Origin of the sequence: Streptomyces atroolivaceus (genome assembly GCF_000717025.1) — a bacterium.
GTDB classification, from domain to species: domain Bacteria; phylum Actinomycetota; class Actinomycetes; order Streptomycetales; family Streptomycetaceae; genus Streptomyces; species Streptomyces atroolivaceus.
Window position 1 is genome coordinate 56,254 of sequence record NZ_JNXG01000016.1, and the last position, 57,286, is coordinate 113,539.

Here is a 57,286-nt window from a genome sequence, read left to right on the forward strand (position 1 = left end):
GGAACAGACCATCCGGATCGGTGACCGGGTGCTGGTGGACAAGCTGACCCCCTGGTTCGGGTCGGAACCGCAGCGTGGCGACGTCGTCGTCTTCAAGGACCCGGGCGGCTGGCTGCAGAAGGAGAACACCCCTGCCGAAGACCCTCCCGCCGGGGTGAAACAGGTCAAGGAGCTGCTGACCTTCATCGGACTTCTGCCCTCCGAGGACGAGCAGGACCTGATCAAGCGCGTGGTGGCCGTCGGGGGCGACACCGTGAAGTGCTGTGGCGCCGACGGGCGGATCACGGTCAACGGGGTGGGGCTCGACGAGCCGTACCTGAATCCCGGCGATGTGCCCTCCACCCTCGAATTCGAGGTAAAGGTTCCCCGAGGCCGCATCTTCGTGATGGGCGACCACCGGTCGAACTCCGCGGACTCGCGCTTCCACCTCGACAAACCGGGCGAGGGCACGGTCTCGGAGGACGAGGTCGTGGGGCGGGCCGTGGTGATCGCCTGGCCGTTCGGGCACTGGCGCAGGCTGGAAGAGCCCGGAACGTACGCCTCCGTACCCGACGGGAGCGCCGGAGCGACGGCCGCGGCGCCCCCGTCGAATAGTGTGTCCTCCCAGGATCACAACGGAATGGACCTGCTCCCGACCCCTGCGGAACTCCCGCTCGTTATGGGAGTGGTGGGCCTGCGCCGAATCGGGCGCGGGCAGTGGCACGGAGTGAGGAGTGGATGTGGGGGATTTGGCGGTCGGCGCACGATCCGGACACGACGGACCCGAGGACCGGCCTGCGAGCGACGGGGTCCCGGTGGAGGCGGCGAGTGACGGCGAGTCCCCGGACGGCGGCAGCACGGCGGTGAAGAAGCCCCGTTCGTTCTGGAAGGAGCTGCCGCTCCTCATCGGCATCGCGCTCATTCTCGCGCTGTTGATCAAGACCTTCCTGGTGCAGGCGTTCTCGATCCCGTCGGACTCCATGCAGAACACCCTGCAGAGGGGTGACCGGGTGCTGGTCGACAAGCTGACCCCGTGGTTCGGCTCGGAACCGGAGCGCGGAGAAGTCGTGGTCTTCCACGACCCGGGCGGCTGGCTGGAGGACACCGCGACGCCCGAGCCCAACGCGGTGCAGAAGTTCCTGAGCTTCATCGGGCTGATGCCGTCCGCCGAGGAGAAGGACCTGATCAAGAGGGTCATCGCAGTCGGCGGCGACACCGTGGAGTGCAAGAAGAACGGGCCGGTGACGGTCAACGGCAAGGCGCTCGACGACAAGTCGTTCATCTTCGCGGGCAACAGCGCCTGCGACGACGAGCCCTTCGGGCCGATCCACGTGCCCGAGGGCCGCATCTGGGTGATGGGTGACCACCGGCAGAATTCGCTGGACTCCCGTTACCACCAGGAGCTCCCCGGTCAGGGCACGGTGTCCACGGACGAGGTGGTCGGGCGGGCCGTCGTGGTGGCCTGGCCGATCAACCGCTGGGCGACGCTCCCGGTGCCGAGTACGTTCGACCAGCCCGGCCTGAACGCGGCTGCCGCTGCCGCCGTGCCCGGAGCACTGGGTGTGGCCGGAGCGCTGCCCCTCGTGTTCTGGCGTCGCCGCAGGCTGACCCGTGGGCATACCGCCAGGTAGGGTGCCGACTCGGATCAGCGATTGTCGATCTCCGATGGGGGAGCGCTGGGATGAGTGGATCAGGAAGTCACGACGGCCGCGGCCGGCTCGGCAACGTGTTGTCGAATCTGGCCGTGGCCGTCGGCTGCGTGCTCTTCCTCGGTGGATTCGCCTGGGGAGCGGTGGTGTACAAGCCGTACACCGTGCCGACCGACTCGATGGCACCGACGGTGAACGCCGGCGACAGGGTGCTCGCGGAGCGGATCGAGGGCGGCGATGTGCGGCGTGGAGACGTGGTCGTCTTCACCGACTCGACGTGGGGGGCCGTCCCCATGGTGAAGCGCGTCGTCGGTGTGGGTGGCGACACGATCGCCTGCTGTGACAAGGGCGGACGGCTCACCGTCAACGGCGAACCCATTGAGGAACCGTATCTGCGGGCCAAGGGCGCCTCGTCGCTCACCTCGGCGGACGGGGCTCCGGCCTCTCCCCAGAGCTTCACGGCCGATGTGCCCGAGGGTCAGCTCTTCCTCCTCGGGGACGAGCGCAGCACCTCGTTGGACTCCCGCGTCCATCTGGAGGACCCGGGCCAGGGCTCGGTGCCGCGCAGCGCCGTCCAGGCGCGGGTGGACGCCGTCGCATGGCCCATGAACGGCATGATCGGCCGGCCCGAGGCCTTCGCGGCCCTGCCCGGAGGTGTGTCGTCCGACGGGCCGCTGCCAATGCAGGTGGGCGGCGTCGTTGTGGGTGCCGTGCTCATCCTCGGCGGTGCTGCCTACGGCCCGCTCGTGGCCCGCTCCGCGCGGGGGCCCAAGCGGCCGAAGGCGCCCGCCGGTGCGCACTGAGGTACGCAAGGTCGCTCGGGTGGTGCTCCTGGACCCGGACGACCGGATCCTGCTGCTGCACGGTTTCGAGCCCGAGGATCCGGCCGAGAGGTGGTGGTTCACCCCGGGCGGCGGCCTGGAGGGCGACGAGACCCGGGAGGAGGCCGCCCTTCGTGAGCTCGCTGAGGAAACCGGGATCACGGACGTCTCGATCGGTCCGCTGCTGTGGACGAGAATCTGCTCCTTCCCGTTCGACGGGCGGCGCTGGGACCAGGACGAGTGGTACTTCCTGGGCCGTACGGCGCAGACGGCCACCGACCAGAAGGGTCTGACCGAGCTGGAGCTGCGCAGCGTCGCCGGTCTGAGGTGGTGGACTTCCGCCGAACTTCTCGCCACGCGTGAGACGGTGTACCCGACCAGGCTCGCCGGGCTGCTGCGCACGCTGCTCGACGAGGGTCCCCCGAGTGTTCCGCTGGCTCTCGCCCCCGAAATCGTCTAATCGGCCGGGGGCGTGTGGGGCTGACGCACAATAGGGGGACGCACGGCTGAAGGGGAACATGCCATGAGTGCCGAGGACCTCGAGAAGTACGAGACCGAGATGGAGCTGAAGCTCTACCGGGAGTACCGCGATGTCGTCGGTCTGTTCAAATATGTGATCGAGACCGAACGGCGCTTCTACCTCACCAACGATTACGAGATGCAAGTGCACTCGGTCCAGGGTGAGGTGTTTTTCGAGGTATCCATGGCGGATGCGTGGGTCTGGGACATGTACAGGCCCGCCCGGTTCGTCAAGCAGGTCAGGGTCCTGACGTTCAAGGACGTGAACATCGAGGAGCTCAACAAGAGCGATCTCGAACTCCCGGGCGGCTGATCCCGGGCATGCTCCCCGATATCCCGGTTCACTCGTACGAGTGGCCGGGATATCCACATCGAGCAGGTTGTCCACCAAGATCCAACCGGTCGGGCAGGGTGCGTCACTGTCGGTGCCGGAGGTGGTGCCGATATGAACGCACGGGGGGCACTCGGGCGGTACGGCGAGGATCTGGCGGCACGGCTGCTGGCTGACGCCGGTATGACCGTGCTGGACCGCAACTGGCGGTGTCGCACAGGAGAGATCGACATCGTCGCCAGGGACGAACAGGATGAATTGCATTAGATGCAACACTCCTCGCGGCGCCGGGATGGCCGTTTTTGCTGGTTGTGGGCCCGAGTCCGCTTCAGCGGCCAGAGGGGATTGAGTCGCTGACCTGCAGCCTAGCAGGCAAACTCAACAATGTTGCGTCTGATACAACAGTAGTTGTGAGCACTCAGGCCCCCGGATCGGCGCGTCTCGTCCTAGCGCGCAACGTCGTACACCTTGACCCGGCCCCTGCCGTTTTCGACGCGATGAAGGAGGGCTGGGCCCGGCAGCAGTCGGCCCGGTTTCTGAAGGCGTCGACTATCGATCCGCGGCTGCGGGTGATCGAGCGGCTGGAGGAATTTTCCGGCCAGTACCCGTGGCAGTGGACGCCGGCCGAGGGTGAGGCGTTCATCGCCCACCTTCGGAGCGGGAAGAAGCCGATCCAGCTGTCGACGGCCCGCACCTACGAGGTGACGATCGAGCTGTTCCTGGAGTACCTGCTCGACACCCGCTACGGCTGGCTCGACGCCTGTCTGGAGCGGTTTGGCGAGGTCCCGCAGCAGGTGTTCCACGAGGGCAATTCGGTTCTGCACACGGTCGAGTACGAGGGCGATCCGCGGCGGCGTCCGCTGACCTACGACGAGGTCCAGGCCCTCTTCGATGCCGCCGACGCCCGTCCGGGCAAGATCAGGGGACAGGGCCGCAAGGGTGCCTTGACCGCGCTCCGAGACGCTGCGGTCATCAAGACGATCTACGCTTACGGCACCCGGCGCACGGAATCCTCGCGGGTTGACCTGACGGACCTGCGGCGGAGCCGGAAGGCTCCCCAGTTCCGTGGCTACGGCAGCATGATGGTCCGTTTCGGCAAGGCGTCGAAGGGGGCGCCGCCCAAGCGCCGCACGGTGCTGATGGTCCCGGAGATGGACTGGGCGGTCGACGTCCTGGACGAGTGGGTGACCGAGATCCGGCCGCACTTCTCGCCGGGTCGGCATCCCGCGCTCTGGGTGACCGAACGGATCGGCCGAATATCCCCGCGGTCGATCAACGAGGCGTTTGTCACGGCCCGTGAGGCAGCTGGCCTCGATGAGGACCTTGACCTGCACTGTCTCCGCCACAGCTACATCACGCACCTGACGGAGTTCGGCTATCCCGCCCGGTTCGTACAGGAACAGGTCGGCCACTCTCATGCGTCAACCACAGCTGTCTACATGGGGGTCTCGAACGAGTACCGCAACACGCTGCTGGAAGCATCGATGAAGAACCGACTGGGCAACGACTGGGACGTGATCAAGTGATCAAGAAGATGGGCTACCAGTGGCAGCTCCGCCAGCTGATGGCCGAGCGCCAGATGTTCCAGACGTCCGACTTGGTGCCGCTGCTGGCCGAGCGTGGCGTCGTTCTGTCGCGGGAACAGGTCTACCGGCTGGTGACCCAGCCCCCGCAGCGGATGAGTATGGACACCCTCGTCGCGCTCTGCGACATTCTGCAGTGCACCCCCAACGACCTGATCAAGCCCGAGGTCGTCAACGTCCAGGTCCGCAAGACCGCCGACGGAGACGCCGCCCCGCTGACGGCCAAGCCCCGCCGCACCGTGATCCGCCGCCCAGGACAGTCGTGAGTCCAGCCGACATACGCAAGCAGCGCGAGCTCGCCGAGGCCCGCGCCCGCTTGATCGCCTACCTCCAGCGGGTGGCCGGCCCCGCGCTGACAGCCGAGGACGCCCAGGCAGCCCTGGAGAAGGCCAAGGCATGGAACTCCGGTCCGGCACGGGCCCTGGACAACTACTTCGTCGAGAATCCGAACGCCCTCACCGAGCCCTCACCGCTCAGCCCGCTCCAGGTGGTTCGGCTCCTCCAGCACCTCGAAGCCGCCGGACACGGCGACGCAGTTACCCAGCTGGCCTGCGCACGCTGCCACCGCACCGGCCTCCGCCTCACCCGGAACACCCCGGAAGGCCGCTGCTGCGACTGGTGCGTCGCCCGAACCGAACTTCGCCCCTGCGCCCGCTGCGGGCGCGACGGCCACATCGTCACCCGCCGCGAAGAGGGACCGATCTGCCGACACTGCTACTACACCGATCCGCAGGTCGTTGAGGAGTGCGCCGAATGCGGACGCATCCGGAAGCCGTCCCGGCGCCGCGAGGACGGCACCAGTCTGTGTCAGGGATGCGCCCCCAAGCCGGAGCACGCATGCGTCCGTTGCGGGAAGCCGCGGCCGGCACAGGCCGTCACCGCCGATGGCCCGGTCTGCAGGGGCTGCTACCAATCCCCGCCTAAGCTCTGCGACCTCTGCCAGCAGGTCAAACCGATCAGCGTCCGCAAGACTGAGGGCCAGCCCGCCATCTGCGTCGACTGCTACCGCGGCCCCAAGCGGACCTGCGCCCACTGCAACCGGGTTCGGCACGGCTTCCAACACCACAGCGGCGAGTTCTACTGCGCGTCCTGCCGTCCCCGCCGATCCCTGCCCTGCGCTGACTGCGGCGAGACCAAGCCAGTGCAAGTCAACTGGCCCGTCGGCACCCTCTGCGACACGTGCTACCAGCGACGGAAGCGCAATCCGGCACCCTGCGCTCAGTGCGGCACCCTGCGCACGCTCGTCGGACGGACGGAGGACGGGAACATCTGCGGCCCTTGCTCCGGCACGGACATCGACTTCTCCTGCCGCCGCTGCGGCTACCCCGGCGACATCTACGCCGACGGTTCCTGCTCGCGCTGCGTCTCCAAGGACCGGGTCCGTGACCTCCTGGGCGACGAGGACGGCAAGGTCCACCCCCAGCTCCAACCGCTCGCGGAACAGCTCGGCGCCGCCCAGGAACCCTGGTCCGTCATCACCTGGACCCGCCGCAGCGAATCGGCCCGGATGCTGGCCGGCCTCGCCGCACGGCACCAGGAGATCACCCACGAGATTCTCGACGAACTGCCCCAGGACTGGGGGACCCTCTACGTCCGCGAACTCCTCGTCGCCGCCAACGTCCTGCCCAAGCGGCAGGAGAACTTTGCCCGCCTGCGTCTCTGGCTCGACACCACGCTCGCAGACGTTCCCCCCCACCACGCTCACGTCATCCGCCCGTTCGCGGAGTGGGGTGTCCTCCGCGACGCCCGGCGCCGGGCCGACAAGGGCCGCTACACCGCCGGCGCCGCCTCGAACGACCGGACGGACATCCGAACCGCGATCAAGTTCATGACCTGGCTTGACGAAAACTCGATGACGCTGGCAGGCCTCAGCCAGGAAGTTCTCGACCTGTGGTTGACCAAAAACCCAACATGGGCCCGCGGTCTATCAGCGTTCATCCGTTGGGCCGTCGCCCGCCGCATGACGAGCAAGGTCACTGTTCCGACAAGGAGGCACGGGCTGCCCAGCCGATTCATGCACAGCGACGAACTCAACCAGCAGCTTCGCCGCTGCCTCAACGACGACAGCCTCCCGTTGGAGGCCCGCATCATCGGTTGCCTGATCAGCCTCTATGCCCTGCCCACCACCCGCATCGTCGAGCTAACCACCGACCGCTTCCACCGCGACGGCGACGATGCCTACCTCACGCTCAACCGGCATCCCGTGCTTCTTCCGCCCCGGCTCTCTGTCCTCATCGAGAAGCAGATCGTCAGCCCCAGTTGCCGGACTTCCGTGCTCCAGCAGCCACACGACGGCACACCTGGCTTCCTCTTCCCCGGGCGCCCGCCGAGCCGTCCCCGAAGCGCCGAGACCATCAACAACTACATGAGGAAGCACGGCCTGCCGGGCATCAGCGCACGCAACACAGCCATGATGGAAGCGATTACTGACCTCCCGCCCATCGTCGTCAGCGACCTCTTCGGTATGCATCCCAAGACCGCCTACGTCTGGTCCCAGTACGCCCAGAACAGCTGGGCGGAGTATCTGGAAGCCGCCCAGGCCACCGACTAAGCAACGAGCCGGTTGTCAGTGCGATGCCCTAGGGTGACTGCCTCCTCTCGCACGGTAAGGAGCTAGGTATGTCGGTTCATTTCGGCGACTTCTCGGACTTCTCGGACTGGGATTTTCGCCAGCTCGATCCTGCGTACGACGATCTCGCTGCCGCTCAGGATCGAATGCGTGATGCGCGACGCCGAGACGCCTCACCCACTGCTGAAGACATTCAGGCGCTGATGAGAGCGTGTTGGCAGCGCATCAATGAACTCAGGCACCCCCAGAATCCTGGCGGCGACCGGCTCTACGTTCTGGCCTTTGAAGGCCCTCACCCATACGTCAAGGTCGGTCGGTCGACGGATCTTGAGCTCAAGAATCGCCTCGTGAAGCACGAACACGACGCTGCGATCCAGTTCTCCATACTCTTCGACGCCTGGGTCTCTGAGTCTTGTCCCGACGCCTACCCGTGGGAACAGCGGGTCTTGGCCCGGCTCGACACGGTTGTGGCTGCCTCCCCCCACGTCACCAAGATGTTCGAGGAGTACTACTACGGCCTGCCCTTCCGCCAAGCCGTGTTGGCCGCAGAGATGGAGCAGGACTTGTGAGGCGGCAGTCTCCAGGGACTGAATAGCGCAGGGTTGAAACACTGACTCTTCCCCAGTCGGCGACGCGGTGGTCGTCTGTGAGGTGAAGGCCCGCAGGGCGGGCTCCTTCGAGCATCCGATGGAGGCCGTCACACCGGCCAAGGCCGACCGGCTGCGCAGGCTCGCCGAGATCTGGCTCGACCGGCACGGCGGGCCACCGCCGGGCGGGGTCCGGATCGATCTGGTCGGTGTGATCCTTCCCAGGCGCGGCGCCCCGGTCGCCGAGCACGTGCGGGGCGTGGCCTGATGGGGTTCGCGCGTGCGTGCTCGGTGGCGCTGGTCGGCGTCGAGGGTGTGGTGGTGGAGGTCCAGGCCGATCTGGAACCAGGAGTGGCGGCGTTCACGCTCGTCGGCCTGCCGGACAAGAGCCTGATCGAGAGCCGGGACCGGGTCAGAGCCGCGGTCGTCAACTCCGGGGCGGAGTGGCCGCAGAAAAAGCTCACGGTGGGCCTGTCCCCCGCGTCCGTGCCCAAGGGCGGTTCGGGTTTCGATCTCGCCGTCGCGTGTGCGGTGCTCGGCGCGGCGGAGCGGATCGACCCTGCCGCCATCGCCGATGTGGTGATGATCGGGGAGCTCGGCCTCGACGGCAGGGTCCGCCCGGTGCGAGGGGTACTGCCCGCCGTCCTCGCGGCGGCGGAGGCGGGGTACCGGCACGTCGTCGTCCCGGAGCAGACCGCGGGGGAGGCCGCACTCGTGCCGGGCGTCTCGGTCCTCGGCGTGCGGAGCCTGCGTCAGCTCATCGCCGTCCTCGGCGACGAGCCCGTGCCCGAGGAGCCGGCGGCAGACCGGGGCCGCCCCGACACGATGCTCGCGGGGCTGATGGTGCCCGGAGCGGGCCTCGGCACGGGGCTGGCCCCGCTGTCGGCCGACGGCACGGCCCACCGGCCTGATCTGGCCGATGTCGCGGGGCAGGGCCGGGCACGCAAGGCCCTGGAGGTGGCGGCGGCGGGAGGACACCACCTGCTGCTCTCCGGGCCACCGGGGGCGGGGAAGACAATGCTGGCGGAGCGGCTCACGGCGATCCTGCCGCCGCTGTCCCGGCAGGAATCCCTCGAAGTGACCGCGGTGCACTCGGTCGCCGGCATCCTCCCGCCCGGCGAACCTCTGATCAGCAGAGCGCCGTACTGCGCTCCGCATCACTCGGCGACGATGCAGTCACTCGTGGGCGGGGGGAACGGCCTGCCGAGGCCGGGAGCGGTGTCGCTCGCGCACCGGGGCGTCCTCTTCCTGGACGAGGCCCCGGAGTTCTCGGGGCGGGCCCTCGACGCGCTGCGCCAGCCCCTGGAGTCAGGACATGTGGTGGTCGCGCGAGCGGCCGGGGTGGTCCGGCTGCCCGCACGTTTCCTGATGATCCTGGCCGCGAACCCGTGCCCGTGCGGCAGGCACACCCTGGCCGGGGCGGGGTGCGAATGTCCACCCTCCGCCGTCCGCCGCTATCAGGCACGGCTGTCGGGCCCGTTGCTCGACCGCGTGGACCTGCGCGTCGAGGTCGAGCCGGTCGGAAGGGCGGACCTCATGGAGAGCGGTGGCCGTGGGGAGTCCTCGGCAGAGGTGGCCGTCCGGGTGCGGGAGGCCAGGGAGCGCGCCGCGGCGCGGCTCATGGGCACTCCATGGACCACCAACAGCGAAGTGCCCGGGCACGAGCTCCGGACCAGGCTGGTCGCCGCGCCGGGAGCCCTGATGGCGGCCGAGCGCGACATGGAGCGGGGCGTCCTCACGGCCCGTGGCCTCGATCGGGTTCTGCGTGTGGCGTGGACCGTGGCGGACCTCAGGGCGGCCGACCGCCCCGACGCCTCGGACATCGCGGTGGCGCTGGAGCTGCGGACGGGTATCCAGCGGGGGGTCCCGATGCGGGCGGGTGGCCTGTGAACGTGCCCTCGTCGCCCTCGTCGCCCTCGTCGCCCTCGTCGCCCTCGTCGCCCTCGTCGCCCTCGTCGACGCCTCGCGACGAGCGGGAGAGGCTGGCGCGCGCCGCCCTGACCCGGGTGTTCGAACCGGGGGACGAGCGTGGTGGCCGCTGGATCCGCGAGATCGGGCCGGTGGAGCTGATGCGGCGTCTCGGAGGCACGGACGGGTCGGCGCAGGCGCTCAAGGGGATGACGGCCGCCCGGCTCGCCGGTTACCGCCTCCGGGCGTCGAGCGCGGACCCCGGGAAGGACCTGGTGGACGTGGCTGCGATCGGCGGCCGGTTCGTCTGCCCCGGTGACCGGGAGTGGCCGAGCCAGCTCGACGACCTGGGTGACGCGCGGCCCATCGGGCTGTGGGTGCGGGGCCGGTCGGACCTGCGTCTCTGGGCGCTGCGCTCGGTCGCTCTGGTCGGCGCCCGGGCCTGCACGCCCTACGGGGCGCACATGGCGGCGACGCTCGCCGCGGGGCTGGCGGAGCGGGGCTGGGTCGTGGTCTCCGGCGCGGCGTTCGGGGTGGACGGCGCCGCCCATCGCGGGGCGTTGGCCGCGGGCGGGGCGACCATGGCGGTCCTGGCCTGCGGGGTGGACGTCGCGTACCCCCGCGGACACGCCGAGCTGATCGGGCGCATCGCCGAACAGGGCGTGGTCATGGGCGAGCTGCCGCCCTCGGACCATCCGACGCGCACCAGGTTCATCCTGCGGAACAGGGTGATCGCGGCACTCACGCGAGGCACTGTGGTGGTGGAGGCGGAGTACCGCAGCGGCTCACTGGTCACCGCGAGGAACGCACAACGCCTGGGCCGTTACACGATGGGGGTACCGGGACCCGCCACCAGCGGGCTGTCGGCCGGGGTCCACGAACTCCTGCGCGGTGAGGGAGTCCTGGTCACCGACGCCGCCGAGATCTGCGAACTGGTGGGGGAGATCGGTGAACTCGCCCCGGTCAGAAACGGCCCGGTCCTGCCCAGGGACCTCCTCGACGCCGCCTCCGCGAGAGTGCTGGAGGCCCTGCCGTGGACGGGCGTCATGGACGGGCGTGACGTGGCTCGAAGTGCCGGAGCGTCAACTGACGAGACACTCGGGCGGTTGTACGAACTGCACTCACTGGGGTTCGTCGAACGCGAGGGCGACGGATGGCGGTTGACGTCGGGACGGACACGCGATGGGGGTGCGCGGCGAGGCGGTACTTGACCCGGAGCATTCGGGTGAAAAGGTGATGCCGACGACCTCGACAGTGCCCGGCCAGGCCTCCGGGGGTGGTGACGGCTCATGCCGTCGGCCCCTTGTCGGCCCCTTTCGGGCGGCTGGAGAACGACGGAGATTCGGAACGCGATCGCACAGCACGGTCCCCTTGGCCTGTGCGCACCGCGACCCCTCAGTCACGCTACGCTCACAAGGAATCCGCCCGACAGACACGTCCCAGCACTTCACAGCAGAACGGCTCAAGGCACCACATGCCCCAGCACACCTCCGGGTCTGACCGCGCGGCAGTACCACCGGCTGCGCGTGGCACTGTGCGCCCTCCCGCCCCCTCCTCGCTCGACGAGTTGTGGCGTTCGTACAAGACCACCGGTGACGAGAGGCTGCGGGAGCAGCTGATCCTGCACTACTCGCCCCTGGTGAAGTACGTCGCCGGCCGGGTCAGCGTGGGGCTGCCGTCCAATGTGGAGCAGGCGGACTTCGTCTCGTCCGGCGTCTTCGGGCTGATCGACGCCATCGAGAAGTTCGACATCGAGCGGGCCATCAAGTTCGAGACCTACGCGATCACCAGAATCCGCGGCGCCATGATCGACGAACTCCGGGCGCTGGACTGGATCCCCCGGTCCGTGCGGCAGAAGGCACGCAACGTCGAGCGTGCCTACGCCACGCTGGAGGCGCAGCTGCGGCGTACGCCGTCGGAGGCAGAGGTCGCCGCTGAGATGGGTGTCGCTCTGGAGGAACTGCACGCGGTTTTCAGCCAGTTGTCCCTTGCCAACGTGGTGGCACTCGAGGAACTGCTGCACGTCGGCGGCGAAGGCGGCGACCGGCTGAGCCTGATGGACACCCTGGAGGACACGGCAGCCGACAACCCGGTCGAGGTCGCCGAGGACCGTGAGCTCAGACGGCTGCTCGCCCGTGCCATCAACACGCTCCCCGAGCGGGAGAAGACCGTGGTCACCCTCTACTACTACGAAGGTCTCACCCTCGCCGAGATCGGCAATGTGCTCGGGGTCACCGAGAGCAGGGTCAGCCAGATCCACACCAAATCGGTGCTGCAGCTCCGGGCGAAACTGGCCGACGCCGGACGCTGAGCCGGGGCGGCTTCGGCCACCACGACGCGGACGCGGACCCCCCTTCGGACCGAGGCCGCCGTAGAGTGGGCAGGTGCCCAGGATTCGAGCGGCCTCCGTGGCCGAGCACCGGACCATGCAGCGCGGCGCCCTCCTGGACGCCGCGCGCTCCCTGCTGTCCGAGGGCGGTACGGAGGCGCTGACCTTCCCCGCCCTCGCCGAGCGCACCGGCCTCGCCAGGTCCTCCGTCTACGAGTACTTCCGCTCCCGCGCGGCCGTCGTCGAGGAGCTCTGCGCCGTCGACTTCCCCGTCTGGGCCGCCGAGGTCGAGAACGCCATGGAGCGGGCCGGCACACCCGAGGCGAAGATCGAGGCCTATGTCCGCCGGCAGCTCGACCTGGTCGGAGACCGCCGGCACCGGGCGGTCGTGGCGATCTCCGCGAGCGAGCTGGACGCGGGCGCGCGGGAGAAGATCCGCGCCGCGCACGGTGGGCTGATCGCCATGATCGTCGAGGCGCTCGCCGACCTGGGCCACACCGAGCCGAGGCTCGCGGCGATGCTGCTGCAGGGCTCCGTCGACGCCGCGGTGCGCAGGATCGAGCTGGGGGCGGCCGAGGAGCCGGGCACCGTGGCGGACACGGCCGTGGCCATGATCCTGCGCGGCGTACGGGGCTGAGCAGCCCTCCGGTCCGTCGCGGGAAGCGGCACGCCGAACACCGGCAGCAGCCGGGAGGGTCCCCGTCGCAGCAGCGAGGGAGGGAGCAGCGACAGTGGGTCCAGGTAGACGTCCCCGCGCCGCAGTCCCCAGTGCAGACAGCCGGAGACGCAGTGGGACGGCTCCGGCCCGACGACCCCCACCACCTGCCCCGCGACCACCTCGTCGCCCTCGGTGACCCGTGCCCGCACCGGTTCGTACGTGAGGCGGAGCGGTGGCTCCCCGCTCCCGGCCACGTCGACGGAGACCACCCCGCGCCCCGCCACCGGCCCCGCGAACGCGACCCTGCCCGGGGCGGCAGCGCGCACGGGGGTACCCGGAGCGGCGGCGAGGTCGACTCCGCGGTGGCCCGGCCCGTACGGACCGGCGGGCGGTTCCCAGCCCCTGACGACCGGCGGCCGTCCGGCGAGGGGCCAGACGCGGTCATCGGCCGGCGGCGCTCCTGCCGCCGCGCCGGCGGTGGCAGGCTCCAGCAGGACCGCGAGCAGTGCGGCCAGCAGAGCGGCGAGGAGCGCGGCCGCCGGTGGGGCCACCCGTGCGGTCGGCGGTGCGGCCGGGGGAGCGCCTGTCGGCGGCGCCGGCGGGGTGCCACAAGGACGGCCTACGGTTTTTCCAGGTGAGCGGCACATGACGGAAACGATCGCCCGTGGGCCGCCTTCCGCGGGGATCATGGTCCGGATCTGTGGACGGCCGGGGGGTTGTGGACATCTCCGTCACCCGGCACCCGGCGGGTCCCGTACACTTCTTCTGGCGATCCGGGTCACCGGGTCGACTTCGCACGCCCCGCCACCTCCCTCTCTGCGGACGGTGGCCGCGCTCCTCGGTCCCTCGTGGCACGGCGCGTCGGGGCGTCAGGCGCGACAGCAATCCTGCGGTCGCGATAACCGAGTACCTCAAGGAGTACGGCCATGGCCGTCGTCACGATGCGGGAGCTGCTGGAAAGCGGCGTCCACTTCGGTCACCAGACCCGTCGCTGGAACCCGAAGATGAAGCGCTTCATCTTCACCGAGCGCAACGGCATCTACATCATCGACCTGCTCCAGTCGCTGTCGTACATCGACCGCGCCTACGAGTTCGTCAAGGAGACCGTCGCCCACGGCGGCTCCATCATGTTCGTGGGTACGAAGAAGCAGGCCCAGGAGGCCATCGCCGAGCAGGCGACGCGCGTCGGCATGCCGTACGTCAACCAGCGTTGGCTCGGTGGCATGCTCACCAACTTCTCCACCGTCTACAAGCGCCTTCAGCGTCTGAAGGAGCTCGAGCTCATCGACTTCGAGGACGTGGCCGCCTCCGGCCTCACCAAGAAGGAGCTCCTGGTCCTCTCCCGCGAGAAGGCCAAGCTGGAGAAGACCCTCGGTGGTATCCGCGAGATGCAGAAGGTGCCGAGCGCCGTCTGGATCGTCGACACCAAGAAGGAGCACATCGCCGTCGGTGAGGCGCGCAAGCTCCACATCCCGGTCGTCGCGATCCTCGACACCAACTGCGACCCCGACGAGGTCGACTACAAGATTCCGGGTAACGACGACGCGATCCGCTCCGTCACCCTGCTCACCCGCGTGATCGCCGACGCCGTCGCCGAGGGCCTCATCGCCCGTTCCGGTGCCGCCACCGGTGACTCGAAGCCGGGCGAGAAGGCCGCCGGCGAGCCCCTCGCCGAGTGGGAGCGCGACCTGCTCACGGGCGAGAAGAAGGACGACGCCGAGGTTCAGTCCTCGGTCGAGACCGAGAAGGACGCCGAAGCCGACGCCAAGCCGGCCGCCATCGCTGCCGAGCAGGACGAGACCGCCGCCGAGGCCCCCGCCGCCGAGGCGCCGGCCGCGGACGCCGAGCAGGCCTGACACCCGTCAGTCACGGCTGAATGACGGCGGGGGCCGGTGCGCAGGCACCGCCCCCGCCGTCCACCCGTAGATCTTTCAGACTTCGAGAGAGAAACAGACTCATGGCGAACTACACCGCCGCTGACGTCAAGAAGCTCCGCGAGCTCACCGGCGCCGGCATGATGGACTGCAAGAAGGCGCTCGACGAGGCCGACGGCAACGTCGACGGTGCCGTCGAGGCGCTGCGCATCAAGGGCCAGAAGGGCGTCGCCAAGCGCGAGGGCCGTTCTGCCGAGAACGGCGCCGTCGTCTCCCTCGTCTCCGAGGACAAGACGTCCGGCGTCCTGCTCGAGCTGAAGTGCGAGACGGACTTCGTCGCCAAGGGCGACAAGTTCCAGGCTGTCGCCAACACGCTCGCCGCCCACGTCGCCGCGACCTCCCCGGCCGACATCGAGGCGCTCCTCGCCTCCGAGATCGAGTCCGGCAAGACCGTCCAGGCGTACGTGGACGAGGCCAACGCCAACCTCGGCGAGAAGATCGTCCTGGACCGCTTCGCGCAGTTCACCGGCGACTACGTCTCCGTCTACATGCACCGCACCATGCCCGACCTGCCGCCGCAGATCGGTGTCCTGGTCGAGCTGGACAAGGCCGACGCCGAGCTGGCGAAGGGTATCGCCCAGCACATCGCCGCCTTCGCCCCGAAGTACCTCGCTCGCGAGGACGTCCCGGCCGAGGTCGTCGAGGCCGAGCGTCGTGTCGCCGAGGAGACCACGCGCGCCGAGGGCAAGCCCGAAGCCGCGCTCCCGAAGATCGTCGAGGGTCGCGTCAACGGCTTCTTCAAGGAGGCCACCCTCCTCGGCCAGCCTTACGCGCTGGACAACAAGAAGTCCGTCCAGAAGGTCCTGGACGAGGCCGGTGTCACCCTGAAGCGCTTCACGCGCATCAAGGTCGGCATCTGAGTCCGTCCGCGAACAACGGTGGACCCCGATAGGGTCTGGTGCAGTCGTCGGCCGCACTCAGCCGGACGACCGCAGATCTGACGAGGAGGCCATTGCCGCTGAGGGACAACAGACCCACCGGCAATGGCCTTCTTCGTATGTGCACGAGGAGAATCTCCATGAACAAGGGCGCGGACGCCACACAGGGTGACCACAAGCGCGACGACGGCACGATTTCCGGGCGCTTCATGCTGAAGCTGTCCGGCGAGGCCTTCGCGGGTGGCGGAGGACTCGGCGTCGACCCCGATGTCGTGCACACGATCGCGCGCGAGATCGCCGCGGTCGTTCGCGACGGCGCGGAGATCGCGGTCGTCATCGGCGGCGGCAACTTCTTCCGTGGCGCCGAGCTCCAGCAGCGCGGCATGGACCGGGCGCGGTCCGACTACATGGGCATGCTCGGCACGGTCATGAACTGCCTCGCGCTGCAGGACTTCCTGGAGAAGGAAGGCATCGACTCACGCGTCCAGACCGCCATCACCATGGGCCAGGTCGCGGAGCCGTACATCCCGCTCCGTGCCGTACGGCACCTGGAGAAGGGACGCGTCGTGATCTTCGGTGCCGGCATGGGAATGCCCTACTTCTCCACCGACACGACCGCGGCCCAGCGCGCCCTGGAGATCGACGCCGAGGCGCTGCTGATGGGGAAGAACGGCGTGGACGGGGTCTACGACTCCGACCCGAAGGCCAACCCCGACGCGGTGAAGTTCGACGCGCTGGAGTACGGCGAGGTGATCGCCCGCGACCTCAAGGTCGCCGACGCCACCGCCATCACGCTCTGCCGCGACAACCAGCTTCCGATCCTCGTCTTCGAGCTGACCGCGGAGGGCAATATCGCCCGCGCGGTCAAGGGTGAGAAGATCGGCACGCTGGTGAGCGACGAGAGCACCCGGGCCTGACAGCCCAAAGGATGGACAACGGCCTGCCGGTCGGACACCGTGCAGGTGAGGACGCGACGCAGGATCCGCAGGGCCCGACGATGCCGGGTCCGCTCAAGACACGCAGGAGCACGTGGTGATCGAAGAAATCCTCCTCGAGGCCGAGGAGAAGATGGAGAAGGCCGTCGTCGTCGCGAAAGAGGACTTCGCCGCGATCCGTACCGGCCGCGCGCACCCGGCGATGTTCAACAAGATCGTCGCGGACTACTACGGCGCGCTGACCCCGATCAACCAGCTCGCCTCCTTCTCGGTCCCCGAGCCGCGTATGGCGGTGGTGACCCCGTTCGACAAGACCGCACTGCGCAACATCGAGCAGGCGATCCGTGACTCCGACCTCGGCGTGAACCCGAGCAACGACGGCAACATCATCCGTGTGACGTTCCCCGAGCTCACGCAGGACCGCCGCAAGGAGTACATCAAGGTCGCCAAGACCAAGGCCGAGGACTCCAAGATCTCGATCCGCTCCATCCGCCGCAAGGCCAAGGAGGCGCTCGACAAGCTCGTCAAGGACAAGGAGTCCGGCGAGGACGAGGTCCGCCGTGCGGAGAAGGAGCTCGACGACACCACCGCGAAGTACGTCGCACAGGTGGACGAGCTGCTCAAGCACAAGGAAGCCGAGCTGCTCGAAGTCTGATGAACGACTCTTCCTGGGGCGCCCCGCGGGGAGCCGGTTACTGGGGCGCGTCCGAGATGGGGGCCGCTCCGGCGGGTCCTGCATACGATGTGCATGGCGCCCAGCAGACTCGGCCCATGCCCATCGTGCCGGACGCTCCCGACGCAGGTAGAGACGCTGACGACCGCGACGACCGGAACGGGGACGCCGCCGCGCGTGTCAGCGGCCCCCTGTTCCGTGACGAAAAGCCGCAGGAGCCCATGTCCACCCCGTTGCCGTCGCCCCCGCCGCCCAAGAAGCGTGCGGGGCGTGATCTGCGTGCCGCCATAGGGGTCGGCCTCGGGCTCGGCGCGGTCGTCGCCGGATCGCTCTTCGTCGTGAAGGCGGTCTTCGTCGGTGTGGTCGTCCTCGCTGTGGTGGTGGGCCTCTGGGAGCTCACCTCCCGCCTCAAGGAGCGCAAGGGGATCAACGCCCCCCTCGTGCCGCTCGCTGTCGGCGGCGCCGCCATGGTGGTCGCCGGCTACGTGCGGGACGCGGAAGGTGCCTGGGTCGCCATGGCGCTCACGGCGATCGCGGTCCTCGTCTGGCGGATGACGGAGCCGCCGGAGGGGTACCTCAAGGACGTCACGGCCGGTGTCTTCGCCGTGTTCTACGTGCCGTTCCTGGCGACGTTCGTCAGCATGATGCTCACCGCGGACGACGGTCCGTGGCGGGTGCTGACCTTCCTGCTGCTCACGGTGGTCGCCGACACCGGTGCGTACGCCGTCGGATGGCGTTTCGGGACGCACAAGCTGGCACCTCGCATCAGCCCCGGGAAGACCCGCGAGGGCCTCCTGGGCGCCGTCGGCTTCGCGATGGTCGCCGGCGCACTGTGCATGCAGTTCCTGATCGACGACGGCAGCTGGTGGCAGGGGCTGCTGCTGGGCCTCGCCGTCGCCGCCAGTGCGACGCTGGGGGACCTGGGCGAGTCCATGATCAAGCGGGACCTCGGGATCAAGGACATGGGCACGCTGCTGCCCGGCCACGGCGGCATCATGGACCGGCTCGACTCGCTGCTGCCGAGTGCGCCGGTCGTGTGGCTGCTGCTGGTCCTGTTCGTAGGATCCGGCTGAGTGCAGCGGCGGCTTCCTGTGCCGCGGCTCGAAAGGGTGGGGCCGTCGTCCGGTGGACGACGGCCCCACCCTTGTGCGCTCAACGGCGTCGGGGGAACTTCCAGCCGTTCCTGCGCAGGCGTACGAGGACGAACACTCCGCACAGCACCCACACCGCCAGGAACGCCCACCTGAACCACGGAGGGCCCTGCCAGCGCCCGGCAAGTTCGGCTGCTGCCACTACGTCAGGGTTCATGGGCTGCGTGTGCCCGCGCCCCGGACGGGGACACCCCCGCGCCGGCTGCCGGAGCGGACCGGGCCTCCGTCGTGGGATCGGTCACTGTCGCAGCCTGCGGCTGAGCCGTCCGCGGGCCCTGGAGCGGCTGTCGCCGAAGGCCTGCGGCTGCCCCGCGGGCGTCCCGCTGCCGCCCGGCCGTCGGCGGCCCGGAGTACCTCGGCGTGTCTGCGACACTGGAAGAACCATGCCTAAGCCCGGAGAACTCACTTTCGTCGCGCCCCGCGGAGCCAAGAGGCCGCCGCGGCACCTCGCCGACCTCACGCCCGACGAGCGCAAGGAAGCAGTCGCCGCGACCGGCGAGAAGCCCTTCCGCGCCAAGCAGCTGTCGCAGCACTACTTCACGCGGTACGCGCACGACCCGGCGGAGTGGACCAACATCCCGGCCGCGTCGCGCGACAAGCTCGCCGAGGCGATGTTCCCCGACCTGATGTCGGTCATGCGCCACATCAGCTGTGACGACGACACCACCCGCAAGACGCTCTGGAAGCTGCACGACGGGACGCTCGTCGAGTCGGTCCTCATGCGCTACCCGGACCGGGTGACCATGTGCATCTCGTCGCAGGCGGGCTGCGGGATGAACTGCCCGTTCTGTGCGACCGGCCAGGCGGGGCTCGACCGGAATCTGTCGACCGCCGAGATCGTGCACCAGATCGTGGACGGCATGCGGGCGCTGCGCGACGGCGAGGTCCCGGGTGGCCCGGCACGGCTGTCCAACATCGTCTTCATGGGCATGGGCGAGCCACTGGCCAACTACAAGCGTGTGGTCGGGGCGATCCGCCGGCTGACGGATCCGGAGCCCGACGGCCTCGGGCTCTCGCAGCGGGGGATCACCGTGTCCACGGTGGGACTGGTGCCGGCGATGCTGCGCTTCGCCGACGAGGGCTTCAAGTGCCGCCTCGCGGTCTCGCTGCACGCCCCGGACGACGAGCTGCGCGACACCCTCGTGCCCGTGAACACCCGCTGGAAGGTCCGTGAGGTCCTGGACGCCGCGTGGGAGTACGCGGAGAAGTCCGGCCGCCGTATCTCCATCGAGTACGCGCTGATCCGCGACATCAACGACCAGGCATGGCGGGGCGACCGGCTGGGCCGGCTGCTCAAGGGCAAGCGGGTACACGTCAACCTCATCCCGCTGAACCCGACCCCGGGCTCCAAGTGGACCGCCTCGCGGCCCGAGGACGAGAAGGCGTTCGTCGAGGCGATCGCCGCCCACGGCGTACCGGTCACCGTCCGGGACACCCGCGGTCAGGAGATCGACGGGGCCTGCGGGCAGCTGGCTGCCTCCGAGCGCTGAGGCTGTCCCGGTGGGCCGGTGCTGTCCGGCCCGGGCGGTGTGATCCGGCCGGTGCGGTGTGATCCGGCCGGTGTAGCCTGGCCCGGAAATCAACTTCATATTCCGACAGGGGAGCGCCACAGCGCTGAGAGTGCGGCACCGAGGACAGGTCGGCCGCAGACCCTCTGAACCTCGCCCGGGTCATTCCGGGTAGGAAGTTCGGACCTTACTCAAGCTGTTGCGCCCTGCCCGCTCGCCGAGCGGGCAGGGCCGCGTCTCTTCCTGGTCACCTCCAGGAGGAATCACCATGAACACCACCACGAAGTACGCGGCGACAGCGCTCGCCGCCGCACTCGGCGTCACCGTCCTCGCGGGCTGCGGCGGCTCCGACGACAAGTCTTCCGGTGACACGGGAGCCGGTTCGAAGACCGTCACACTCGTCAGCCACGACTCGTTCAACGCCTCGGACGCCGTCCTGAAGGCGTTCACGAAGGAGACCGGCTACAAGGTCAAGGTGCTCAAGAGCGGTGACGCCGGAGCGGCGCTCAACCAGGAGATCCTGACCAAGGGCTCGCCCCGCGGCGACGTGTTCTTCGGCGCCGACAACACCCTGCTCTCCCGCGCCCTCGACAACGGCCTGTTCACGCCGTACGAGGCGAAGGGCCTCGACCGCGTCGCGGCCGACACCCAGCTCGACGCGGAGAAGCACCGGGTCACGCCCGTCGACACCGGCGACGTCTGCGTCAACTACGACAAGAAGTACTTCGCCGACAAGAAGCTCGCCCCGCCGAAGTCCTTCGAGGACCTGCTGAAGCCCGCGTACAAGAACCTCCTCGTCACCGAGAACGCCGCGACCTCGTCGCCCGGCCTCGGCTTCCTCCTCGGCACCGTCGCCAGCCAGGGCGAGACGGGCTACCAGGACTACTGGAAGAAGCTGAAGAACAACGGCGTCAAGGTCGTCGACGGCTGGGAGCAGGCGTACAACGAGGAGTTCTCCGGCTCCGCGGGCGGTAAGAAGGCCAAGGCCGACCGGCCGCTCGTCGTCTCGTACGCGTCCAGCCCGCCCGTCGAGGTGCTGTACGCCGATCCGCAGCCCACCGAGGCCCCGACCGGCGTCGCCACCGGCACCTGCTTCCGCCAGATCGAGTTCGCCGGCCTGCTGGACGGCGCGAAGAACGAGGCGGGAGGCAAGGCGCTGCTGGACTTCCTGATCAGCAGGCAGTTCCAGGAGGACATGCCGCTGAACATGTTCGTGAACCCGGTGGTGAAGGACGCGAAACTGCCGGAACTCTTCACGAAGTTCGGTGCGACCGTCGACGAGCCGGCGACCGTGGCTCCGGAGAAGATCGCCAAGAACCGTGAGCAGTGGGTCCAGTCGTGGTCCTCGCTCGTCGTGAAGTAGCCGCGAGGCCCCCGCGCGGAGGGAACGCGGTGCGGCTCGGTCTCATGGTCGTGCCCGTCGCGTTCTTCGCGCTGTTCTTCGCCTACCCCGTCGTCGCGATCGTCGGCCGGGGGCTGAAGGCGGACGGCGTCTGGCGGTTCGGCCGGATCGGCGCGGTGCTGAGCCGGCCGGACATCCTCGACGTCCTCTGGTTCACCACCTGGCAGGCCCTCGCCTCGACGGTGCTCACCCTGGTGATCGCGCTCCCGGGCGCCTACGTCTTCGCCCGTTTCGCGTTCCCCGGGAAGCAGCTGCTGCGGGCCGTGGTGACCGTGCCGTTCGTCCTGCCGACCGTCGTGGTGGGCACGGCGTTCCTGGCGCTGCTCGGAAGGGGCGGGTTCCTCGACGAGCTCTGGGGAGTCCGGCTGGACACCACGGTGTGGGCGATCCTGCTGGCTCATGTGTTCTTCAACTACGCGGTCGTCGTACGGACGGTGGGCGGCCTGTGGTCGCAGCTCGACCCCCGTCAGGAGGAAGCCGCCCGGGTGCTGGGAGCCGGCCGCTTCGCCGCCTGGCGGCGGGTGACCCTGCCCGCGCTGGCCCCGGCCGTGGCCGCGGCTGCCCTGATGGTCTTCCTCTTCACGTTCACCTCCTTCGGAGTCGTCCAGATCCTCGGCGGTCCGGCCTACTCCACGCTGGAGGTGGAGATCTACCGGCAGACCGCCCAGTTGCTCGACCTGCCGACGGCTGCCGTGCTGACCCTGGTGCAGTTCGCCGCGGTCGGAGGGATCCTCGCCGTACACGCGTGGACCGTGCGGCGCCGGGAGACGGTCCTGAAGCTCGTCGACCCGGCGCAGACGGCCCGGCCGCCCCGTGGGGCGGGGCAGCGGGCACTGCTCGGCGGCGTCCTGCTGACCGTCCTGCTGCTGGTCGTGGTGCCGCTCGGCGTACTGGTGGAACGCTCCCTGGACACCTCCGGCGGCTACGGCTTCGACTTCTACCGCGCGCTGCAGTCCGCCGACGCCAACGGCTCCACCTTCCTGGTGCCGCCGCTCGACGCCATCGGGAACTCGATGCGGTACGCGGTGGTCGCCACCCTCATCGCCCTCGTGATCGGTGGTCTTGCCGCAGCGGCCCTGACCAGGCGCGCGGGGCCGCTGGTGCGGGGCTTCGACGCGCTGCTGATGCTCCCGCTCGGGGTCTCCGCGGTCACCGTCGGATTCGGTTTCCTCATCACGCTCGACGAGCCCCCTCTCGACCTGCGTACGTCATGGATCCTGGTCCCGCTCGCACAGGCGCTGGTGGGCGTCCCCTTCGTCGTACGGAGCATGCTGCCCGTCCTGCGCGCCGTGGACGAGCGGCTGCGGGAGGCCGCCGCCGTGCTCGGGGCCTCGCCCCTGCGGGCCTGGCGCGAGGTCGACCTTCCGCTGGTGCGGCGGGCGGTGCTGGTGGCGGCGGGCTTCGCCTTCGCCGTGTCGCTCGGTGAGTTCGGGGCGACCGTGTTCATCGCACGTCCCGACAACCCCACCCTGCCGGTCGCCGTCGCCAGGCTTCTGGGGCGTTCCGGAGAGCTCAACTACGGCCAGGCGATGGCCCTCAGCACGATTCTGATGCTGGTGTGCGCGGTGTCGCTGCTCCTGCTCGAACGTATCCGCACCGACCGATCCGGGGAGTTCTAGAGATGCTGGCAGTGGAGTCGGCGACGGTGCGGTTCGGGAAGCGGACCGCGCTGGACGCCGTGGACCTGGAGGTCGCGGACCACGAGATCGTCTGTGTGCTGGGTCCGAGCGGCAGCGGCAAGTCGACGCTGCTGCGGGCCGTGGCGGGCCTGCAGCCCCTGGACGGCGGCCGAGTGCTGCTGGACGGCGCCGACCAGGCGCCCCTGCCCGTGCACCGGCGCGGGCTCGGCCTGATGTTCCAGGACCACCAGCTCTTCCCGCACCGCGACGTCGGTGCCAACGTCGCCTTCGGGCTGAGGATGCACGGCGTCCCGCGCGCCGAGCGTGACCGCAGGGCAGGCGAGCTCCTGGACCTGGTCGGACTGCCAGGGGCCGGCAGGCGGGCCGTCGCCGCCCTGTCCGGCGGTGAACAGCAGCGCGTGGCACTCGCCCGGGCCCTGGCGCCCCGCCCGAAGCTGCTGATGCTGGACGAACCGCTGGGCCAGCTGGACAGGAGCCTGCGCGAACGGCTCGTGGTCGAGCTGCGCACCCTCTTCGGCCGGCTGGGCACCACGGTGCTCGCCGTCACCCACGACCAGGGCGAGGCCTTCGCGCTCGCCGACCGGGTCGTGGTCATGCGGGACGGCCGGATCGCCCAGGCCGGTACCCCGCTGGAGGTCTGGCGGCGCCCCGCCTCGGCCTTCGTCGCCCGCTTCCTCGGTTTCGACAACCTGGTGGACGCCACGGTCACCGGTACGGCCGCCGACACGGCCTGGGGCAAGGTGCCGGTCCCCGAGGGCTCACCCCAGGGCGACTGCGAACTGCTCGTGCGGCCGGGCGGCGTGCGGATCGGCGGCCCGGCGGACGGCCTTCGGTGCACGGCGGGCGTGCGGACCTTCCGCGGCCACCGTGTCACCGTCGTCCTGCACCCCGGCGACGGGCCGGCCCTGGAGGCGGAGTGCGGTCTGCGGGACACCCCGGACGAGGGCGCCGTCGTGGGCGTGACGTTCGACCCGGACGAGACGGTGGTCCTGCCCCCCGCGGGCTGACCCCGGGCCCGGGACGTCCGTACACCGGCCGGCGGCTCGCCCGGGTGCGTGATCCCCTGGACACGGAATCGTCCGGAAGGGGCAGGGACCATGACGCCGGCAGTGCGCGAGGGCATCGACATCACCCGCGTCGTCGCGGTGCCGCGGGACCGGGTCTTCGAAGCCTGGACGGCCCCCGAGGACTTCGCCGCCTGGTACGGGGGCGACGCCGACGTGCCGCTCGGCCGGGTGTCGATGGACGTGACGCCGGGTGGCGAGTGGCGCCTGGTCATCGTGGTGCCCGGCGCGGAGATGCCCTTCCACGGCGTCTACCTGGAGGTGTCCGCCCCCGAGCGGCTCGTCTTCACGCTGAAGGACGGGAGCGCGCCCGCGGGCACAGAAGGCGAGACCGTCACGGTCACGTTCACCGAGAAGAGCCGGAAGTCCACCGAGATGGTCTTCCGGCAGCGCGGCGGCAACCTCACGCCCGAGCAGTACGCGGCGGCCGAGGACGGCTGGGAGGCGTTCTTCGACGCCCTCGACGCCAGGCTCGCCACCCGCTGAGCCCGTCCGGCCGGGTCAGCCCGTCAGCCGGGCGAGCGCCGGAGCCGCCTCCTCCACCGTGTCGACGAGCGCGATACGGGACTCCATCGCCCGGTCCGCGGCCAGCGCGCTCAGCAGAGGCCAGGCGGGCAGCTTCTCCGTCCAGTGCGCACGGTTCACCAGCACCATCGGTGTGGGCGCGGATCGCGACTCGTAGTAGTTGGGCGTCGCGTTGTCGAAGATCTCCTGCACGGTCCCGGCGGCACCCGGCAGGAAGATCACCCCGGCCGTCGAGCGGGCCAGCAGCCCGTCCTCGCGCAGGGCGTTCGCGAAGTACTTGGCGATGTGGTCCGCGAAGGCGTTCGGCGGCTCGTGGCCGTAGAACCACGTGGGAATCGCGACGGAGGAGCCCCCTTCGGGCCAGCGTTCCCGTACGGCGAAGGCGGCCCTCGCCCAGTCGGTGACGGACGGATCGAACGACGGTGTCGCGGCGAGGAGTTCGCAGGCCTTGAGCAGCATCGCGTCGGAGTGCGGAGCCGCGTACGCGCCGAGATTGGCCGCCTCCATGGCGCCGGGGCCACCACCCGTCGCGACGGTCAGGCCGCTGCGGGCCAGCTCCCTGCCTAGCACGGCCGCGCCTCGGTACTCCTCGGATCCGCGGGCCATCGCGTGGCCGCCCATGACACCCACCACACGGGCGCCGACGAGGTGCTCGTCCAGGGCGTCGGAGACCGCGTCGTCGTGGAGTGCCCGCAGCATCGAGGCGAAGACGTCACCGTTCGCCTTGGTCAGCTGGAACCAGCCGTAGGCCCGCGCGTCCGGGGTCGCCCCGTAACCGTCCTCCGCCAGGCCCTCGTACAGGGCGTCCGGGGTGTAGAGCAGTCCGCGGTACGGGTCGAAGGGGAGGCCGGGCACCGGCGGGAAGACGAAGGCCCCGTCCGCGCGTATCTTCGCCTCCGCGCGGGGCTCCATGCGGCAGCCGAGGAAGACGGCGCCCCGGGTGTCGGTCGTGAGCAGTGCGTCGCCCCGGGCCGTCAGGTCGACGGCCTGGACGCGGTGACCGGCGAGGGATCCGGCCGCGACTGCCTGGTCGAATGCGGTGAGCGTCTCTATCTCGACGCCGGGTGCGTAGGTGTACTCGTCCGTATTCTCCACGCCGACATGCTACGTACCGCCCCGGGGTGGCGGTGTCACCCCGTCAGAGGCAGTGCCGCCAGCTCCGCGATCGCCCAGGTCAGTGGGGCGAGTACGGCCAGCAGCACCAGCGCCCGCAGGGCGGCGGCGGCGCGGAGAGCGGAGGCCGGGGCGCCGAGCCGGAGCAGGGTCCTGGCCGTGCGGACACGGGCCTGCTTGGCCTCCAGCGCCGTGGTCAGCAGGGTCGCGGTGGTGCAGCCGAGGACGAGTACGGCACCGAGCGCGGTGAGCGGGCCGAAGGGGCGGGATCCGCCGGTGTAGAGCACCGAGGCCGCGAGCACCCCCGACACCACCGCGCAGACGATGCCCAGCGGGCGGCCGATCCGGACCGCCTCGTCCATCAGGACCCTGCCCGCCAGCAGCCGTACGGCTCCCGGGCGTACCGACTGGAGCAGCCGTCCGCACAGATGGGTGAGGCCGGGCCCGGCCATGGCCAGGCCGATCGCGGTGAGGGTCCAGCCCGCGAGCACCGCGGCGGGGGTGGAGTCCAGCCGGCCCGGCAGCGGGAAGGGGTTGCCCGACGAACCACGGCTCGCGTACGCCTCGACCGCGAGCCCGGCCGCGATGAGTGCGACTCCCCAGGGCAGCCCCGTCGGCGTCGGCGCGGGTGCGAGGTCCTCCTCGGCCTCCTGGGCCTCGGACGGCGCGACCGGCCTGGAGCGCAGCGCGAGGCCGCCGGCCGCGGACGAGGCCAGCGGCACCAGGGCCAGCAGCGTGAGCGCGGCGCCGAGGGGCAGCGGGGTGCCCGCGCCGAGGAACTCGGCCGCACCGCCGTCGAACGGCAGCCCGGTCAGATCGCCGCGGAGATGGAGGAAGAAGAGCAGCGCCACCACCGATCCCAGCGTGGTGGAGACCGCGGTCGAGATCGCCGCGAGCACGGCGAGACGGGCCGGCCCGAGACCGGAGGCGAAGAGGCCGGGCCGGGGGCGGGTGCTGGGATCCGTGCGCGCGACCGCCACGGCGAACTGGACGGTCGCGGCGAGCGGGACGGCGCACCACAGCAGGCGCAGTACGGAACTCGGCGCGTTCGCCGGGTGCCCGGAGGCGTACCCCAGGGTGCACAGGAGCAGGAAGCCCACCCCGGCCGACGCGGCGGCGAGGAGCAGACGCCGCATCAGGACCAGGGGATGCGAGCCGCGGGTCAGACGGAGAGCGAGCACGCCGAGCGGCCTTCCGTATCGGACGCGGCGGGCAGGGAGACGGTGGTGACGCGGCGGCCGTCCAGCAGGCTGACCACGCGGTCGGCGAGTGCGGCGACCGACGCGTCGTGGGTGGCCAGCACGACGGTGATCCCGTGGGACCGGGCCGCCGTGGTGAGGGTGCGCAGGAGCTGCGCGCGCTCGGCGTGGTGCAGAGTGGCGGTCGGCTCGTCCGCGAAGATCACGGACGGCGACGCGGCCAGCGCGCGGGCCACGGAGATCCGCTGACGCTGCGACTGGACCAGGGTGTGGGGCCGCTTCCTGGCGAGCGGGCCGATGTCCAGGCGGTCCAGCCACTCGGTGGCCGCCTTCTTCGCCGCCCGGTGGGGGACGCCCCGCAGCAGCAGCGGCAGGGCGGCGTTCTCCCAGGTGCTGAGCTCGGGCACCAGCTGCGGCTCGGCCGCGATCCAGCCGAATCTGTCCCGGCGGAGCTGTTCGCGCAGCCGGGGGCCCATCGTGTGCACGGGCACGCTGTTGAACCAGACCTCGCCCTGCTGAGGCACCAGCTGGCCGGAGAGGCAGTGGAGCAGGGTCGTCTTCCCGGACCCGCGGGGGCCGGTCACGGAGAGGATCTCGCCGTCCCGGACACCGAGCGAGACACCGCTGAGCCCCGGCGATCCGTTGTGGGAGTGGTGCAGGGAACGTGCCCAGATCACGTCGTTGTCGGGCGGGGCCACCATGGCGTACACCTCGGTTCGGATCAGATTTCCTGTCCCCCGTACGGGGGACGAATACAACGAAAAAAAGGCCGATGGGTCACTCGGCACGCTAGGCAGCCGAAGCGGGGTGTCGGGACAGCACACGGCCCGGATGCACCCCTTCTCACTCGAACGGGTGCATCCGGGCCGCGTGGACCGTATGAAATGACTTTCGGAGCGGTGTTCTCCGGTGGCCGGGGGTGCCGGTCAGAGCTTCGTCCACGCCTCCGTCAGGACACCGCGCAGAATGCCCTCGATCTCGTCGAAGGTCGACTGGTCGGAGATCAGCGGCGGCGCGAGCTGGACGACCGGGTCGCCGCGGTCGTCGGCCCGGCAGTAGAGGCCGTTCTCGTACAGCGCCTTGGAGAGGAAGCCGTACAGGACGCGCTCGGTCTCCTCGTCGGTGAACGTCTCCTTGGTGGCCTTGTCCTTCACCAGCTCGATGCCGTAGAAGAAGCCGTTGCCGCGGACGTCGCCGACGATCGGCAGGTCGTGGAGCTTCTGCAGCGTCGTCAGGAACGCGCTCTCGTTGTCCAGGACGTGCTGGTTGAGGCCCTCGCGCTCGAAGATGTCGAGGTTGGCCAGGCCGACCGCGGCGGAGACCGGGTGACCGCCGAAGGTGTAGCCGTGCAGGAAGGTGTTGTCACCCTCGTAGAACGGCTCGGCCAGCCGGTCGGAGATGATGCAGGCGCCGATGGGGGAGTAGCCCGAGGTCATGCCCTTGGCACAGGTGATCATGTCCGGTACGTAGCCGAACTTGTCGCAGGCGAACATCGTGCCGAGGCGGCCGAACGCGCAGATGACCTCGTCGGAGACGAGCAGCACGTCGTGCCGGTCGCAGATCTCGCGCACCCGCTGGAAGTATCCGGGCGGCGGCGGGAAGCAGCCGCCGGCGTTCTGCACGGGCTCCAGGAAGACCGCGGCGACGGTGTCCGGGCCCTCGAAGAGGATCTGCTGCTCGATCTGGTCGGCGGCCCAGCGGCCGAAGGCCTCCGGGTCGTCGCCGAAGAGCGGGGCTCGGTAGATGTTGGTGTTGGGCACCTTGTGCGCGCCGGGTACCAGCGGCTCGAACGGGGCCTTGAGCGCGGGCAGCCCGGTGATCGACAGGGCGCCCTGCGGTGTGCCGTGGTAGGCCACGGCACGCGAGATGACCTTGTACTTGGTCGGCTTGCCCTTGAGCTTGAAGTACTGCTTGGCCAGCTTCCAGGCCGTCTCCACGGCCTCGCCGCCGCCGGTGGTGAAGAAGACCTTGTTGAGGTCGCCCGGGGCGTGGTGGGCGAGCCGCTCGGCGAGTTCGACGGCCTTGGGGTGGGCGTAGGACCACACCGGGAAGAAGGCGAGCTCCTGCGCCTGCTTGTACGCCGTCTCGGCGAGCTCGTGACGGCCGTGTCCGGCGTTGACCACGAAGAGGCCGGACAGGCCGTCGAGGTAGCGCTTGCCCTTGTCGTCGTAGATGTAGGTGCCCTCGCCACGCACGATGGTGGGAACGGGCGCGTTCTCGTAGTCCGACATGCGGGTGAAGTGCATCCACAGGTGGTCGTACGCGGTCCGGCTCAGGTCCTTGCTCACGGCTATCGGGTTCCCCACATATAGGTCTGCTTCTTGAGCTTGAGGTAGACGAAGCTCTCGGTGGAGCGCACCCCGGGTATGGCCCGGATGCGTTTGTTGATCGTCTCCAACAGGTGGTCGTCGTCCTCGCAGACGATCTCCACCATGAGGTCGAAGGAGCCCGCGGTCATGACCACGTACTCGCACTCGGCCATGGCTGACAGGGCCTCGGCCACGGGGTCGAGGTCGCCCTCGACGTTGATCCCGACCATCGCCTGGCGTCGCAGTCCCACGGTGAGCGGGTCCGTGACGGCGACGATCTGCATCACGCCCTGGTCGAGCAGCTTCTGGACGCGCTGGCGCACGGCCGCTTCGGAGAGGCCCACGGCCTTGCCGATCGCGGCGTACGGCCGGCGCCCGTCCTCCTGGAGCTGCTCGATGATTGCGAGGGATACGGCATCGACCGCTGGAGGCGATCCGTTCCCGGTCCTGGAGTCTGCGCTGCGACTGGCCACGACCCCACTGTGCACCGAGCCTCGTCTGTCTGGCAAGCCCAAATCGATGAAATTCGTTGTCCAGGACTCCGAATCTGACTGAATCCGAAGTTCACGGCGGGTGGGTATGTCGAAAGCGTCACCCAACGGTCTAGTGTGGAAGTCTCACCCATCGGACAGCCGACAGGAGGGGTGGTTGTGACCACCGAGGTGCGCCGTCTGCGCAACTACATCAACGGAGAGTTCCGGGACGCCGCGGACGGGCGGACCATCGACGTGGTCAACCCGGTGACGGAAGAGGTCTACGCGACCTCGCCGCTCTCCGGACAGGCCGACGTCGATGCCGCCATGGACGCCGCGGCCGCCGCGTTCCCCGCCTGGCGCGACGTGACTCCCGCTGAGCGCCAGAAGGCCCTGCTGAAGATCGCGGACGCCTTCGAGGAGCGGGCCGAGGACCTCATCGCGGCCGAGTCGGAGAACACCGGCAAGCCGCTGGAGCTCACCCGTACCGAAGAGATCCCGCCGATGGTGGACCAGATCCGCTTCTTCGCGGGCGCCGCCCGGATGCTCGAAGGCCGCTCGGCCGGCGAGTACATGGAGGGCCTCACCTCCATCGTCCGCCGTGAGCCGGTAGGAGTTTGCGCCCAGGTCGCCCCGTGGAACTACCCGATGATGATGGCCGTGTGGAAGTTCGCCCCGGCGCTGGCCGCGGGCAACACCGTTGTGATCAAGCCCTCCGACACCACTCCGGCGTCGACCGTGCTGATCGCCGAGATCATCGGGCAGATCCTGCCCAAGGGCGTCTTCAACGTCATCTGCGGCGACCGTGACACCGGCCGGGCGATGGTCGAGCACCCGACCCCGGCGATGGCCTCCATCACCGGCTCGGTGCGGGCGGGGATGCAGGTCGCCGAGTCCGCCGCCAAGGACGTCAAGCGTGTCCACCTCGAGCTCGGCGGCAAGGCTCCCGTCGTCGTGTTCGAGGACACCGACATCGCCAAGGCCGTCGAGGGCATCTCCGTCGCGGGCTACTTCAACGCCGGCCAGGACTGTACGGCCGCGACCCGTGTCATGGTCCACGAGTCCATCCACGACGAGTTCGTCACCGCGCTGGCGAAGGCGGCGGCCGACACGAAGACCGGCCTGCCGGACGACGAGGACGTGCTGTACGGCCCGCTGAACAACGCCAACCAGCTCGCCCAGGTCAGCGGCTTCATCGAGCGGCTCCCCGCGCACGCCAAGGTCGAGGCGGGCGGCCACCGGGTCGGCGACAAGGGCTACTTCTACGCCCCGACCGTCGTCTCCGGGCTCCGGCAGGACGACGAGATCATCCAGCACGAGGTCTTCGGGCCCGTCATCACCGTCCAGTCCTTCACGGACGAGGCCCAGGCCGTCGAGTACGCCAACGGTGTCGAGTACGCCCTGGCCTCATCGGTGTGGACCAAGGACCACTCCCGCGCGATGCGGATGTCCAAGCAGCTCGACTTCGGCTGTGTGTGGATCAACACCCACATCCCGCTCGTCGCCGAGATGCCGCACGGCGGGTTCAAGAAGTCCGGCTACGGCAAGGACCTCTCCGCGTACGGCTTCGACGACTACACCCGGATCAAGCACGTCATGACGTCGCTCGACGGCTGAGCGACGCCGCCTGTCCGACGGCCCCGGGCTCCGGCCCGGGGCCGTTCGCGTGCTGGCTGGAGGCGATCGCGGCGGGGTGATCTCATTCCGCCGGCGGGGCTCCGAAGGCCGAGCGGGGCACCACGAACGGCATGGTCGTCGCGGCCTGCACCAGCAGCACGATGCCGATGTCGGTGACCCATGCCTCGCGCGGAAGCCATCGTGCCCCCGGTCTCCGCACCCAGGATCACCCCATGGGAATCGGGGCTCTCCGCCTCAGGGCTTCCGGCCCACCGCGCCGAACTGGGCGACCTCGGGGGTCCGTCCGCCGGCGCCCGCCCGCCAGCGGGAGCAGGACACGATGCCCGGCTCCAGGATGTCCAGGCCGTCGAGGAACGAGGCGAACTCGAAGCGGCTGCGGGCGGTGATGGGCGGGGTGGCGTTCTCGTTCCAGAAGCGCATCGCGGCCTCGTTGCCCTCGCCGCCCAGTTCGAGCGTGGGATGGGTGAGCACCAGATGGCTGCCGGACGGCAGGGCGTCCATCAGCTTCGCCACGATGCCCCGCGCCTCCTCCGTGTCCAGGACGAAGTTGAGGATGCCCAGCATCATCACCACGACCGGGCGCCGGAGGTCCAGGGTCCGTCCGGCGGCGCTCAGGATTCGCTCCGGATCCCGGGCGTCCGCCTCGATGTACTCGCTTGCGCCCTCGGGCGAGCTGGTGAGCAGGGAGCGCGCGTGCGCCAGGACGATCGGGTCGTTGTCGACGTAGACCACACGCGCGTCGGGGGCGGTGTGCTGGGCGACCTCGTGGGTGTTGTCAGCGGTCGGCAGTCCGGTGCCTATGTCGAGGAACTGGCCGATCCCCACGTCACCGGCCAGGTGACGCACCACCCGGCCCAGGAACGCCCGGTCGGCCCGGGCCACTTCACCGATGCTCGGATACATGCCGGTGACCCGGTCGCCCACCGCGCGGTCGACGGGGTAGTTGTCGCCGCCGCCCAGCCAGTAGTTCCACACCCGGGCGTTGTGGGCGATGTCGGCACGGACACGGGAGGGTGCGATGCGGCGGCCGGGCTCGGTCACGTCTGCTCCTGGGATCACGGGCGGTACGGACCGTCCATGATGCCGGACCGATCAAGAAGCGCTATGCAAAGGAGAGTTGGCCAGCTGCGTCCGTAGCGCGTCGATCCGGTTGGTGGTGATCGAGTCGACGCCGCAGGCCATCAGCCGGCGCATCGTGCGCCGGGTGTCCACCGTCCAGGCGGAGACCAGCAGCCCGTCGGAGTGGACGCGGTCGGCCAGCTCACGGCTCAGCAGCCCGAAACGGTAGTTCAGCCAGTGGGGCCGCACCGCCTCGAGAAGTACCGGGCGCGGAGGGGCGAGCGTCGTCCAGGTCAGCGCGATCTCGGCGGACGGATCGGCCGCGCGCACCCGCAGCATCGCGTGCGTGTCCGCGCAGTAGTACACGCGGTCTTCCGCCCCGCACTCCCGCACCAGGCCGACGATCTTCCGTACGGACGTGTCGGTGGAGCCGGGCAGGTCGACCATGACCCGCCGGTCTCCGGCGGCGGACAGCGCCTCGCGGAGAGTGGGCACCCCGCCGCCGGTCCGTTCCGCCAACTCCCGGTGATCCAGCCGGTCGAGGCGGACGTCGTGGCCCCACAGGCGCTCCAGCGTGGAGTCGTGGAGCAGGACGGGCACCCCGTCCCGCGTGACGCGGACGTCGATCTCGACCGCGTCCGCCCCCCGTTCCACCGCGGACCGGATCGAAGGGAGCGTGTTCTCGCGGGCACGGTAGGGATCGCCGCGGTGTGCCACGGCCGTGACGGTGGTGGTGGTCATGGGGCCATTCTGACCGGCGGGATCACCGGCCGGGTGCCTGCAGCCAGTTCGTCGTGTACGTGTCGATCTCGGCGGCCAGCTTCCGCTTGCCGGCCGGGTCCAGGAACGAGGCCTCCACGGCGTTCTTGGCCAGATCGGCCACTCCGCGCTCGTCCAGGCCGAGCAGCCGGGCCGCGACTCCGTACTCGTTGTTGAGGTCGGTACCGAACATGGGCGGGTCGTCGCTGTTCACGGTGACGAGTACACCCGCCTCGACCATCTCCCTCATGGGGTGCCGTTCGATGTCGGCCACCGCGCGGGTGGCGATGTTCGACGTGGGGCAGACCTCCAGGGCGATGCGGTGCTCGGCGAGATGGGCCAGCAGCTTCGGGTCCTGCGTGGAACTGGTGCCGTGGCCGATGCGCTCGGCGCGCAGCGCGGTGAGCGCGTCCCACACGGTCTGCGGGCCGGTGGTCTCACCGGCGTGCGGGACGGAGTGCAGGCCCTCGGCGATCGCGCGGTCGAAGTAGGGCTTGAACTGCGGACGGTCCACGCCGACCTCGGGTCCGCCCAGACCGAAGGAGACCAGGCCCTCGGGCCGCAGGTCGACGGCGAGCCGGGTCGTCTCCTCGGCGGCCTCGAGACCGGCCTCGCCCGGAATGTCGAAGCACCAGCGCAGGACGACGCCGAGTTCGGCCTCGGCGGCCCGGCGGGCGTCCTCGATGGCCTCCATGAAGCCCTGTTCCGGGATCCCCCGGCGGGTCGAGCTGAACGGGGTGACGGTCAGCTCCGCGTACCGGATGTTCTGCCGTGCCATGTCCCGGGCGATCTCGAAGGTCAGCAGCCGGACGTCCTCGGGGGTGCGGACCAGGTCCACCACCGAGAGGTAGACGTCGATGAAATGCCCGAAGTCGGTGAAGGTGAAGAAGTCCGAAACCGCCTCCGGGTCCGTGGGGACCTTGGAGTCGGGGTGGTGTGCCGCGAGTTCGGCCACGATGCGGGGCGAGGCCGAACCGACGTGGTGGACGTGGAGCTCGGCCTTGGGCAGCCCCGCGATGAAGGGGTGCAGATCGTTCATCGGATACTCCCGGATCTCTTGTTTCGGCCGGGCGTACCGGCTGCACCGATCATCGTAGGCGGGGCCCTGCGGCCGGAGGCCGGGCCGTAGCATGGCGGGACCACGATGGGGGAGGCCCATGTCAGACAACACACAGCAGCCCGGGGGCGAGGGCGCGCCGCGCGATCCGTGGGCTCCGCCGGACAACAGGGTCGAGCTGGGCAAGCAGCCCGCGGACGCCGCCCCGCCCGCCGTGCACGACCAGCCCACGGTCACGTCCATGCCGAGCGCCGACGCGGGCACCGGGCCGATACCCGGCCCGGCCGGATCGTTCGGCCCGCAGCAGCCCTCCGTGCCCGCGCCCCCGGTCGGGCCGAACGGCCCGGGGCAGCACGACCAGTACGGCTACCCGGCCGCTCCGGCCGCACCCTCGGCCTCGTACGGCTACCCGGCCGCGCCCGCCGCGCCCTCGTACGGCTACCCCGGGTACCCCGGCTACGGAGGTCAGCAGCCCTGGGGCCCGGCGCCCGCGAACGGGCTGGGGATCGCGGCGATGGTCCTCGGCATCATCGCGGCGGTCGGCTTCTGCATGTGGGGGTTCGGCATCGTCCTGGGCGTCCTGGCCCTGATCTTCGGCATCATCGGCCGGGGCCGCGCCAAGCGGGGCGAGGCGACCAACGGTGGCATGGCGCTCGCCGGGATCATCCTGGGATCGGTCTCCATCGTCATCAGCGCGATCTTCCTCGGATTCCTCATCTGGGCCGTCGCCAACGACGAGTCGGGCAGTGGTTACGACTACGACGATCCCTACGCCACGTCATTGGTCGTCGGCTCCTCCCGCTGACACGCGGCGAACGGGCGCTCGTGGCCGGGCCGGGGCAAGCGTGCCCCGGGCCCGGCCGTGCGCCGTGTCACCCCTCGCGCAGCCGCGCACGCGCCTCCATGAGCGCGAAGCCCAGCAGGTTCAGCCCTCGCCAGGAACCCGGGTCCGCGGTGCGCGGATCGTCCTTGGCGAGCCCGATGCCCCATATCCGGTCCATCGGACTGGCCTCGACGAGCACGCGCTCACCGGTGCCCAGCAAGTACGCCCGTAGCGCCGGGTCCTGGCCGAACTTGTGGACGCTTCCCGCGACGACCAGGGCGAACCGCTCCCGTGCCCATACGGCCTCGTCGAACCCCTCGACCAGCCGGCCCACCTTCTTCGCCTCCGCCGGGCTTCTCGCCGCCACGGCGAGCGCCTCCGCCCCCGCGTCGCCGAAGAGCCGTGCCTTGCCGGCCATCATCCAGTGCTCCGCCGAGGCGTAGGTCACCGAATCGACGGTGAACGGCGCCGGCCACCACTGACTGAGGCAGCTCTCCCCGAGCCGGCCGTCCGAGCGCGGCCGGTGCCCCCAGAACGGCAGGTACTTCACGTTCTCCCCGCGTGCCGTGCGCGCCAGGAGGCCGTCCATGTGTTCCTGTCCCATGGCAGCCGAGTCTGGCATCCGCCACTGACAGCCAGTACAGGGTTTTCCGTACGCACGAGACACATCGTCGACAGATTCCGTCGCGTAACCAAAAGGAAACAACGGAATCCCTTGTTGGTGGAGGTGCCCTCTGTCAGGATCGGCTCTCAATTCGACAAGAAGCTACGCCGCCCCTGGTCAGGAGGCAGCGGAGGAGAACGTCATGGGCAAGGGTTTCCAGGTGCAGGACCGCTTCGCCGGCGGTGCGCAGTACATCGGCGGACGTCTGCGCCCCGGCACATCGGGACACCATCAGGACGTCGTCGACCCCGCCACGGGCAGAACGGTCCTCCGCTACGAACTGGCGGGCACCGACGACGTCGACGCCGCCGTGGCAGCCGCCCGCGAGGCGTTCCCCGGCTGGTCGGGGCTCTCCCCGGCCGGACGGTCGGAGGCGCTGCACCGCCTCGCCGCCGTACTCGCCGCCCGGGCCGAGGACTTCGCGTACGCCGAATCCCTGCAGTGCGGCAAGCCCGTCAAACTCTCCACCGAGTTCGACGTGCCCGGCACGGTCGACAACACCTCGTTCTTCGCCGGCGCCGCCCGCCACCTCGAAGGAAGGTCGGCCGCCGAGTACAGCGGCGACCACACCTCCTACGTACGCCGTGAGGCCCTCGGCGTCGTCGGCTCGATCGCACCGTGGAACTACCCCCTCCAGATGGCGGCCTGGAAGATCCTCCCGGCCGTCGCCGCGGGCAACACCATCGTGCTGAAGCCCGCCGAGATCACGCCGCTGACCTCGCTGATGTTCGCGCAGGCGGCCACGGAGGCCGGCATCCCCGACGGCGTGATCAACATCGTCTCCGGCGCCGGGCGGGAGGCGGGCGAGCACCTCGTGAGCCACCCCGACGTCGTGATGACCTCCTTCACCGGATCCACCGCGGTCGGCAAGCGGGTCGCCGCGCTCGCCACCTCCACCGTCAAGCGCCTGCACCTGGAACTCGGCGGAAAGGCTCCCTTCCTCGTCTTCGACGACGCCGATCTCGACGCGGCCGTCAACGGAGCGGTCGCCGGATCCCTCATCAACACGGGCCAGGACTGCACGGCCGCCACCCGCGCCTACGTCCAGCGCCCCCTCTACGACGCCTTCGTGAGCGGGGTCGCCACCCTCATGGAGAGCGTGCGGCTGGGGGACCCCTTCGCCCCGTCGACGGACCTCGGTCCGCTGATCAGCCGTCAGCAGCGTGACCGGGTCGCGGGATTCGTCGACCGCGCCCGCGCCTACGCCACCGTCGTCACCGGTGGTGAGGCACCCGGCGGCGAACTCGCCGACGGCGCCTACTACCGGCCCACCCTGATCACGGGCGCGGCCCAGGACAGCGAGATCGTCACCTCGGAGATCTTCGGCCCCGTCCTGGTCGTGCTGCCCTTCGACACCGACGACGAGGGAATCCGCCTCGCCAACGACACCCCGTACGGGCTGGCAGCCTCCGCCTGGAGCACCGGTCTGTACCGGGCCAACCGCGCCACCCGCGAGATCAGGGCGGGCTGCGTGTGGATCAACGACCACATCCCGATCATCAGCGAGATGCCGCACGGCGGATACGGGGCCAGCGGCTTCGGCAAGGACATGTCGTCGTACTCCTTCGAGGAGTACACGCAGGTCAAGCACGTCATGTACGACAACACCGCGGTGGCCGTGAAGGACTGGCACCGCACCGTCTTCGGGGACCGATAGCAGCGGCCGCCGGCCGGCGGCCCCACCCACCCGGAAGGGCACACGCGTATGGAGCAGTACGAGCCCGAGCGCCTCTCCGCGCCACAGCTGGCCGCCATGAGGCGCAGCCTCAGAGACGGCAGGGGCGCCCTCACCCGCCGTTCACTTCTCCGGGCGTCGGGCACGGCAGCCCTCGCGCTCGGCGGCCTCGGGGCGCTGAGCGCGTGCGGGATACCGCCCGCGAAGCGGGAAGGGGTCGCCGCCGCATCCGACGACCACTCGGCGGCGGAGAAGCAGATCAACTTCTCCAACTGGACCGAGTACATGGACGTCAGCGAGGACGAGAAGAGCCGTCCGACGCTGGACGCGTTCACGAGACGCACCGGGATCAAGGTCAAGTACACCGAGGACATCAACGACAACGTCGAGTTCTTCGGGAAGATCAAGCCGCAGCTCGCGGCGGGCCAGGACACCGGCCGCGACCTCGTCATCGTGACGGACTGGCTGGCGGCCCGCATCATCCGCCTCGGCTGGGCCCAGAAGCTCGACCACGCGAACCTGCCGCACGCCTTCGCGAACCTGTCGGCCCAGTTCCGCACTCCCGACTGGGATCCGGGACGCGCCTACTCCTATCCATGGACCGGTATCCCGACCGTCATCGCCTACAACGAGAAGGCGACCGGCGGCCGGAAGGTCGACTCCGTCACCCAGCTGCTCGACGACCCCCGGCTCAAGGGCAAGGTCTCGTTCCTCTCCGAGATGCGCGACTCGGTCGGCATGACGCTGCTCGACATGGGAAAGGACCCGGGGTCGTTCACCGACGCCGACTTCGACGCGGCCGTCGGACGGATGCAGAAGGGCGTCGACACGAAGCAGATACGCCGTTTCACCGGCAACGACTACACCGCGGACCTGAGCAAGGGGGACATCGCGGCCTGTGTGGCCTGGGCGGGCGACATCATCCAGCTCCAGGCCGACAACCCGGCCATCAAGTTCTCGATCCCGTCCGCCGGCTACATCACGTCGAGCGACAACATGCTGGTCCCGGCGAAGGCGCGGCACAAGACCAACGCCGAGAAGCTCATGGACTACTACTACGAGCTCCCGGTCGCGGCCCAGCTGGCCGCCTACATCAACTACGTCTGCCCGGTGGACGGGGTCGCCGGTGAGCTCGCGAAGATCGACGAGTCGATGGCGTCCAACACGCTGATCCTCCCCGACAGGGCGATGGCCGCGAAGTCGCGGTCCTTCCGTTCCCTCAGCTCCGAGGAAGAGACGGCGTACGAGGAGAAGTTCGCCGGGCTCATCGGCGCCTGACCGGCCATTCCACCTCCCGATCTCCTCCGACACTCTGGGACCGCGACCCATGACACAGCAGCAGACGGCGGGCGGCGACGTCCGTCTCACCGGGATCAGCAAGACCTACGGCTCCTTCACCGCAGTGCACCCCCTCGACCTGACCGTCCCGCAGGGCTCCTTCTTCGCGCTGCTCGGCGCGTCCGGCTGCGGCAAGACCACCACCCTGCGGATGATCGCGGGCCTGGAGGAGGCCACCACCGGGACGGTCTCGCTCGGCGGCCGCGACATCACGGACCTGCCCCCGTACAAGCGGCCCGTCAACACCGTCTTCCAGAGCTACGCGCTCTTCCCGCACCTCGACGTCAGCGAGAACATAGCCTTCGGGCTGCGCCGCCGCGGCATCAAGTCCGTCAAGAAGCAGGTCGGCGAGATGCTGGACCTCGTCCAGCTCGGCGACTTCGCCCGGCGCAAGCCGCATCGGCTCTCCGGCGGCCAGCAGCAGCGCGTCGCCGTGGCCCGCGCGCTCATCAACCACCCGCAGGTCCTCCTCCTCGACGAGCCCCTGGGCGCCCTCGACCTCAAGCTGCGCCGCCAGATGCAGCTCGAACTCAAGCGGATCCAGACCGAGGTCGGCATCACGTTCGTCCACGTCACCCACGACCAGGAGGAGGCCATGACCATGGCCGACACCGTCGCGGTGATGAACGGCGGCCGGGTCGAACAGCTCGGTGCCCCCGCCGACCTGTACGAGAACCCCCGGACCACCTTCGTGGCGAACTTCCTCGGCACCTCCAACCTCATCGAGGGCGAGATCGTCTCCACGGGCACGGACGTCGTGGTCTCGGCCGGCGGCGGAGAGCTCAGGCTGCCCGTCGGACGGTGCCCGTCCCCGGCGCGGAGCGGGGAGAAGCTGCTCGTGGGCGTCCGCCCCGAGAAGATATCCCTCACCCACACCGACGACGCGGACGCGATACCCGACGGCCGCAACCGGGTCACCGGCCGTATCACCGACTCCAGCTTCATCGGTGTCTCCACGCAGTACGTCGTCGAGAGCCCGGCCGGTGCGTCGCTCCAGGTCTACGAGCAGAACATCGAGCGCGACAGCCGGCTGGCGGCCGGTGCCGACGTCGTCCTCCACTGGAACCCCGAACACACCTTCGGGCTCGACGCGGCCCAGTCCATCAACGCGGGTGCGGACGGCCTGGAGGACGTGGCGTGAGCGTCACCGACGCGCCACCGGCGCCCCCCGTGAAAGCCGTGATCCGCAAGCCCTCCACCCGCAGGCGGCTCGTCCCCTACTGGCTGCTGCTTCCCGGCATCCTGTGGCTGCTCGTCTTCTTCGCGCTGCCGATGGTCTACCAGGCGTCGACCTCCGTACAGACCGGATCCCTGGAGAAGGGCTTCGAGGTCACCTGGCACTTCCGCACCTACTGGGACGCCCTCGCGGACTACTACCCGCAGTTCGTCCGGTCCCTCCTGTACGCCGGCACCGCCACGCTCCTGTGCCTGCTGCTGGGCTACCCGCTCGCGTACCTGATCGCCTTCAAGGCGGGACGCTGGCGCAACCTGGTGCTCGTGCTGGTCGTCGCGCCGTTCTTCACCAGCTTCCTGATCCGGACCCTGGCCTGGAAGACGATCCTCGCGGACGGCGGCGCGGTCGTCGACGTGCTGCACACCCTGCACGTCCTGGACGTCACCGCCTGGCTGGGCTGGACCGAGAACAACCGGGTCCTGGCCACCCCGATGGCCGTCGTCTGCGGTCTGACGTACAACTTCCTGCCGTTCATGATCCTGCCGCTGTACACCTCACTGGAACGGATCGACGGCCGGCTGCACGAGGCCGCGGGTGATCTGTACGCCACCCCCGCCACCACGTTCCGCAAGGTGACGCTGCCGCTGTCCATGCCCGGCGTCGTCTCCGGCACCCTGCTGACGTTCATCCCGGCCAGTGGCGACTACGTCAACGCGGAACTCCTCGGCTCCACCGACACCAAGATGGTCGGCAGCGTCATCCAGAGCCAGTTCCTCCGGGTGCTGGACTACCCGACGGCGGCCGCGCTCTCCTTCATCCTCATGGCGGTCGTCCTGCTCCTGGTCACCGTCTACATCCGCCGCTCCGGGACGGAGGACCTGGTCTGATGCCCGTACTCCGCCTGCTTCGCCGGAACCTGGTCGTGATCGCGGGTCTGCTGACCCTCGCCTACATGATCCTGCCGAACGTCGTCGTGATGGTCTTCTCCTTCAACCGGCCCGAGGGGCGGTTCAACTACGCCTGGCAGGAGTTCTCCCTCGACGCCTGGAAGGACCCCTGCGGCGTCGCCGACCTCTGCGGGTCGCTGTCGCTCTCACTGCGGATCGCCGTCTGGGCGACCGTCGGCGCGACGGTGCTCGGCACGATGACAGCCTTCGCTCTGGTCCGCTACCGCTTCCGGGCGCGCGGCGCGATCAACTCACTGATCTTCCTGCCGATGGCGATGCCCGAGGTCGTCATGGCCGCCTCGCTGCTCACGCTCTTCCTCAACATGGGCGCCGAACTCGGCTTCTGGACCGTGCTGATCGCCCACATCATGTTCTGTCTCAGCTTCGTGGTGACCGCCGTCAAGGCGCGTGTGATGTCGATGGACCCGAGGCTGGAGGAGGCCGCCCGCGATCTCTACGCGGGCCCCGTGCAGACCTTCGTCCGGGTGACCCTCCCGATCGCCGCCCCGGGGATCGCCGCGGGCGCGCTGCTCGCCTTCGCCCTCTCCTTCGACGACTTCATCATCACCAACTTCAACGCGGGCTCCACGGTGACGTTCCCCATGTTCGTCTGGGGATCGGCCCAGCGCGGAACACCCGTGCAGATCAACGTCATCGGCACGGCCATGTTCGTCATCGCCGTGGCGGTGGTCCTCGCCGGACAGTTCATCGCGAACCGGCGGAAGAGCAATGCGGGAAAATGAAACCCGAAGGAGTTGGAAACCATGGCCCCGGACGCCATGCGTGATGCCGCACGCTCACTCTCCGACGCACGCCCCCTGTCCTACTGGCTCGACGACCCGGGAAGGCCCAGGGCCCTTCCCGCGCTGACCGGTGACGAACGGTGCGATCTCCTGGTCGTCGGCGGCGGGTACAGCGGGCTGTGGACCGCGCTGATCGCCAAGGAACGGGACCCCGGGCGCGACGTCGTCCTCATCGAGGGCCACGAGGTGGGCTGGGCCGCCTCGGGCCGCAACGGTGGATTCTGCGCCGCCTCGCTCACCCACGGCCTGGCCAACGGCCTGGAGCGCTGGCCGGACGAGATCGGGACACTGGAGGAGCTGGGCGCGCGGAACCTCGACGCCATCGAGGCGGCCGTGGCCCGCCACTCCCTCGACTGCGACTTCGAGCGGACCGGCGAGATCGACATCGCCACGCAGCCCCACCAACTGGACGAGCTGCGGGAATGGCACCGAAGGACGCAGGAGCTGGGCTTCACCGGACTGGAGCTCCTGGACCGTGACCAGGTGCGCGCCCAGGTGGACTCGCCGACGTTCCTGGGCGGCCTGCTGGACCGGCGCGGTGTCGCCATGCTGCATCCGGCGAAGCTCGCCTGGGGTCTGAAGGAGGCCTGCCTCGGCCTCGGCGTACGGATCCACGAGCACACCCGCGGCCTCGAACTGGCCCGGTCGGGTGCCGGCATGGCGGTGCGCACCCCGTACGGCAGGGTGTTCGCCCACGATGTCGCTCTCGGCACGAACGTCTTTCCGTCGCTGGTGCGGCGGGTGCGCCCGTACACCGTCCCGGTGTACGACTACGCGCTGATGACGGAGCCCCTGAGCGCGGATCAGCTCGCCTCGGTCGGCTGGCGGAACCGTCAGGGACTCGGGGACAGCGCCAACCAGTTCCACTATTTCCGGCTCTCCTCGGACAACCGGATCCTGTGGGGTGGATACGACGCCGTCTATCCGTACGGAGGCCGGCTCGATCCCTCACTGGACCAGCGGCCGGAGACCTTCCTGAAGCTGGCCGGGCAGTTCTTCGAGTGCTTCCCCCAGTTGTCCGGTGTGCGTTTCAGTCATGCCTGGGGCGGGGCGATCGACACGTGTTCCCGCTTCTCCGCGTTCTTCGGTACGGCCCATCGCGGGCGGGTCGCGTACGCAGCCGGATACACCGGGCTGGGTGTCGGGGCCACGCGCTTCGGCGCCGAGGTCATGCTCGACCTGCTGTCGGGCCGGGAGACCGCCCGGACCGCTCTGCGCATGGTCCGGTCCAGGCCGGTGCCCTTCCCGCCCGAGCCGTTCGCGTGGGCCGGTATCGAGCTCACCAAGCGGTCCCTCGCGCGGGCGGACAGCCATGGCGGACACCGCGATCTGTGGCTGCGGACCATGGACCGGCTGGGACTCGGCTTCGACAGCTGAGCCCGGCTCCGCGCGCCCCCTGGGGGGTGACGCAGATCACCACCGATCGGTGGCCGAACCCGCGTCATGATCCGGGCCCCGCCCCCTCTCACCCGTGCACGCACCGGCAGGACCCTGCCGGTGCCCACGGGCAGAGGGAGGCAGTTCATGACCGGCATGGGGGCGAAAGCCGCGGTCGCATGGCTCACATCGGTGGCACCGGATCCGGGTGCCTGCCGGAGGGAGTGGGAGCGGAACCCCCAGGGGATGGCGCTCCTTCCCGCCGGAAGGCGCTGGGACGTGCTGATCGTCCCAGGGGCGCTGGGCCATCCGACGCTCGATGTGCTCACCCGGCTCCTCGACAGGCCGGGGCCCGTCCTCGCGGACTTCGGCGACTCCCGGATGGGCTTCTTCGTGCCCCCGGGGACGGCGGCCCGCTGGATCGGGACCGGTATCCGCGGCGTCGGCCAAGGGGCGTGGATCGTCGCCCCCCGGCCCGGCAGCACCGTGGGCCGGGTGCGATGGCTCATCCCGCCGGACGGCTCGGGCACGCTCACCGACACGGCGCTTCTGGAGCTCGCGCTGCACGAGGCCGCTGCCGCGAGGGGCGGGAGCTGAGGCGCCGCCAGAGGTCTTGACAACCTCATTGGTCTGGACCATGTTGTGCGCACCACTCGATTCCCCCTCGCACGGAGGCTGTTGTGGAACGCACCGGACCCCGCACCGGACCACCCGTCCGCCACTCCGGACTTCTGGCCGTCCTCTCGGCCGTCCTGCTCGCCGCCGGCACTCTGGCCGCCACGGCACCGGCCGCCGGAGCGGCCGACGCCGACCTGGCGCGCAACGGCGGCTTCGAGGCGGGTCTGGACGGCTGGAGCTGCACCGGCGGCAGCGGCACGGTCGTCAGCACCCCTGTGCACAGCGGGGCTTCGGCGCTGAAGGCCACACCGGCCGGCAGCGACAACGCCCGGTGCTCCCAGACCGTGACGGTGAAGCCCGGCTCCTCCTACACGCTCGCCGCGTGGGTGCAGGGCAGCTACGTCTACCTTGGGGCGTCCGGCACCGGGACCACCGACGTCTCCACCTGGACACAGTCACCCGGTGCGTACAAGCAGCTCACCACCACCTTCAGGACCGGCCCCGCGACCACGTCGGTGACCGTCTACACCCATGGCTGGTACGGCACCCCCGCCTACCACGCCGACGACCTGACCCTGACCGGCCCCGGCGGCGACCCCGTCACCGTGCCCGCCGCCCCCGCCGGACTGCGGGCCGGCGCGGCCACCGCGTCCTCCGTGCCGCTGTCCTGGACCGCCTCCGCCGGAGCCACCGGTTACCGCGTGTACCAGGGCGGTACGAAGGTCATGGACACCACCGGTACCTCGGCGACGGTCACGGGGCTGGCCGCCTCGTCCGCCTACAGCTTCCAGGTCAGCGCCGTCAACGCCGCGGGTGAGTCGGCGAAGTCGGCGGCCGTGAGCGTCACCACGGCCGCGGGCGGCGGAGGCGGGGGCGACGGAGGCCTCCCCGCGCGCGCCCTCGTCGGCTACCTGCACTCCAGCTTCGCCAACGGCTCCGGCTACACGCGGATGGCCGACGTGCCCGGCTCGTGGGACGTCATCAACCTCGCCTTCGGCGAGCCGACGTCCGTCACATCCGGCGACATCCGCTTCTCGCTCTGCCCCGTGGCCGAATGCCCGAACGTGGAGAGCGAGGCGGAGTTCAAGGCCGCCGTCAAGGCCAAGCAGGCCGCGGGCAAGAAGGTGCTGATCTCGATCGGCGGCCAGAACGGACAGGTGCAGCTCGCCTCCACCGCCGCCCGCGACACCTTCGTCTCCTCGGTGTCCAAGATCATCGACACCTACGGTCTCGACGGCCTGGACATCGACTTCGAGGGGCACTCGCTCTCGCTGAACACCGGTGACACCGACTTCCGCAGTCCGACGAGCCCCGTCATCGTCAACCTGATCTCCGCGGTGAAGTCCCTCAAGGCCAGGTACGGCGAGGACTTCGTCCTCACCATGGCCCCCGAGACCTTCTTCGTGCAGCTCGGCTACCAGTACTACGGATCGGGCCCCTGGGGCGGACAGGATCCGCGCGCCGGCGCCTACCTGCCCGTCATCCACGCCCTGCGCGACGACCTCACGCTGCTGCACGTCCAGGACTACAACTCCGGCTCCGTCATGGGCCTGGACAACCAGTACCACTCCATGGGCGGCGCCGACTTCCACATCGCCATGACCGACATGCTGCTCACCGGCTTCCCCGTCGCGGGTGACCAGGCCAAGGTCTTCCCGGCGCTGCGCCCCGAACAGGTCGCCTTCGGCCTCCCGGCGTCCACCCAGGCGGGTAACGGACACACCTCGCCGGCCGAGGTCACCAAGGCGCTGAACTGCCTGACGAAGAAGACCGACTGCGGCTCGTACCGGACGCACGGCACCTGGGCAGGGCTACGCGGGCTGATGACCTGGTCCATCAACTGGGACCGCTTCAACAACTGGGAGTTCTCGAAGAATTTCGACGCCTACTTCGGGCGCTGACCGCTCCTGCTGCCCGCCCGCAGGGCGAGCAGCAGGACCCCGCCGACGCACCAGGCGGCCACCACGTCCAGAGGCCAGTGGTAGCCGCGCAGCACCAGACCGACGCTCGTCGCCGCCGTGAGCAGAACGGCGGCGACGAGCGTCACCCATGACCGCTTCAGATGCGGGGACAGCAGCAGCGCCGCGGCCCCGTACGCCACCATCGCCGTGGTCGTGTGGCCCGAGGGGTAGTAGCCCGTCGCCTCCGTCAGCGGACCCTGACGGTCCGTCCACAGCTTGAGCGGGACGACCAGCGCCGGGACGGCGGCCATGGTCAGGACGGCGTACAGCGCCGCGCGCCGGGCCCGGCGGAACCAGGCGACGAGAACCGCGCACGCCAGCACGGGAACGGCGACCTGCATGTTGCCGAGGTCGGCGAAGAGCTCTGTGAGCGGTGCGGGCCCGCGCCCCGCCAGTTCCAGGCCGAGCCGCTCGTCGGGATCCAGCAGCGGGCCGTCGGCCAGCACCTGCCAGGTGAGCACGAGGAAGAGCGCCGACAGCGTCGCGGCGGCGGAGACGAGAAGAACCGGCCACCGGGGAACAGGGGGGATTGTTCCGCGGTGGCCGGTCGGATCGGTGTGCCGCGCGCCCCGGGGGGTGTGGGGCGAGCGGCCATCCGATCGGTGAGGAGTCCCGGAGCCCGAAGCTCCAGCGGTGTGCGCGATGGCACGGCCGGGACGGCACTGGGGGAGCCCCGGCCCGGCATCACCCGCAGTCCCCTGCGGGCGGGGTGTTTCTCTCATCTGGGAAGACCGTACGTCAGAGGAAGGAGGCGCCGGAAGCGACAACCGTAACCCGCCATCGGCCCCGCACACCTTCTTCACACACCCTCACCCGGCCGCCGGTCGCCACCCTCGGGAACGACGCCCGGGGCCGGGTGACTCGCACGCGTCAGAGCCGCGCGAACGCCTGCTCGATGATGTCCAGGCCCTCGTTCAGCAGGTCCTCGCCGATGACCAGCGGCGGCAGGAAGCGCAGGACGTTGCCGTACGTGCCACAGGTCAGCACCAGCAGGCCCTCGGCGTGACAGGACTTGGCCAGAGCCCCCGCCGCGGCCGCGTCGGGCTCCTTCGTGCCGGACTTCACCAGCTCGATCGCGATCATGGCGCCCCGGCCGCGGATGTCCCCGATGATGTCGCCGTTCGGGAGCTTCGACCGCATCTCGGCGAGGCGGACCTTCATGACCTCCTCGATGCGCTTCGCCTTCCCGTTCAGGTCCAGCTCGCGCATCGTCTCGATGGCGCCGAGCGCGCCCGCGCAGGCCACCGGGTTGCCGCCGTACGTGCCGCCGAGGCCGCCGGCGTGGGCGGCGTCCATGATCTCGGCGCGGCCGGTCACCGCGGAGAGCGGGAGGCCGCCCGCGATGCCCTTGGCCGTGGTGATCAGGTCGGGCACGATGCCCTCGTCCTCGCAGGCGAACCACTGGCCGGTGCGGCAGAAGCCCGACTGGATCTCGTCCGCGACGAAGACGATGCCGTTGTCCTTCGCGAACTGCGCGATCGCCGGGAGGAAGCCCTTGGCCGGCTCGATGAAGCCGCCCTCGCCGAGGACCGGCTCGATGATGATCGCGGCGACGTTGTCCGCGCCGATCTGCTTGGTGATCTCGTCGATGGCCTGCGCGGACGCCTCGGCGCCGGCGTTCTCGGCGCCGGTCGGCCAGCGGTAGCCGTACGCCACCGGCACCCGGTACACCTCGGGCGCGAACGGGCCGAAGCCCTGCTTGTACGGCATGTTCTTCGCCGTCAGGGCCATCGTGAGGTTCGTCCGGCCGTGGTAGCCGTGGTCGAAGACGACGACCGCGGTGCGCTTGGTGTACGCACGGGCGATCTTCACGGCGTTCTCGACGGCCTCGGCGCCCGAGTTGAACAGCGCCGACTTCTTGGCGTGGTCGCCCGGCGTCAGCTCGGCGAGCTGCTCACAGACCTCGACGTACCCCTCGTACGGCGTGACCATGAAACAGGTGTGGGTGAAGTCGGCGAGCTGTGCCGACGCGCGGCGCACGACCGCCTCGGCGGAGGCGCCCACCGAGGTCACCGCGATGCCGGAACCGAAGTCGATCAGCCGGTTGCCGTCCACGTCCTCGATGATTCCGCCGCCCGCCCGGGCGGTGAAGACCGGCAGCGTGGAACCCACTCCTGCGGCGACAGCCGCGACACGGCGTGCCTGCAGCTCGGCCGACTTCGGGCCGGGGATGGCGGTGACGACGCGGCGCTCCTGCGGGATGTCGGACATGCGGGGCTCCTGGGGGTGTTTCGGACGCTTCTGTTTCTGCAGGCTAGGGGCGGGTGCGGGCAGCGGTCATGCTCCGATCGGGAGTGGTGGGGGCGTGTCCTTGTCCGTGGCGGACAGGTGCCCCGTGGGGACGTGTGTCCGTCGTGGCGGGCCCGTCCGCCGGGTCATACGCCCGCATGGCTGAACTCCCGGTGCCCGGGCACTAGATTGGCCGGTGCAGAAGGCGGAACCTGGCTGGTCAGGGGGCAGCGGTTCATGGACACCGAAGGCACGTACGACGCACGGGGCACGGGCGCGGACCGGGTGCCCCGTCCTGCCGGGCCACCGCCCGCTGCGCCACCGCCTCCCGCCCACGCCCCGCACGTCCGCCCTCCGTCGGCCGGGGAGGGGAGCGTCGAGGAATGGCTGCGCACCCCGCGCCCCGTGCGGGAACCGGGCGTATGGCGCTACGGGCACACCCCGCGCCCGCCGGAGAAGCCCGAGGGGGTCTCCGACCGCTCACTGCTGGTCGGGGTGCTCATCTCCGTACTCAGCGGACTGCTCCTGTGGTCCCTCTGGCGCAACGGGTACATCCCCTACCGGCTGGTCCCGCTGAAGCTCTTCACCCCCGGCGACTGGTGGTACGCGGGCACGTTCGGCGGGCCCCGGACGATCGAGGGCGCCGACGCCCTCACGGTCTACGAGGCCGTCCTCTTCGGGCTCCTGGTCTACGGCTGCGGGCGCCTGGGCAACTGGTCCGAGATCTTCAGGCGGCACGTCGCCGGCCGGGGACAGCCCTTCCTCGCGCTGGCCACCGCCGCCGGAGCGGCCCTGGCCGAACTCCTCGTGTGGAAGGACGCCGTGCCGGTGGTCCGGCCCGTGCTGATCCTCGTCGCCTCGGTGGCCGGAGGCGAGATCTACCAGAGCCAGACCGTCGTCAACGTGATCTACGCCCTGATCGCCCTCGGCGTGCTCTGGCCGTTCGCACACCTCGGCCACTGGCGCCGACTGCTCGCCGACCGGTTCGGGAAGGGCGCCGCCACGGCGCCCCGGGCCCCTGCCGAAACCCCCGACGCCCCCACTCCCGAGCAGTGGCCGGAACTCCGCGCGGCGGGCCGGACGGACGCCGCCGAGGCCCTCACCGCCGAGGTGCGCACCGGCCGGATGAACGATGTCGACGTCGCGCGGCTGCGCCACGCCTGGAGCGTGGGCCGGGGGCACCCGGAGCGCCTCGCCGCGCTCGACGAGGCCGTCCTGCGCACCGGCGGAGCCGCCGCGCTCCACCCCTCGGGAGCCCGCGACCTGCCGCGCCGCACCGCCCGGCACGATCTGCTCACCGGCCAGGTCCGCATCGGCACCTGCGCCGACGACCCGCACAACCCGTACGCCCGCCGTGGTTCGGGCATCGCCCTGGAACCGGCCCTCCTGGGGACCTCGCTGCTCGCGGTCGGCCCGCCGGGTGCCGGGAAGTCCGCGCGACTGGTGCGGCCGGTCGTCGAGTCGCTCGCCCTGCAGGCACTCGCCGGCCGGGCCGCGGTGCTCGCCGTCGGCGGCGCCGGGGGTGAGCTCGGCCCCGACGACGCGTTCGACGTCGTGGTGCGGATCGGTGATCCGGCCTCCGTGCACGACTTCGACCTGTACGGCGGAACGACCGACCCCGACGAGGCGGCGAGTGTGCTGGCCGAAGGGCTGGTCGGAGACGTGACCCACCTGGACAGCCGGCGTGCCGCCACCGTGCTGGCGCAGCTGCTCGGCCCCTACCGCGCCGTCCACGGACACTTCCCCCGGGTGCCCGCGCTCCGGGAGCTCCTGGACGGTGACCTCGCCGCGGTGGACGCGCTGCGGGAGGCGCTCGCCGCCGGCGGCCACCAGACCATGCTGCGCGAGCTGGAGGCCCGAACCCGTCAGAAGGGCGGCGCCGGAGACCCCGGGCCGGTGCTCGCCGACCGGATCGCGCTGCTCGACCGGCCCGCCTTCGCGCCCTTCTTCTCCACCGGGGAGGAGGCCAGGCCCTTCTCGCTCCGCTCCCTCGAGCACCTGCCGCTCCGGGTCAGGATCGACCTTCCGGAGCGGGCGCACGCCGAGGCCTCCCGGCTGCTCACCCGGCTCGTCCTCGCCCAGTTCACGGCGATCGCCGCCGCCCGCACCGACCGGTCGCTCTTCCTCTGCCTGGTCCTCGACGACGCCACACACGCCGTCACCGCGGAGACGGTCCGGGGCATCCGGCGGCTGCGGTCGGTCAACGCGGGCGCGGTGCTGACGCTGCGCACCGTCGACGACGTCCCCGAGGGGCTGCACACCCCGCTGCTCGGGGCGGTCGGCTGCTGCATGGCGTTCAGCGGGGTCACCACCTGGGACGGCAAGCGCTTCGCCGAGGTCTGGGGCAAGGAGTGGGTGGAGACCCGCGAGGTCGCCCAGCACGCGGTCTTCGCGGACCAGCCGTTCACCCGCGCCCTGCACGGGTTGCGCAAGCTCGTCACCGGCAAGGCCGTGACCCGGGACGCCGTGACCGTACGCCGGGTCGAACGCGAGCGCTGGTCCGCGTCCGAGCTGGCGTACCAGCTGCCCGCAGGTCACGCGGTCCTGTCGCTGACGACGGTCGACGGTGAGCACGCGTCTCCGCTCCTGGTCGAGCTGGGCGGCTGAGCGCGAGGTTACGGGGAACCTGCCGCCCTGGCAGACTTGGCCCCGACCGTCTGTACGGGGCGGCGCATTCGAGCCGTCCGAGCAGGCCGGCCCAATCGAGCCGTCCGCACGGTCGGCGCAATCGACTCCCAGAGGTCCGGCGGTCCCATGCCTCCCACTCTCGCCTCCCTCGTCCAGCACTCGGCGCTCAAGCTCGTCGTCCGGGCGGGCGCCGACCGGCTCGGCACACCGGTGCGCTGGGCGCACGCCAGTGAGCTCGCCGACCCGGTCCCGTACATGGACGGCGGTGAACTGCTCCTCGTCACGGCGACCAACCTCGACGCCAGGGACCCGGCGACGATGCGCCGGTACGTACAGCGGCTGGTCGGTGCCGGGGTCGCCGGGATCGGCTTCGGTGTGGGTGTCACCTACGAGGAGATCCCGCCGGCGCTCGTGGACGCGGCCGAGGAGACCGGGCTGCCGCTCCTCGAAGTGCCCCGGCGTACGCCGTTTCTCGCGATCAGCAAGGCGGTGTCGGCCGCGATCGCCGCCGACCAGTACAGATCGGTCACGGCCGGCTTCGAGGCCCAGCGGGAACTGACCCGGGCCGCGGTCGCCGGGGACGGCCCGGGGGACCTGCTCACCCGCCTGGCCGCGCACGTGGACGGCTGGGCCGCGCTGTACGACACCTCGGGCGCCGTCGTCGCCGCGGCGCCCGACTGGGCAGCCCGCCGCGCGGCCCGGCTCACGCCCGAGGTGGAGCGGCTGCGGGGCCGCCCCGCCCCGGCCAGCGCGGTCGTCGGCGACAGTGACAGTGACGACCGCGTCGAGCTCCAGTCCCTGGGCGCCGGCCGCCGGAACCGCGGTGCGCTGGCCGTCGGCACGGGAGCGGCGCTCGGGACGGCCGAGCGCTACGCGGTGCACTCCGCGGTGGCCCTGCTGACCCTGACCACGGCCCGTTCCCGCGCGCTCCAGGGGGCTGAGCAGCGCCTCGGTGCCGCGGTCCTGCGCATGCTGCTGGCCGGCGAGTCCGACCACGCACGGGCCGTCGCGGGGGACCTGTACGGCGGACTGCTCGACGCCCCCTTCCGGCTGCTGATCGCCGAGTCCACGGCCGCCACCGGGACCGAGCTGCTCGCCGAGACGATGGAGGCCGCCGCCTCCCGGTCCGGCGAGGCGCTGCTGGCGGTGCCCGAGGGCGAACGTCTCGTGGTGCTGGCCGTGGACGGCGGCGCGGCGGTCGCGGCCTGCGCGGCCCACGCCCGGGCCACGGACGACCGGCCGGCGCGCGAGCCGGGTGCCGACGACGCCGACGTGGTCGTCGGCATGTCCGCCCCCGCGGGCCCGATCGCCGTGTCCGCCGCGTACAAACAGGCCGAACAGGCACTCTCGGTCGCCCGCCGCCGGGGCAGGGCCCTGGTCGAGCACGAGGAGCTCGCGGCGGGCTCCGTCCTGCCGCTCCTCGCCGACGACGCCGTACGGGCCTTCGCCGACGGGATGCTGCGACCGCTGCAGGAACACGACGCGAAGGGCCGGGGCGACCTGGTCGCCTCCTTGCGTGCCTGGCTCTCCCGGCACGGCCAGTGGGACGCCGCGGCCGCGGACCTGGGCGTCCACCGCCACACCCTCCGCTACCGGATGCGCCGGGTGGAGGAGATCCTGGGCCGCTCGCTGGACGACCCGGACGTGCGCATGGAGCTGTGGCTGGCACTGAAGGCGACGGCCGCTTCCGCGGGGACGCAGTAGCCCCGTCCGGTTACGACAAACCGGCGCAGGGGCCTTCCCCCGCACTCCACGGAGGACAAGCCTCATCCTCGCCGGATCGCCCTACGGTGGGGCCGAAGGGCGCTCCGTGGCGCCCGGCGATCTTCGTTCACCACCCCCGAAGGGCCGGAACCGCATGACTTCCACCCACGCCTTCTGGCTGGCCGGCCGCCAGGCCACCGGCGAGGACAGCTTCGACGTCACCAATCCCTGGGACGGCCGTCTCGTCGGCACGGTCGCCGTGCCGACCGACGCGCAGGTCGAGGAGGCCGTCGCAGCCGCGTACGCCGTGCGCGAGGAGTTCGCCGCGACCCCGGCGCACGTACGGGCCGCCGCGCTCGACCACGTCGTACGCCGCCTCACCGAGCGCACCGAGGAGATCGCCCAGCTGATCTCCGCCGAGAACGGCAAGCCCGTCAAGTGGGCCCGTGGTGAGGTCGGCCGCGCCGTCTCCGTCTTCCGGTTCGCCGCCGAGGAGGCCCGCCGCTTCAACGGCGGCGACGCCCAGCGGCTGGACACGGACGCCGGCGGGACCGGCCGGCTCGGACTGACCCGGCGCTTCCCGCGCGGCCCCGTCCTCGGTATCGCGCCCTTCAACTTCCCGCTCAACCTGAGCGCCCACAAGGTCGCTCCGGCGATCGCCGTCGGTGCGCCGATCATCCTCAAGCCGGCACCGGCCACCCCGATCTCGTCCCTGATCCTGGGCGAGCTGCTGGCCGAGACGGACCTCCCGGCCGGCTCCTGGTCCGTGCTGACCGTGCCCAACGACAAGATGCCCGCCCTGGTCCAGGACGAGCGGCTCCCGGTGATCTCCTTCACCGGATCCGGCCCGGTCGGTTACTCGATCATGGAGTCGGTGCCGCGCAAGCACTGCACCCTGGAGCTCGGCGGCAACGGAGCAGCGGTCGTCCTCGGCGACTACTCCTCCGAGGAGGACCTCGACTGGGCGGCGACCCGTATCGCGACCTTCTCCAACTACCAGGGCGGCCAGTCCTGCATCTCGGTGCAGCGTGTCATCGCCGACGCCACCGTGTACGACCGGCTCGTCCCGAAGATCGTCGCGGCCGTCGAGGCACTGGTGACCGGTGACCCCTCCGACGCGGCCACGGACGTCGGCCCGCTGGTCAGCGAGGACGCCGCCCGTCGCGTCGAGTCCTGGGTCGACGAGGCCGTCGGCGCCGGCGCCACGCTGCTGACCGGTGGCGGGCGCGACGGTGCGACCTACGCCCCGACGGTCCTCACCGACCTCCCCGGCACCACGACGCTCGCCCGCGAGGAGATCTTCGGTCCGGTCCTGTACGTCCAGAAGACCCACGGCGAGGCCGAGGCCTTCGCGGCCGTCAACTCCTCGAAGTACGGCCTGCAGGCGGGCGTCTTCACCCACGACCTGCAGACCGCCTTCCGGGCGCACCGGGCCCTGGAGGTGGGCGGCGTGGTCATCGGCGACGTGCCCTCCTACCGCGCCGACCAGATGCCGTACGGCGGCGCCAAGCAGTCCGGGGTGGGCCGTGAGGGCGTGCGCTACGCCATGGACGACTACACCTACGAGCGGGTGCTGGTCCTCACCGGCCTGGCCCTGTAGCACGGGACACCCACGACGGAGCGGCCGGAGCCCGCTGTGCGGGGGCTCCGGCCGCTCCGTCGGCCCCCTGGGCGGTCACGTCCGTGAATCGTTCCTGCGGTGAACTTCGACGCACGTGCGGGTGAGAGACGACCGTCGACGCCCGCCGGGCACGGGCGGCCGGTAGAACGCGGGGGTGATCAGGAAAATCCTGCGCGGCTTCGGCGCGGTCTCCCTCGCCCTCGTCCCGCTCACCGCTTCCGCACCGGCACAGGCCGCCCGGGCTCCCCAGGGGCCGCAGTCCGCCGGGGTGACCACGCTCGCCGACGCCGTCGGCCTGGTCAAGGTCGCCAAGGAGAACCGGACCGGCTACGCCTCCTCGCACTTCAAGCACTGGAACGCGGGCCTTCTCCCCTCCGACGGCTGCGACACCCGCAACGAGGTGCTGCTCGACGAGGCGGTCAAGGCCCCTGCCGTGGCGGCCGGGTGCGAGCTGACCGGCGGCACCTGGCAGTCGTACTACGACGGCCAGGAGGTGTCCGGCCCCGACACCCTGGGCGTGGCCCACACGGTGCCGCTCGCGGAGGCCTGGGACTCCGGCGCCTCGGCGTGGAGCCCTGCCCGGCGTGAGGCGTACGCGAACGACCAGGGCGCGTCGGCATCGCTGGCCGCGGTGACGGCTCGCGTGAACCGGCAGAGGGCCGCGCAGGATCCGGCCGAGTGGATCCCGCCGGTGCCGGAAGCCCACTGCCGCTACGTGGGGGAGTGGGTGACGACGAAGCTCCGGTGGCAGCTCACCGCCGACAACCCGGAGATGGAGGCGCTCAAGGTGTTCGCCGAAGGGCCCTGCGAGGACACCGTCGTCCAGTACACCCCGGCCCCCTGAACGTGCGCCGCCCGGCACGGCGGATCCCTCACCGGCGGATGATCTTGCGTGACCTCGGGCCTGTCCAGCAGTTGAGGTGATAAGCGGGTGGACACATCCGATGAGAAGAAGACGAGGTCACCACGTGAAGTCACACCGGACGCGATCGCTGCTCCGAGGAGCCGTCGGCTGCTGCGCCGCCCTTATGGCCGCCGGACTGTCCGCGGGGTCGGCCTGCGCCGACGAGACGCACACCAATTCGCACAACGCGCCCCGCGTGGGCCTCATCCAGACCGGGCAGATCGACGACCCCCTGGAGGACGTGCTCGAGCACGCGGCGGTCCTGGGCACCACGTACGTCTACGACTGAGGCCCGTGCCGGGAGGCCGCCCGCGGTGTACTCAGCCGTGGGCGGCCACGTCGTGCCCAGCGGTGGGGGCCACGAGGCGCCCGGACGACGGCGGCTCCGGCTTCCGCGCCGTGGAGGCCGCGTCCCGGGGGTCCCGCGCCCCGGCGGGGCGCCGGTACCGCGCGGTGTGCGGGCGGTCCACGGACAGCCGGCCGGATGCCGGTCACCACGCCACGGACCCGCCGGCGCCCGGGACGGACGAGGTCGCCCGACCGGCCGAGCGGCCCCGGCCCGGCATCGAGCGGCGAATCCGCCTCCCGGCAGGCCGCACCGGCCGGGACGGGTGCTGTGAGGGCTCCCACGCCGGGCAACCGCGCGCCGGCTCCGGCAGCTTCCGCGGACTCGGGGGAGCCGCCGCAGAGGTGGTGGGGGTGGCGCAGATCGGGTAGATACGGACGAGTGGTACCGATCGGCACGCGTACGGCCCGACCCATATCCCGACTCGCGGCGAGGTGAGCTCCTCATGTCCGCCCCATCCGACATCCCCCAGGCCCCCAAAGTCACCGAGCGCGAAGCACGGCAGGTGGCCGAGGCCGCCCGTGAACAGGACTGGCGCAAACCGAGTTTCGCCAAGGAACTCTTCCTCGGACGCTTCCGGCTGGACCTGATCCACCCCCACCCCCAGCCGGCCCCGGACGACGTACGGCGAGGCGAGGCATTCCTCGCCCGGCTGCGCGAGTTCTGCGAGAACCACGTCGACGGCGCCCTCATCGAGCGTGAGGCCCGGATCCCCGACGAGGTGATCAACGGCCTCAAGGAACTCGGCGCCCTCGGCATGAAGATCGAGACCAAGTACGGAGGCCTGGGGCTGACCCAGGTCTACTACAACAAGGCGCTCGCACTGGCCGGTTCGGCGAACCCCTCGATCGGTGCGCTGCTCTCCGCCCACCAGTCGATCGGCGTACCGCAGCCGCTGAAGATGTTCGGTACGCAGGAGCAGAAGGACGCCTTCCTGCCCCGCCTCGCGCGCACGGACATCTCCGCCTTCCTCCTCACCGAACCCGACGTCGGCTCCGACCCGGCGCGCCTCGCGACCACGGCCGTACCCGACGGTGACGACTACGTCCTGGACGGTGTGAAGCTCTGGACGACCAACGGCGTCGTCGCCGACCTGCTCGTCGTCATGGCCCGGGTCCCCGCGTCCGAAGGCCGCAAGGGCGGCATCACAGCCTTCGTCGTGGAGGCGGACTCCCCGGGCATCACCGTGGAGCACCGCAACGCCTTCATGGGACTGCGCGGCATCGAGAACGGGGTGACCCGGTTCCACGAGGTCCGCGTCCCCGCCGCGAACCGCATCGGCCCGGAGGGCGCCGGCCTCAAGATCGCCCTCACCACGCTCAACACCGGCCGTCTCTCGCTGCCCGCCATGTGCGTCGGCGTCGGGAAGTGGTCGCTCAAGATCGCCCGTGAATGGTCGGCGGTCCGCGAGCAGTGGGGCAGGGCGGTCGCCCGGCACGAGGCGGTCGGCGCGAAGATCTCCTTCATCGCCGCCACCACCTTCGCCCTCGAAGCGGTCGTCGACCTCTCCTCGCAGATGGCCGACGAGAGCCGCAACGACATCCGCATCGAGGCCGCCCTCGCCAAGCTGTACGGCTCGGAGATGGGCTGGCTGATCTCCGACGAACTCGTCCAGATCCGCGGCGGGCGCGGCTTCGAGACGGCCGCCTCGCTCGCGGCCCGCGGCGAACGCGCCGTCCCCGCCGAGCAGATGCTCCGCGACATGCGGATCAACCGGATCTTCGAGGGCTCCACGGAGATCATGCACCTGCTGATCGCCCGCGAGGCCGTCGACGCCCACCTCAAGGTCGCCGGCGACATCATCGATCCCGACAAGCCGCTCTCCGACAAGGCGAAGGCGGGCGCCAACGCCGCCGGCTTCTACGCACGCTGGCTGCCGAAGCTGGTCAGCGGCCCCGGCCTGCTGCCCAACGCCTACGGCGAGTTCCGTGTCCCCGGCCACCCCGACCTCTCCGTGCACCTGCGGTACGTCGAGCGCTCGGCCCGCAAGCTGGCCAGATCCACCTTCTACGCGATGTCACGCTGGCAGGGCCGCATGGAGACCAAGCAGGGTTTCCTCGGCCGGATCGTCGACATCGGCGCCGAACTCTTCGCGATGAGCGCCGCCTGCGTCCGCGCCGAGCACCTGCGGGCCGACGACGACCACGGCCGCGAGGCCTACCAGCTCGCGGACGTGTTCTGCCGGCAGTCTCGCATCCGCGTGGAGGAGCTCTTCAACCGGCTC

At 70.5% G+C, this 57,286-nt stretch carries 52 protein-coding genes and 3 pseudogenes (2 of these 55 running past the window's edge); 41 read left to right on the forward strand and 14 right to left on the reverse strand.

The features are described 5' to 3' along the window. From lepB (OO67_RS26490) to OO67_RS26555, 15 genes and pseudogenes are all read left to right on the forward strand, one after another. Positions 1–811: the 3' portion of a signal peptidase I gene (gene lepB / locus OO67_RS26490; RefSeq protein WP_033304059.1), read on the forward strand. 248 nt of this gene lie to the left of the window's left edge; only the last 811 of its 1,059 coding nucleotides appear in the window; its start codon lies off the left edge, out of view; it ends in the stop codon at positions 809–811. Beyond that, positions 729–1,610 carry a signal peptidase I gene (gene lepB / locus OO67_RS26495; protein ID WP_033304061.1) on the forward strand — a complete coding sequence of 294 codons (882 nt, stop codon included), beginning with the start codon at positions 729–731 and terminating at the stop codon, positions 1,608–1,610. The genes lepB (OO67_RS26490) and lepB (OO67_RS26495) overlap by 83 nt, the downstream gene beginning before the upstream one ends. 50 nt (positions 1,611–1,660) lie before the next feature. After that, positions 1,661–2,431, forward strand: a complete 771-nt coding sequence (lepB, locus tag OO67_RS26500; protein ID WP_033304063.1) for a signal peptidase I — start codon at positions 1,661–1,663, stop codon at positions 2,429–2,431. Further along, the gene (locus OO67_RS26505; RefSeq protein ID WP_033304065.1) at positions 2,421–2,909 is read left to right on the forward strand and encodes an NUDIX hydrolase; all 489 of its coding nucleotides are present in this window, start codon (positions 2,421–2,423) and stop codon (positions 2,907–2,909) included. The genes lepB (OO67_RS26500) and OO67_RS26505 overlap by 11 nt, the downstream gene beginning before the upstream one ends. 63 nt (positions 2,910–2,972) lie before the next feature. Beyond that, on the forward strand, positions 2,973–3,281 hold the full coding sequence (locus tag OO67_RS26510; RefSeq protein ID WP_003965949.1) for a DUF2469 domain-containing protein: 309 nt from the start codon (positions 2,973–2,975) through the stop codon (positions 3,279–3,281). 57 nt (positions 3,282–3,338) lie between these two features. Beyond that, positions 3,339–3,545: pseudogene (locus tag OO67_RS40160) on the forward strand (YraN family protein); the annotation flags it as partial. 251 nt (positions 3,546–3,796) lie between these two features. Beyond that, positions 3,797–4,825 carry a tyrosine-type recombinase/integrase gene (locus OO67_RS26515; RefSeq protein WP_051709889.1) on the forward strand — a complete coding sequence of 343 codons (1,029 nt, stop codon included), beginning with the start codon at positions 3,797–3,799 and terminating at the stop codon, positions 4,823–4,825. Continuing rightward, a complete protein-coding gene (locus tag OO67_RS26520) occupies positions 4,822–5,148 on the forward strand; it encodes a helix-turn-helix domain-containing protein (protein WP_033304068.1) in 327 nt (108 codons plus the stop codon). Before OO67_RS26515 ends, OO67_RS26520 begins: the two co-directional genes overlap by 4 nt. Further along, on the forward strand, positions 5,145–7,433 hold the full coding sequence (locus OO67_RS36015) for an XRE family transcriptional regulator (protein WP_244300332.1): 2,289 nt from the start codon (positions 5,145–5,147) through the stop codon (positions 7,431–7,433). The genes OO67_RS26520 and OO67_RS36015 overlap by 4 nt, the downstream gene beginning before the upstream one ends. A gap of 68 nt (positions 7,434–7,501) precedes the next feature. Continuing rightward, complete coding sequence (locus OO67_RS26530; protein WP_033304069.1) at positions 7,502–8,020, forward strand: hypothetical protein; 519 nt, start codon at positions 7,502–7,504, stop codon at positions 8,018–8,020. Between the two features lie 58 nt (positions 8,021–8,078). Further along, positions 8,079–8,306: pseudogene (locus OO67_RS26535) on the forward strand (YraN family protein); the annotation flags it as partial. Then, positions 8,306–9,928, forward strand: coding sequence for a YifB family Mg chelatase-like AAA ATPase (locus OO67_RS26540; RefSeq protein ID WP_033304070.1), 1,623 nt, complete (start codon positions 8,306–8,308; stop codon positions 9,926–9,928). The pseudogene OO67_RS26535 and the gene OO67_RS26540, both read left to right, overlap by 1 nt. 92 nt (positions 9,929–10,020) lie before the next feature. Then, positions 10,021–11,157 (forward strand): DNA-processing protein DprA, encoded by a 1,137-nt coding sequence (gene dprA, locus OO67_RS26545; protein ID WP_244300333.1) that lies wholly within the window; start codon positions 10,021–10,023, stop codon positions 11,155–11,157. A 263-nt stretch (positions 11,158–11,420) separates the two neighbouring features. Next, positions 11,421–12,257 carry an RNA polymerase sigma factor WhiG gene (gene whiG, locus OO67_RS26550; RefSeq protein WP_033304072.1) on the forward strand — a complete coding sequence of 279 codons (837 nt, stop codon included), beginning with the start codon at positions 11,421–11,423 and terminating at the stop codon, positions 12,255–12,257. 97 nt (positions 12,258–12,354) lie between these two features. Then, a complete protein-coding gene (locus OO67_RS26555; RefSeq protein WP_033304073.1) occupies positions 12,355–12,912 on the forward strand; it encodes a TetR/AcrR family transcriptional regulator in 558 nt (185 codons plus the stop codon). A gap of 155 nt (positions 12,913–13,067) precedes the next feature. Here the strand turns inward: OO67_RS26555 and OO67_RS37205 are convergent. Further along, positions 13,068–13,622: pseudogene (locus OO67_RS37205) on the reverse strand (peptidoglycan DD-metalloendopeptidase family protein); the annotation flags it as partial. 237 nt (positions 13,623–13,859) lie between these two features. Between OO67_RS37205 and rpsB the strand changes: the two are divergent. From rpsB to OO67_RS26580, 5 genes are all read left to right on the forward strand, one after another. Further along, complete coding sequence (gene rpsB, locus OO67_RS26560) at positions 13,860–14,789, forward strand: 30S ribosomal protein S2 (protein WP_033304075.1); 930 nt, start codon at positions 13,860–13,862, stop codon at positions 14,787–14,789. 101 nt (positions 14,790–14,890) lie between these two features. After that, positions 14,891–15,727 carry a translation elongation factor Ts gene (tsf, locus tag OO67_RS26565; RefSeq protein WP_033304078.1) on the forward strand — a complete coding sequence of 279 codons (837 nt, stop codon included), beginning with the start codon at positions 14,891–14,893 and terminating at the stop codon, positions 15,725–15,727. 158 nt (positions 15,728–15,885) lie between these two features. Further along, a complete protein-coding gene (gene pyrH / locus OO67_RS26570) occupies positions 15,886–16,662 on the forward strand; it encodes a UMP kinase (protein ID WP_033304079.1) in 777 nt (258 codons plus the stop codon). 115 nt (positions 16,663–16,777) lie between these two features. After that, a complete protein-coding gene (gene frr, locus OO67_RS26575) occupies positions 16,778–17,335 on the forward strand; it encodes a ribosome recycling factor (protein WP_018509617.1) in 558 nt (185 codons plus the stop codon). Then, complete coding sequence (locus OO67_RS26580; RefSeq protein ID WP_033304081.1) at positions 17,335–18,426, forward strand: phosphatidate cytidylyltransferase; 1,092 nt, start codon at positions 17,335–17,337, stop codon at positions 18,424–18,426. The genes frr and OO67_RS26580 overlap by 1 nt, the downstream gene beginning before the upstream one ends. Positions 18,427–18,505: 79 nt before the next feature. On the opposite strand, the gene OO67_RS38750 is transcribed toward OO67_RS26580, so the two are convergent. Further along, positions 18,506–18,661 carry a hypothetical protein gene (locus tag OO67_RS38750; RefSeq protein WP_157841740.1) on the reverse strand — a complete coding sequence of 52 codons (156 nt, stop codon included), beginning with the start codon at positions 18,659–18,661 and terminating at the stop codon, positions 18,506–18,508. 226 nt (positions 18,662–18,887) lie between these two features. Here OO67_RS38750 and rlmN point away from each other — a divergent pair, with 226 nt between their 5' ends. The 5 genes from rlmN (at position 18,888) to OO67_RS26605 (ending at position 24,604) form a co-directional block, all read left to right on the forward strand. Continuing rightward, positions 18,888–19,994 (forward strand): dual-specificity RNA methyltransferase RlmN, encoded by a 1,107-nt coding sequence (rlmN, locus tag OO67_RS26585; protein WP_033304082.1) that lies wholly within the window; start codon positions 18,888–18,890, stop codon positions 19,992–19,994. A 286-nt stretch (positions 19,995–20,280) separates the two neighbouring features. Further along, entirely contained in the window at positions 20,281–21,375 is a 1,095-nt protein-coding gene (locus OO67_RS26590; protein WP_033304083.1) for a thiamine ABC transporter substrate-binding protein, read from the forward strand. Positions 21,376–21,419: 44 nt separating this feature from the next. Then, positions 21,420–23,033, forward strand: a complete 1,614-nt coding sequence (locus OO67_RS26595) for an ABC transporter permease (RefSeq protein ID WP_033304201.1) — start codon at positions 21,420–21,422, stop codon at positions 23,031–23,033. A gap of 2 nt (positions 23,034–23,035) precedes the next feature. Beyond that, entirely contained in the window at positions 23,036–24,061 is a 1,026-nt protein-coding gene (locus OO67_RS26600; RefSeq protein WP_033304084.1) for an ABC transporter ATP-binding protein, read from the forward strand. A 90-nt stretch (positions 24,062–24,151) separates the two neighbouring features. Then, positions 24,152–24,604 (forward strand): SRPBCC family protein, encoded by a 453-nt coding sequence (locus OO67_RS26605; RefSeq protein WP_033304086.1) that lies wholly within the window; start codon positions 24,152–24,154, stop codon positions 24,602–24,604. 15 nt (positions 24,605–24,619) lie between these two features. Here OO67_RS26605 and OO67_RS26610 read toward each other — a convergent pair whose 3' ends face one another. The 5 genes from OO67_RS26610 to OO67_RS26630 form a co-directional block, all read right to left on the reverse strand. Then, a complete protein-coding gene (locus OO67_RS26610) occupies positions 24,620–25,738 on the reverse strand; it encodes an LOG family protein (protein ID WP_033304087.1) in 1,119 nt (372 codons plus the stop codon). 35 nt (positions 25,739–25,773) lie between these two features. Then, complete coding sequence (locus tag OO67_RS26615) at positions 25,774–26,937, reverse strand: hypothetical protein (protein ID WP_033304088.1); 1,164 nt, start codon at positions 26,935–26,937, stop codon at positions 25,774–25,776. Next, complete coding sequence (locus OO67_RS26620; RefSeq protein WP_033304090.1) at positions 26,919–27,656, reverse strand: ABC transporter ATP-binding protein; 738 nt, start codon at positions 27,654–27,656, stop codon at positions 26,919–26,921. Before OO67_RS26620 ends, OO67_RS26615 begins: the two co-directional genes overlap by 19 nt. Before the next feature lie 225 nt (positions 27,657–27,881). Then, positions 27,882–29,261, reverse strand: coding sequence for an aspartate aminotransferase family protein (locus tag OO67_RS26625; protein ID WP_033304091.1), 1,380 nt, complete (start codon positions 29,259–29,261; stop codon positions 27,882–27,884). Further along, entirely contained in the window at positions 29,246–29,752 is a 507-nt protein-coding gene (locus tag OO67_RS26630; RefSeq protein WP_033304092.1) for an Lrp/AsnC family transcriptional regulator, read from the reverse strand. Before OO67_RS26630 ends, OO67_RS26625 begins: the two co-directional genes overlap by 16 nt. 162 nt (positions 29,753–29,914) lie before the next feature. On the opposite strand from OO67_RS26630, the gene OO67_RS26635 reads away from it, so the two are divergent. Beyond that, on the forward strand, positions 29,915–31,354 hold the full coding sequence (locus tag OO67_RS26635) for a gamma-aminobutyraldehyde dehydrogenase (RefSeq protein WP_033304093.1): 1,440 nt from the start codon (positions 29,915–29,917) through the stop codon (positions 31,352–31,354). A gap of 82 nt (positions 31,355–31,436) precedes the next feature. Here OO67_RS26635 and OO67_RS38755 read toward each other — a convergent pair whose 3' ends face one another. Genes OO67_RS38755 through OO67_RS26650 form a run of 4 tightly spaced genes read right to left on the reverse strand, consistent with a single transcriptional unit; the run spans position 31,437 to position 34,232 of the window. Next, complete coding sequence (locus OO67_RS38755) at positions 31,437–31,574, reverse strand: hypothetical protein (RefSeq protein ID WP_157841741.1); 138 nt, start codon at positions 31,572–31,574, stop codon at positions 31,437–31,439. Between the two features lie 35 nt (positions 31,575–31,609). Further along, entirely contained in the window at positions 31,610–32,416 is an 807-nt protein-coding gene (locus OO67_RS26640; protein WP_033304095.1) for an SAM-dependent methyltransferase, read from the reverse strand. Between the two features lie 51 nt (positions 32,417–32,467). Further along, positions 32,468–33,175, reverse strand: a complete 708-nt coding sequence (locus tag OO67_RS26645) for a glycerophosphodiester phosphodiesterase (RefSeq protein WP_033304097.1) — start codon at positions 33,173–33,175, stop codon at positions 32,468–32,470. A gap of 22 nt (positions 33,176–33,197) precedes the next feature. Next, positions 33,198–34,232, reverse strand: a complete 1,035-nt coding sequence (locus OO67_RS26650; RefSeq protein WP_033304098.1) for an adenosine deaminase — start codon at positions 34,230–34,232, stop codon at positions 33,198–33,200. Positions 34,233–34,350: 118 nt separating this feature from the next. Here OO67_RS26650 and OO67_RS26655 point away from each other — a divergent pair, with 118 nt between their 5' ends. Beyond that, positions 34,351–35,055, forward strand: coding sequence for a DUF4190 domain-containing protein (locus tag OO67_RS26655; RefSeq protein WP_033304099.1), 705 nt, complete (start codon positions 34,351–34,353; stop codon positions 35,053–35,055). Positions 35,056–35,122: 67 nt separating this feature from the next. Here the strand turns inward: OO67_RS26655 and OO67_RS26660 are convergent, their stop codons facing one another. Continuing rightward, complete coding sequence (locus OO67_RS26660; protein WP_033304100.1) at positions 35,123–35,662, reverse strand: NADAR family protein; 540 nt, start codon at positions 35,660–35,662, stop codon at positions 35,123–35,125. 217 nt (positions 35,663–35,879) lie between these two features. Between OO67_RS26660 and OO67_RS26665 the strand changes: the two genes are divergently transcribed. The 8 genes from OO67_RS26665 to OO67_RS26700 all read left to right on the forward strand — a co-directional run bounded on the left by OO67_RS26665 (position 35,880) and on the right by OO67_RS26700 (position 45,570). Then, the gene (locus OO67_RS26665; RefSeq protein WP_033304101.1) at positions 35,880–37,394 is read left to right on the forward strand and encodes a gamma-aminobutyraldehyde dehydrogenase; all 1,515 of its coding nucleotides are present in this window, start codon (positions 35,880–35,882) and stop codon (positions 37,392–37,394) included. 48 nt (positions 37,395–37,442) lie between these two features. Continuing rightward, on the forward strand, positions 37,443–38,690 hold the full coding sequence (locus OO67_RS26670) for a polyamine ABC transporter substrate-binding protein (protein ID WP_033304102.1): 1,248 nt from the start codon (positions 37,443–37,445) through the stop codon (positions 38,688–38,690). 49 nt (positions 38,691–38,739) lie between these two features. Then, complete coding sequence (locus OO67_RS26675) at positions 38,740–39,891, forward strand: ABC transporter ATP-binding protein (protein ID WP_033304104.1); 1,152 nt, start codon at positions 38,740–38,742, stop codon at positions 39,889–39,891. Then, positions 39,888–40,811, forward strand: a complete 924-nt coding sequence (locus OO67_RS26680) for an ABC transporter permease (protein ID WP_033304105.1) — start codon at positions 39,888–39,890, stop codon at positions 40,809–40,811. The genes OO67_RS26675 and OO67_RS26680 overlap by 4 nt, the downstream gene beginning before the upstream one ends. Then, entirely contained in the window at positions 40,811–41,614 is an 804-nt protein-coding gene (locus OO67_RS26685) for an ABC transporter permease (protein ID WP_033304107.1), read from the forward strand. The genes OO67_RS26680 and OO67_RS26685 overlap by 1 nt, the downstream gene beginning before the upstream one ends. A gap of 21 nt (positions 41,615–41,635) precedes the next feature. Further along, positions 41,636–43,051, forward strand: a complete 1,416-nt coding sequence (locus OO67_RS26690) for an NAD(P)/FAD-dependent oxidoreductase (protein ID WP_033304108.1) — start codon at positions 41,636–41,638, stop codon at positions 43,049–43,051. A gap of 147 nt (positions 43,052–43,198) precedes the next feature. After that, positions 43,199–43,648, forward strand: coding sequence for a bifunctional DNA primase/polymerase (locus tag OO67_RS26695; RefSeq protein WP_033304109.1), 450 nt, complete (start codon positions 43,199–43,201; stop codon positions 43,646–43,648). 83 nt (positions 43,649–43,731) lie between these two features. Next, positions 43,732–45,570, forward strand: a complete 1,839-nt coding sequence (locus OO67_RS26700; protein WP_033304110.1) for a chitinase — start codon at positions 43,732–43,734, stop codon at positions 45,568–45,570. On the opposite strand, the gene OO67_RS40690 is transcribed toward OO67_RS26700, so the two are convergent. Beyond that, positions 45,555–46,091 (reverse strand): phosphatase PAP2 family protein, encoded by a 537-nt coding sequence (locus OO67_RS40690; RefSeq protein ID WP_341864655.1) that lies wholly within the window; start codon positions 46,089–46,091, stop codon positions 45,555–45,557. The two genes, OO67_RS26700 and OO67_RS40690, sit on opposite strands and share 16 nt — an antisense overlap. Before the next feature lie 409 nt (positions 46,092–46,500). After that, positions 46,501–47,841 carry a 4-aminobutyrate--2-oxoglutarate transaminase gene (gene gabT, locus OO67_RS26710; protein WP_033304112.1) on the reverse strand — a complete coding sequence of 447 codons (1,341 nt, stop codon included), beginning with the start codon at positions 47,839–47,841 and terminating at the stop codon, positions 46,501–46,503. A 255-nt stretch (positions 47,842–48,096) separates the two neighbouring features. Here gabT and OO67_RS26715 point away from each other — a divergent pair, with 255 nt between their 5' ends. From OO67_RS26715 to OO67_RS26745, 6 genes are all read left to right on the forward strand, one after another. After that, on the forward strand, positions 48,097–50,466 hold the full coding sequence (locus tag OO67_RS26715) for an ATP/GTP-binding protein (RefSeq protein WP_033304114.1): 2,370 nt from the start codon (positions 48,097–48,099) through the stop codon (positions 50,464–50,466). A 147-nt stretch (positions 50,467–50,613) separates the two neighbouring features. Continuing rightward, on the forward strand, positions 50,614–52,191 hold the full coding sequence (locus OO67_RS26720) for a PucR family transcriptional regulator (RefSeq protein WP_033304115.1): 1,578 nt from the start codon (positions 50,614–50,616) through the stop codon (positions 52,189–52,191). Between the two features lie 154 nt (positions 52,192–52,345). Beyond that, positions 52,346–53,791 (forward strand): aldehyde dehydrogenase family protein, encoded by a 1,446-nt coding sequence (locus OO67_RS26725; RefSeq protein WP_033304116.1) that lies wholly within the window; start codon positions 52,346–52,348, stop codon positions 53,789–53,791. A gap of 175 nt (positions 53,792–53,966) precedes the next feature. Then, positions 53,967–54,656 (forward strand): DUF1524 domain-containing protein, encoded by a 690-nt coding sequence (locus tag OO67_RS26730; protein ID WP_033304117.1) that lies wholly within the window; start codon positions 53,967–53,969, stop codon positions 54,654–54,656. Between the two features lie 124 nt (positions 54,657–54,780). Then, positions 54,781–55,005, forward strand: coding sequence for a hypothetical protein (locus OO67_RS38760; protein WP_157841742.1), 225 nt, complete (start codon positions 54,781–54,783; stop codon positions 55,003–55,005). Positions 55,006–55,507: 502 nt separating this feature from the next. After that, on the forward strand, positions 55,508–57,286 hold the 5' portion of the coding sequence (locus OO67_RS26745) for an acyl-CoA dehydrogenase family protein (RefSeq protein WP_033304121.1). Its footprint extends 168 nt past the window's final position; 1,779 of the gene's 1,947 nt are visible here — the first part of the coding sequence; it begins with the start codon at positions 55,508–55,510; its stop codon lies beyond the right edge, outside the window.

What these genes read in the sequence shown, in the direction of transcription:
- lepB (WP_033304063.1), top strand. Translation starts at nt 1,661, where the DNA reads ATGAGTGGATCAGGAAGTCACGACGGCCGCGGCCGGCTCGGCAACGTG.
- OO67_RS26510 (WP_003965949.1), top strand. Translation starts at nt 2,973, where the DNA reads ATGAGTGCCGAGGACCTCGAGAAGTACGAGACCGAGATGGAGCTGAAG.
- OO67_RS26515 (WP_051709889.1), top strand. Translation starts at nt 3,797, where the DNA reads ATGAAGGAGGGCTGGGCCCGGCAGCAGTCGGCCCGGTTTCTGAAGGCG.
- OO67_RS26530 (WP_033304069.1), top strand. Translation starts at nt 7,502, where the DNA reads ATGTCGGTTCATTTCGGCGACTTCTCGGACTTCTCGGACTGGGATTTT.
- OO67_RS26540 (WP_033304070.1), top strand. Translation starts at nt 8,306, where the DNA reads ATGGGGTTCGCGCGTGCGTGCTCGGTGGCGCTGGTCGGCGTCGAGGGT.
- whiG (WP_033304072.1), top strand. Translation starts at nt 11,421, where the DNA reads ATGCCCCAGCACACCTCCGGGTCTGACCGCGCGGCAGTACCACCGGCT.
- rpsB (WP_033304075.1), top strand. Translation starts at nt 13,860, where the DNA reads ATGGCCGTCGTCACGATGCGGGAGCTGCTGGAAAGCGGCGTCCACTTC.
- tsf (WP_033304078.1), top strand. Translation starts at nt 14,891, where the DNA reads ATGGCGAACTACACCGCCGCTGACGTCAAGAAGCTCCGCGAGCTCACC.
- pyrH (WP_033304079.1), top strand. Translation starts at nt 15,886, where the DNA reads ATGAACAAGGGCGCGGACGCCACACAGGGTGACCACAAGCGCGACGAC.
- OO67_RS26580 (WP_033304081.1), top strand. Translation starts at nt 17,335, where the DNA reads ATGAACGACTCTTCCTGGGGCGCCCCGCGGGGAGCCGGTTACTGGGGC.
- OO67_RS38750 (WP_157841740.1), bottom strand. Translation starts at nt 18,661, where the DNA reads ATGAACCCTGACGTAGTGGCAGCAGCCGAACTTGCCGGGCGCTGGCAG.
- rlmN (WP_033304082.1), top strand. Translation starts at nt 18,888, where the DNA reads ATGCCTAAGCCCGGAGAACTCACTTTCGTCGCGCCCCGCGGAGCCAAG.
- OO67_RS26590 (WP_033304083.1), top strand. Translation starts at nt 20,281, where the DNA reads ATGAACACCACCACGAAGTACGCGGCGACAGCGCTCGCCGCCGCACTC.
- OO67_RS26595 (WP_033304201.1), top strand. Translation starts at nt 21,420, where the DNA reads ATGGTCGTGCCCGTCGCGTTCTTCGCGCTGTTCTTCGCCTACCCCGTC.
- OO67_RS26600 (WP_033304084.1), top strand. Translation starts at nt 23,036, where the DNA reads ATGCTGGCAGTGGAGTCGGCGACGGTGCGGTTCGGGAAGCGGACCGCG.
- OO67_RS26605 (WP_033304086.1), top strand. Translation starts at nt 24,152, where the DNA reads ATGACGCCGGCAGTGCGCGAGGGCATCGACATCACCCGCGTCGTCGCG.
- OO67_RS26620 (WP_033304090.1), bottom strand. Translation starts at nt 27,656, where the DNA reads ATGGTGGCCCCGCCCGACAACGACGTGATCTGGGCACGTTCCCTGCAC.
- OO67_RS26645 (WP_033304097.1), bottom strand. Translation starts at nt 33,175, where the DNA reads ATGACCACCACCACCGTCACGGCCGTGGCACACCGCGGCGATCCCTAC.
- OO67_RS26650 (WP_033304098.1), bottom strand. Translation starts at nt 34,232, where the DNA reads ATGAACGATCTGCACCCCTTCATCGCGGGGCTGCCCAAGGCCGAGCTC.
- OO67_RS26655 (WP_033304099.1), top strand. Translation starts at nt 34,351, where the DNA reads ATGTCAGACAACACACAGCAGCCCGGGGGCGAGGGCGCGCCGCGCGAT.
- OO67_RS26660 (WP_033304100.1), bottom strand. Translation starts at nt 35,662, where the DNA reads ATGGACGGCCTCCTGGCGCGCACGGCACGCGGGGAGAACGTGAAGTAC.
- OO67_RS26665 (WP_033304101.1), top strand. Translation starts at nt 35,880, where the DNA reads ATGGGCAAGGGTTTCCAGGTGCAGGACCGCTTCGCCGGCGGTGCGCAG.
- OO67_RS26670 (WP_033304102.1), top strand. Translation starts at nt 37,443, where the DNA reads ATGGAGCAGTACGAGCCCGAGCGCCTCTCCGCGCCACAGCTGGCCGCC.
- OO67_RS26675 (WP_033304104.1), top strand. Translation starts at nt 38,740, where the DNA reads ATGACACAGCAGCAGACGGCGGGCGGCGACGTCCGTCTCACCGGGATC.
- OO67_RS26685 (WP_033304107.1), top strand. Translation starts at nt 40,811, where the DNA reads ATGCCCGTACTCCGCCTGCTTCGCCGGAACCTGGTCGTGATCGCGGGT.
- OO67_RS26690 (WP_033304108.1), top strand. Translation starts at nt 41,636, where the DNA reads ATGGCCCCGGACGCCATGCGTGATGCCGCACGCTCACTCTCCGACGCA.
- OO67_RS26695 (WP_033304109.1), top strand. Translation starts at nt 43,199, where the DNA reads ATGACCGGCATGGGGGCGAAAGCCGCGGTCGCATGGCTCACATCGGTG.
- gabT (WP_033304112.1), bottom strand. Translation starts at nt 47,841, where the DNA reads ATGTCCGACATCCCGCAGGAGCGCCGCGTCGTCACCGCCATCCCCGGC.
- OO67_RS26715 (WP_033304114.1), top strand. Translation starts at nt 48,097, where the DNA reads ATGGACACCGAAGGCACGTACGACGCACGGGGCACGGGCGCGGACCGG.
- OO67_RS26720 (WP_033304115.1), top strand. Translation starts at nt 50,614, where the DNA reads ATGCCTCCCACTCTCGCCTCCCTCGTCCAGCACTCGGCGCTCAAGCTC.
- OO67_RS26725 (WP_033304116.1), top strand. Translation starts at nt 52,346, where the DNA reads ATGACTTCCACCCACGCCTTCTGGCTGGCCGGCCGCCAGGCCACCGGC.